The 54,558-nt window shown below is 67.9% G+C and carries 55 protein-coding genes (1 of these 55 only partly in view); 40 read left to right on the forward strand and 15 right to left on the reverse strand.

Annotated features, from left to right (window positions below):
• Positions 1–243: 243 nt before the first annotated feature.
• Together ACFOLG_RS02050 and ACFOLG_RS02055 are read right to left on the reverse strand one after the other, a co-directional pair.
• A complete protein-coding gene (locus ACFOLG_RS02050) occupies positions 244–579 on the reverse strand; it encodes a hypothetical protein (protein WP_386087862.1) in 336 nt (111 codons plus the stop codon).
• 597 nt (positions 580–1,176) lie between these two features.
• Entirely contained in the window at positions 1,177–2,787 is a 1,611-nt protein-coding gene (locus ACFOLG_RS02055) for a methyl-accepting chemotaxis protein (RefSeq protein ID WP_386087864.1), read from the reverse strand.
• Positions 2,788–3,250: 463 nt separating this feature from the next.
• Between ACFOLG_RS02055 and ACFOLG_RS02060 the strand changes: the two genes are divergently transcribed.
• Both ACFOLG_RS02060 and ACFOLG_RS02065 read left to right on the forward strand, forming a co-directional pair.
• Positions 3,251–5,737, forward strand: a complete 2,487-nt coding sequence (locus ACFOLG_RS02060; protein ID WP_386087865.1) for a bifunctional diguanylate cyclase/phosphodiesterase — start codon at positions 3,251–3,253, stop codon at positions 5,735–5,737.
• Positions 5,738–5,859: 122 nt separating this feature from the next.
• A complete protein-coding gene (locus ACFOLG_RS02065; protein ID WP_386087867.1) occupies positions 5,860–6,198 on the forward strand; it encodes a zinc ribbon domain-containing protein YjdM in 339 nt (112 codons plus the stop codon).
• A 93-nt stretch (positions 6,199–6,291) separates the two neighbouring features.
• Here ACFOLG_RS02065 and ACFOLG_RS02070 read toward each other — a convergent pair whose 3' ends face one another.
• The gene (locus tag ACFOLG_RS02070; protein WP_386087869.1) at positions 6,292–7,047 is read right to left on the reverse strand and encodes a hypothetical protein; all 756 of its coding nucleotides are present in this window, start codon (positions 7,045–7,047) and stop codon (positions 6,292–6,294) included.
• Positions 7,048–7,191: 144 nt separating this feature from the next.
• Here ACFOLG_RS02070 and ACFOLG_RS02075 point away from each other — a divergent pair, with 144 nt between their 5' ends.
• Positions 7,192–8,718, forward strand: coding sequence for a fumarate hydratase (locus ACFOLG_RS02075; protein WP_386087871.1), 1,527 nt, complete (start codon positions 7,192–7,194; stop codon positions 8,716–8,718).
• Positions 8,719–8,966: 248 nt separating this feature from the next.
• Here ACFOLG_RS02075 and ACFOLG_RS02080 read toward each other — a convergent pair whose 3' ends face one another.
• A complete protein-coding gene (locus ACFOLG_RS02080) occupies positions 8,967–9,419 on the reverse strand; it encodes an Lrp/AsnC family transcriptional regulator (RefSeq protein WP_386087873.1) in 453 nt (150 codons plus the stop codon).
• A gap of 233 nt (positions 9,420–9,652) precedes the next feature.
• On the opposite strand from ACFOLG_RS02080, the gene ctlX reads away from it, so the two are divergent.
• On the forward strand, positions 9,653–10,600 hold the full coding sequence (gene ctlX / locus ACFOLG_RS02085) for a citrulline utilization hydrolase CtlX (RefSeq protein WP_386087875.1): 948 nt from the start codon (positions 9,653–9,655) through the stop codon (positions 10,598–10,600).
• Here the strand turns inward: ctlX and ACFOLG_RS02090 are convergent.
• The 4 genes from ACFOLG_RS02090 to ACFOLG_RS02105 form a co-directional block, all read right to left on the reverse strand.
• Positions 10,584–11,309 carry an EF-hand domain-containing protein gene (locus ACFOLG_RS02090; RefSeq protein WP_386087877.1) on the reverse strand — a complete coding sequence of 242 codons (726 nt, stop codon included), beginning with the start codon at positions 11,307–11,309 and terminating at the stop codon, positions 10,584–10,586. The two genes, ctlX and ACFOLG_RS02090, sit on opposite strands and share 17 nt — an antisense overlap.
• 106 nt (positions 11,310–11,415) lie before the next feature.
• Positions 11,416–12,534, reverse strand: coding sequence for an ATP-binding protein (locus ACFOLG_RS02095; protein WP_386087879.1), 1,119 nt, complete (start codon positions 12,532–12,534; stop codon positions 11,416–11,418).
• A 13-nt stretch (positions 12,535–12,547) separates the two neighbouring features.
• Positions 12,548–13,255 carry a response regulator transcription factor gene (locus ACFOLG_RS02100; protein ID WP_349582431.1) on the reverse strand — a complete coding sequence of 236 codons (708 nt, stop codon included), beginning with the start codon at positions 13,253–13,255 and terminating at the stop codon, positions 12,548–12,550.
• A 70-nt stretch (positions 13,256–13,325) separates the two neighbouring features.
• Entirely contained in the window at positions 13,326–13,838 is a 513-nt protein-coding gene (locus ACFOLG_RS02105) for a hypothetical protein (protein ID WP_386087881.1), read from the reverse strand.
• Positions 13,839–14,093: 255 nt separating this feature from the next.
• On the opposite strand from ACFOLG_RS02105, the gene ACFOLG_RS02110 reads away from it, so the two are divergent.
• The 9 genes from ACFOLG_RS02110 (at position 14,094) to ACFOLG_RS02150 (ending at position 21,243) form a co-directional block, all read left to right on the forward strand.
• The gene (locus ACFOLG_RS02110) at positions 14,094–14,327 is read left to right on the forward strand and encodes a DUF1272 domain-containing protein (protein ID WP_386087883.1); all 234 of its coding nucleotides are present in this window, start codon (positions 14,094–14,096) and stop codon (positions 14,325–14,327) included.
• Between the two features lie 129 nt (positions 14,328–14,456).
• Positions 14,457–15,359 (forward strand): EamA family transporter, encoded by a 903-nt coding sequence (locus ACFOLG_RS02115; RefSeq protein ID WP_386087885.1) that lies wholly within the window; start codon positions 14,457–14,459, stop codon positions 15,357–15,359.
• Positions 15,356–15,814, forward strand: a complete 459-nt coding sequence (locus tag ACFOLG_RS02120) for a GNAT family N-acetyltransferase (protein ID WP_386087887.1) — start codon at positions 15,356–15,358, stop codon at positions 15,812–15,814. The genes ACFOLG_RS02115 and ACFOLG_RS02120 overlap by 4 nt, the downstream gene beginning before the upstream one ends.
• A gap of 12 nt (positions 15,815–15,826) precedes the next feature.
• Complete coding sequence (locus ACFOLG_RS02125) at positions 15,827–16,024, forward strand: DUF1737 domain-containing protein (RefSeq protein WP_386087889.1); 198 nt, start codon at positions 15,827–15,829, stop codon at positions 16,022–16,024.
• Between the two features lie 11 nt (positions 16,025–16,035).
• A complete protein-coding gene (locus ACFOLG_RS02130) occupies positions 16,036–16,968 on the forward strand; it encodes a GlxA family transcriptional regulator (RefSeq protein WP_386087891.1) in 933 nt (310 codons plus the stop codon).
• Between the two features lie 87 nt (positions 16,969–17,055).
• Positions 17,056–18,009: a 23S rRNA (adenine(1618)-N(6))-methyltransferase RlmF gene (gene rlmF, locus ACFOLG_RS02135; protein WP_386087893.1), complete on the forward strand. Its 954-nt coding sequence runs from the start codon at positions 17,056–17,058 to the stop codon at positions 18,007–18,009.
• A 248-nt stretch (positions 18,010–18,257) separates the two neighbouring features.
• On the forward strand, positions 18,258–19,217 hold the full coding sequence (locus tag ACFOLG_RS02140; protein WP_386087895.1) for a LysR substrate-binding domain-containing protein: 960 nt from the start codon (positions 18,258–18,260) through the stop codon (positions 19,215–19,217).
• Positions 19,218–19,322: 105 nt separating this feature from the next.
• A complete protein-coding gene (locus ACFOLG_RS02145) occupies positions 19,323–20,435 on the forward strand; it encodes an NAD/NADP octopine/nopaline dehydrogenase family protein (RefSeq protein ID WP_386087897.1) in 1,113 nt (370 codons plus the stop codon).
• Between the two features lie 37 nt (positions 20,436–20,472).
• Positions 20,473–21,243 (forward strand): transporter substrate-binding domain-containing protein, encoded by a 771-nt coding sequence (locus ACFOLG_RS02150; protein ID WP_386087899.1) that lies wholly within the window; start codon positions 20,473–20,475, stop codon positions 21,241–21,243.
• Positions 21,244–21,343: 100 nt separating this feature from the next.
• On the opposite strand, the gene ACFOLG_RS02155 is transcribed toward ACFOLG_RS02150, so the two are convergent.
• Positions 21,344–22,600 carry a DEAD/DEAH box helicase gene (locus tag ACFOLG_RS02155; RefSeq protein WP_386087901.1) on the reverse strand — a complete coding sequence of 419 codons (1,257 nt, stop codon included), beginning with the start codon at positions 22,598–22,600 and terminating at the stop codon, positions 21,344–21,346.
• Between the two features lie 191 nt (positions 22,601–22,791).
• On the opposite strand from ACFOLG_RS02155, the gene ACFOLG_RS02160 reads away from it, so the two are divergent.
• On the forward strand, positions 22,792–23,718 hold the full coding sequence (locus ACFOLG_RS02160; protein ID WP_386087903.1) for an alpha/beta hydrolase family protein: 927 nt from the start codon (positions 22,792–22,794) through the stop codon (positions 23,716–23,718).
• Between the two features lie 58 nt (positions 23,719–23,776).
• Here the strand turns inward: ACFOLG_RS02160 and ACFOLG_RS02165 are convergent, their stop codons facing one another.
• The gene (locus ACFOLG_RS02165; protein WP_386087905.1) at positions 23,777–24,652 is read right to left on the reverse strand and encodes a LysR family transcriptional regulator; all 876 of its coding nucleotides are present in this window, start codon (positions 24,650–24,652) and stop codon (positions 23,777–23,779) included.
• 101 nt (positions 24,653–24,753) lie between these two features.
• Here ACFOLG_RS02165 and ACFOLG_RS02170 point away from each other — a divergent pair, with 101 nt between their 5' ends.
• Complete coding sequence (locus ACFOLG_RS02170) at positions 24,754–25,755, forward strand: YeiH family protein (protein WP_386087907.1); 1,002 nt, start codon at positions 24,754–24,756, stop codon at positions 25,753–25,755.
• A 69-nt stretch (positions 25,756–25,824) separates the two neighbouring features.
• Positions 25,825–26,451, forward strand: a complete 627-nt coding sequence (locus tag ACFOLG_RS02175; protein WP_386087909.1) for a 2OG-Fe(II) oxygenase — start codon at positions 25,825–25,827, stop codon at positions 26,449–26,451.
• 99 nt (positions 26,452–26,550) lie between these two features.
• On the opposite strand, the gene ACFOLG_RS02180 is transcribed toward ACFOLG_RS02175, so the two are convergent.
• Complete coding sequence (locus ACFOLG_RS02180; RefSeq protein ID WP_386087911.1) at positions 26,551–28,215, reverse strand: ABC transporter substrate-binding protein; 1,665 nt, start codon at positions 28,213–28,215, stop codon at positions 26,551–26,553.
• A gap of 126 nt (positions 28,216–28,341) precedes the next feature.
• On the opposite strand from ACFOLG_RS02180, the gene ACFOLG_RS02185 reads away from it, so the two are divergent.
• Complete coding sequence (locus ACFOLG_RS02185; protein ID WP_386087913.1) at positions 28,342–29,565, forward strand: MFS transporter; 1,224 nt, start codon at positions 28,342–28,344, stop codon at positions 29,563–29,565.
• A 129-nt stretch (positions 29,566–29,694) separates the two neighbouring features.
• Here the strand turns inward: ACFOLG_RS02185 and aguB are convergent, their stop codons facing one another.
• Genes aguB through ACFOLG_RS02200 form a run of 3 tightly spaced genes read right to left on the reverse strand, consistent with a single transcriptional unit; the run spans position 29,695 to position 32,785 of the window.
• Positions 29,695–30,564, reverse strand: a complete 870-nt coding sequence (gene aguB / locus ACFOLG_RS02190) for an N-carbamoylputrescine amidase (RefSeq protein WP_386087915.1) — start codon at positions 30,562–30,564, stop codon at positions 29,695–29,697.
• On the reverse strand, positions 30,557–31,675 hold the full coding sequence (locus tag ACFOLG_RS02195; RefSeq protein WP_386087917.1) for a class II histone deacetylase: 1,119 nt from the start codon (positions 31,673–31,675) through the stop codon (positions 30,557–30,559). The genes aguB and ACFOLG_RS02195 overlap by 8 nt, the downstream gene beginning before the upstream one ends.
• 15 nt (positions 31,676–31,690) lie before the next feature.
• Entirely contained in the window at positions 31,691–32,785 is a 1,095-nt protein-coding gene (locus tag ACFOLG_RS02200; RefSeq protein WP_386087919.1) for a polyamine ABC transporter substrate-binding protein, read from the reverse strand.
• A gap of 117 nt (positions 32,786–32,902) precedes the next feature.
• Here ACFOLG_RS02200 and ACFOLG_RS02205 point away from each other — a divergent pair, with 117 nt between their 5' ends.
• The 12 genes from ACFOLG_RS02205 (at position 32,903) to ACFOLG_RS02260 (ending at position 44,483) form a co-directional block, all read left to right on the forward strand.
• On the forward strand, positions 32,903–33,841 hold the full coding sequence (locus ACFOLG_RS02205; RefSeq protein ID WP_386087921.1) for a LysR family transcriptional regulator: 939 nt from the start codon (positions 32,903–32,905) through the stop codon (positions 33,839–33,841).
• A 149-nt stretch (positions 33,842–33,990) separates the two neighbouring features.
• Positions 33,991–35,091: a chorismate synthase gene (gene aroC / locus ACFOLG_RS02210; protein WP_386087923.1), complete on the forward strand. Its 1,101-nt coding sequence runs from the start codon at positions 33,991–33,993 to the stop codon at positions 35,089–35,091.
• Positions 35,092–35,190: 99 nt separating this feature from the next.
• Positions 35,191–36,588 (forward strand): EAL and HDOD domain-containing protein, encoded by a 1,398-nt coding sequence (locus ACFOLG_RS02215; RefSeq protein ID WP_386087925.1) that lies wholly within the window; start codon positions 35,191–35,193, stop codon positions 36,586–36,588.
• A 295-nt stretch (positions 36,589–36,883) separates the two neighbouring features.
• Positions 36,884–37,735 carry a pirin family protein gene (locus ACFOLG_RS02220; RefSeq protein WP_386087927.1) on the forward strand — a complete coding sequence of 284 codons (852 nt, stop codon included), beginning with the start codon at positions 36,884–36,886 and terminating at the stop codon, positions 37,733–37,735.
• A gap of 9 nt (positions 37,736–37,744) precedes the next feature.
• Positions 37,745–38,605: a pirin family protein gene (locus ACFOLG_RS02225; protein ID WP_386087929.1), complete on the forward strand. Its 861-nt coding sequence runs from the start codon at positions 37,745–37,747 to the stop codon at positions 38,603–38,605.
• Between the two features lie 189 nt (positions 38,606–38,794).
• Positions 38,795–39,526, forward strand: a complete 732-nt coding sequence (locus ACFOLG_RS02230) for a substrate-binding periplasmic protein (protein WP_386087931.1) — start codon at positions 38,795–38,797, stop codon at positions 39,524–39,526.
• Between the two features lie 108 nt (positions 39,527–39,634).
• Positions 39,635–40,378: a TerC family protein gene (locus ACFOLG_RS02235; protein WP_386087933.1), complete on the forward strand. Its 744-nt coding sequence runs from the start codon at positions 39,635–39,637 to the stop codon at positions 40,376–40,378.
• Positions 40,379–40,389: 11 nt separating this feature from the next.
• The gene (locus ACFOLG_RS02240; protein ID WP_386087935.1) at positions 40,390–40,824 is read left to right on the forward strand and encodes a universal stress protein; all 435 of its coding nucleotides are present in this window, start codon (positions 40,390–40,392) and stop codon (positions 40,822–40,824) included.
• 84 nt (positions 40,825–40,908) lie between these two features.
• Positions 40,909–42,510 carry an MFS transporter gene (locus ACFOLG_RS02245; protein ID WP_386087937.1) on the forward strand — a complete coding sequence of 534 codons (1,602 nt, stop codon included), beginning with the start codon at positions 40,909–40,911 and terminating at the stop codon, positions 42,508–42,510.
• Positions 42,511–42,590: 80 nt separating this feature from the next.
• Positions 42,591–43,022 carry a hemerythrin domain-containing protein gene (locus tag ACFOLG_RS02250; protein WP_386087939.1) on the forward strand — a complete coding sequence of 144 codons (432 nt, stop codon included), beginning with the start codon at positions 42,591–42,593 and terminating at the stop codon, positions 43,020–43,022.
• Positions 43,009–43,224 (forward strand): DUF2249 domain-containing protein, encoded by a 216-nt coding sequence (locus ACFOLG_RS02255; protein WP_386087941.1) that lies wholly within the window; start codon positions 43,009–43,011, stop codon positions 43,222–43,224. Before ACFOLG_RS02250 ends, ACFOLG_RS02255 begins: the two co-directional genes overlap by 14 nt.
• Positions 43,224–44,483 (forward strand): hypothetical protein, encoded by a 1,260-nt coding sequence (locus ACFOLG_RS02260; protein WP_386087943.1) that lies wholly within the window; start codon positions 43,224–43,226, stop codon positions 44,481–44,483. The genes ACFOLG_RS02255 and ACFOLG_RS02260 overlap by 1 nt, the downstream gene beginning before the upstream one ends.
• Before the next feature lie 242 nt (positions 44,484–44,725).
• Here the strand turns inward: ACFOLG_RS02260 and cobA are convergent, their stop codons facing one another.
• On the reverse strand, positions 44,726–45,517 hold the full coding sequence (gene cobA, locus ACFOLG_RS02265; RefSeq protein WP_386087945.1) for a uroporphyrinogen-III C-methyltransferase: 792 nt from the start codon (positions 45,515–45,517) through the stop codon (positions 44,726–44,728).
• A 148-nt stretch (positions 45,518–45,665) separates the two neighbouring features.
• Here cobA and ACFOLG_RS02270 point away from each other — a divergent pair, with 148 nt between their 5' ends.
• The 11 genes from ACFOLG_RS02270 to ACFOLG_RS02320 form a co-directional block, all read left to right on the forward strand.
• Complete coding sequence (locus ACFOLG_RS02270; protein ID WP_349582521.1) at positions 45,666–46,091, forward strand: c-type cytochrome; 426 nt, start codon at positions 45,666–45,668, stop codon at positions 46,089–46,091.
• Positions 46,092–46,131: 40 nt separating this feature from the next.
• The gene (locus ACFOLG_RS02275; RefSeq protein WP_386087947.1) at positions 46,132–47,565 is read left to right on the forward strand and encodes a cbb3-type cytochrome c oxidase subunit I; all 1,434 of its coding nucleotides are present in this window, start codon (positions 46,132–46,134) and stop codon (positions 47,563–47,565) included.
• A 198-nt stretch (positions 47,566–47,763) separates the two neighbouring features.
• Positions 47,764–48,348 carry a cytochrome c oxidase subunit 3 gene (locus ACFOLG_RS02280; protein WP_386087949.1) on the forward strand — a complete coding sequence of 195 codons (585 nt, stop codon included), beginning with the start codon at positions 47,764–47,766 and terminating at the stop codon, positions 48,346–48,348.
• Between the two features lie 106 nt (positions 48,349–48,454).
• Positions 48,455–49,096: a glutathione transferase gene (yfcF, locus tag ACFOLG_RS02285; protein ID WP_386087951.1), complete on the forward strand. Its 642-nt coding sequence runs from the start codon at positions 48,455–48,457 to the stop codon at positions 49,094–49,096.
• Positions 49,093–49,491 (forward strand): VOC family protein, encoded by a 399-nt coding sequence (locus ACFOLG_RS02290; protein ID WP_386087953.1) that lies wholly within the window; start codon positions 49,093–49,095, stop codon positions 49,489–49,491. Before yfcF ends, ACFOLG_RS02290 begins: the two co-directional genes overlap by 4 nt.
• Before the next feature lie 120 nt (positions 49,492–49,611).
• Positions 49,612–49,872, forward strand: coding sequence for a cytochrome C oxidase subunit IV family protein (locus ACFOLG_RS02295; protein WP_386087955.1), 261 nt, complete (start codon positions 49,612–49,614; stop codon positions 49,870–49,872).
• Between the two features lie 12 nt (positions 49,873–49,884).
• Positions 49,885–50,694, forward strand: a complete 810-nt coding sequence (locus tag ACFOLG_RS02300; protein ID WP_386087957.1) for a CbbQ/NirQ/NorQ/GpvN family protein — start codon at positions 49,885–49,887, stop codon at positions 50,692–50,694.
• Position 50,695: 1 nt separating this feature from the next.
• Entirely contained in the window at positions 50,696–51,073 is a 378-nt protein-coding gene (locus ACFOLG_RS02305) for a hypothetical protein (protein WP_386087959.1), read from the forward strand.
• A gap of 16 nt (positions 51,074–51,089) precedes the next feature.
• Positions 51,090–52,907, forward strand: a complete 1,818-nt coding sequence (locus ACFOLG_RS02310) for a nitric oxide reductase activation protein NorD (protein ID WP_386087961.1) — start codon at positions 51,090–51,092, stop codon at positions 52,905–52,907.
• 891 nt (positions 52,908–53,798) lie between these two features.
• Positions 53,799–54,011: a DUF3079 domain-containing protein gene (locus ACFOLG_RS02315; protein WP_386087963.1), complete on the forward strand. Its 213-nt coding sequence runs from the start codon at positions 53,799–53,801 to the stop codon at positions 54,009–54,011.
• 78 nt (positions 54,012–54,089) lie between these two features.
• On the forward strand, positions 54,090–54,558 hold the 5' portion of the coding sequence (locus ACFOLG_RS02320) for a cytochrome D1 domain-containing protein (RefSeq protein ID WP_386087965.1). 1,262 nt of this gene lie beyond the right edge of the window; only the first 469 of its 1,731 coding nucleotides appear in the window; the start codon lies at positions 54,090–54,092; its stop codon lies off the right edge, out of view.

Below are 54,558 nucleotides of genomic sequence, written 5' to 3' on the forward strand. Positions count from 1 at the left end.
GAAACGCTGCCTGCTCATGACACCTCCTTGTAGGGCCTAGTGTGAGGCTCTTGAGGTGTCTAGGAAAGGAGGGGCGATTCAAGCCGTAAGTGCGAAGCGAGCCACTTCGGATTTTCTCTTCGAGAGCAATAAGTTCATCGGCGATGTTCATGGACTTACGCATAACGTTGGACGTAACGGGCGCCGGAGCGCAGCGGAGGGAACCAAACTGCGCAGCAGTTTGGCGTCCCGTTGACGGACTGGTTAGCCTGCGGGGTCATCGGTCGATCCGGATGTGCCGGGGGAAAGTGCTCGCGCGTAGACCATTGCCATGAAGTGCGCATTGGCGACAGCCAGTGCCATGGACACCAAGGCAAGGATCTCGCCCTGCTTGCCCGAGAAAGCCGCAACAAAGCCGACCACTAGTAACACAAGCGACCCCGGTAGGGAGAGGAGGCCAATCACGAGCATGATGAGCAGACAGATATTGTTGGCCTCATTGGACATCGAGTGGCCAGAAAAGCCGAACGCTAGCGTTGCCAAAAGCGGAGCGCTAAGAACGAAACCAAATGGGAAGAACGGCCAAAGCGGCGTTTTCATAACAGGAGCGGGCTAACGTGAAATATACATCTGTGTAGGTGTATATTAAGTCAATCAATGTGTATAACTCAGACCTATGTTTGTGATTATCCATTTATTTTCAATGACATGGATTCATGCAAGCCGCGAAATACACAACCAAACGGGACTGCTAGCAGTTTGCATCCCCCGGATGCCTCATTAGTAGCCATTTGAGCATGTTCCCACGTGATGGATGGCCCCTAACGTCGGCTAGCCGGAAGTGTAAAGAATTTCTGCTTCTGCCCGACTGCAGACATGCTAGCACATGTGCATGAGCATCTGCTTTGACCGAAGTTCACGCATGGACCGTTCGGCAAGTTTCCACTGCAAGCAGTCATTAGATGAGCTGCGCTGTATCCCTCTTAAATGGCCGTTACTGGCCAATGGCAGCCAAGCCAGCACAACTGCACGACTACCCCCATCGCCGTTGCGGCAGCATAAAAAAGGCAGCCATCACGGCTGCCTTTTTTGCGGAGGTGAATCAGCGGCTTATTCCGCCGCGGCTGGCGGCGCGGATATTACCGCCAGCAGGCCGCCAGTTTTTGTTGCCGGCGTCGCATGCGGCGCGCGGCGTGCTTATACCCGGTAAACCGCGACCTCGCTTTCCATCGCGTGCGACAGGTTCTGCAGCCGGCTGGCCAGCGCGGTCACGTGCGAGGCGGCGGCGGAGTTTTCTTCCGCCATCTGCGCCACGGTTTCCACCTGGGTGGCGATGCTGTTGGCGGCGGTGCCCTGTTCGCGGATGGCGTGGCTGATTTCGCCCACCAGGTGGCGGCTCTGCTCGGCTACTTCGGAAATCTGCTGGATGGCGCCGCGCGCCTTGCCGGCCTCGTCCACGCCGCTTTCCACGTTGTGCACCACGCCTTGCATGCGCTCGGCGGCGCTTTCCGACACCGTCTGGATGGCGCCGATGATGGCGGCGATTTCCTGGGTGGATTGCGCGGTGCGCTCGGCCAGTTTACGCACTTCGTCGGCCACCACGGCGAAGCCGCGGCCCATTTCGCCGGCGCGGGCGGCTTCGATGGCGGCATTCAGCGCCAGCAGGTTGGTCTGGTCGGCCACGTCCTTGATCACGTTCACCACCACGGCGATCTGGCGGGTGCGCTCGGACAGCTGGCTCATTTCGCTGGCGGCGTGCTCCACCGCGCCGGCGATGCTTTCGATCGACTGGCTGGTGCCGCTGATTACCACCGCGCCGCTCTGGGCGCGGCTGCCGGTGTCCTGCGCCAGAGTATTGGCCTCCTGGGTGCGGTCGGCGACGTGGTTGATGCTGACGGTGATCTGTTCCAGCGCGGCGGCCATGGTGGAGGCGGACTCGCTCTGCGCATTGGAGCCGGCGGCCACCTGCTTGGCGGAGCCGGCCAGCTCGGTGGCCGATTGCGATACATCGCGCGAGGCGGTGATCACCGTGCGCAGGCTGCCCTGCAGTTTTTCGATCAGCTGGTTGAAGGCGGTCAGCATCTGCGCGATTTCATCCTTGCCCTTCACCTCGCAGCGGGTGGTGAAATCCAGCGATGCGGCCAACTGCTGGATGCTGGCCTGGCCGCGCTGCACGCTGCCGACGATCTGGCGGTAGGTCAGCAGCCCCAGCACGGCGAGCAGGGCGATGGACAGCACGGCGACCGCGGCGGCGATCAGGCGGGCATTGCTGCTCACCGCCTGCGCCTGCGCCTTGGCGTCATCCGCCAGCTGCTGGTTGTAGTCCAGGTGTTCCTTGGCAATGCCCTGGATGGCGATGAAACGCTCGCGCATGGCGTTGGCCTGGCGTATCGCTTCCTCGGTCTGGCCGCTGCTGGAGGCGGCCAGCGCCGGCGCGTACAGTTTGTCCAGCTCCGCCACCCCGGCTTCCAGCTGCTTCAGGTAGGCGCCGTCCTTGTCGCTGATCACCATCGGCGCGTAGGCCTGCAGTGCCTTGCCGATGGCGTCGCGGTGCTGGCGCAGCGATTGCTCGATGCCCGGCTTGTGGGCGGCATCGACGGCGACGATATGCGCCAGCAGCGAGTTGCGTTCTTCCAGCAGCTCCTGGTTGAAGCTGCCGAGTATCTTCACGCTGGGCAGCACGTTGTCGCCGATGTTTTCCAGCTCCTGGTACAGGCGGTTCAATTGCAGGAAGGTGGTGCCGGCCAGAATCAGCAGGCCGGCGATGGCCACCGAGATCAGCAGGATGAGGCGCTGGGAAATTTTCATGGACGTCTCCTGGGGCGAGGGCAGCTAGATTTTATTTTTACGTTAATCGCGATTTGCTTGGCAAGCGCTAAACTGCAGTTAATTAAATTGGCATGGTTTATTGCTTATGTTGATTGAATTTCAGCAAGCGGTGGTATTTTGAATTAATGTGGAAATATTTAACCGCTAGAATAAATTTAAAATTACCTGTCATCACCGGAAGCGATCATGGGGCCGGCGTATATTGTGTAAGGCGTATAACTCGGCCCGCATAGTGGTGTGAGCAAGGGCATCATTGCCGCTGGATTTCCGGCGGGCGGGATATTGTTTATAACTCTGGCATGGTCGCTGTAATGAAACAGCATTTATTCTTGAAATCGACAGCTTTGCTGCGCCAGATCAACTGTGCTGCTGGCGGTGTCATGCCGTTAGTGCCGTGCGCGTATTTTGCTGATACCTCACTTTGCCGTGGAACCGTGCTGCCATGATCCAATTGCCCGCCATGCCCCCGACCGCCGCGACTGCTGCGACCAGGCTGCCGCCGCAGCAGCTGGCGGCCATGCTGTGCGCGCTGATCAGCGGCCTGCTGTTGCTGCAGCTGGTGTTTCCCGGCTGGCTGCGAGTGCCGGATTACGCGGCGCTGCACACCTTGCTGGAGCTGCTGTCCATCACCATGAGCCTGCTGGTGGCGGTGATGTCCTGGTTCAAGACCGACAGCAGCCGCCAGCTGCGGGTGCTGGCCATCGGCTTCATGGTGGTGGCGGTGCTGGACAGCCTGCATGCGGTGTCCTACCCGGTGCTGCCGGGCTTTCTGGGGCCGAACACGCCGCACAAGGCCATCGTGCTGTGGCTGGGCGCGCGCAGTGCCGTGGCGCTGGCGATGCTGTGCATGCTGCTGCCGGAGCGCCAGCAGCGCAGTGCCGCGCCGTTGCTGCTGGTGTACGGCCTGCTGTTTGCGGTGTTGGGCGTGGGCTACCACGCCGCACTGCCGCCGCTGTATGTGCCGGGGCTGGGGCTGACGCCGCTGAAAGTGGCGCTGGAATGGCTGCTGGTGGCCGGCTATCTGCTGCTGGCCTGGCGCATCCAGCGTGCCGGCCTGAGCATCCCGGCCGGGCCATGGTTGGCCGCAGGCTTGCTGGTGCTGGCGTTCGGCGAGCTGTTTTTCTGTTCCTACCGGCTGGTGGACGATCTGGCCAATGGCCTGGGCCACGTGTTCAAGGTGATCGGCCAGGCGTTTTTCCTGCGCGGGGTGATCGAAACCCGGCTGCTGCTGCCGTACCAGCAACTGACCGCCGAGAAGGCGGCGCACGAGGATGCGCTGGGGCGGCTCAACGCGCTGGTGGCCGGTGCGCCGCTGGGCATCCTGGTGGTGGATGGCGGCGGGCTGATCAGCAGCAGCAACCACGCCGCGGAAAACATGTTCCGCGCCGCGCCGGGGACGCTGGACGGCCTGACCGTCGACGAACTGGTCGGGCATGACTTGCGCGCCGCGCACCTGCGCCATCGCGTGGCCTACCACGCCGCGCCGCAGGTGCGGCGCATGAGCGAGCGCCAGGGGCTGCAGGCGCTGCGGCGCGATGGCAGCCGCTTTTACGTCAACGTGGCGCTGGCGCCGCTGCAGTGGGGCGGGCGGCAGCACACCTTGGCCTTCGTCAGCGATGTCAGCGCCGAGGTGCGGCAGAACCTGCAGCTGCAATGGCTGGCCGACCACGACGAGCTGACCACGCTGCCCAACCGCCGCGCCACGCTGGAGCGTCTGGCGGCGGCGCTGCGCCAGCCGGGGCACGGCGCCTTGCTGGTGTTGAACATCGATGCGCTGGGGCGCATCAACCAGGTGTTCGGCCACCGCGTCGGCGACGAAGTGCTGGTGGCCAGCAGCCGGCGGCTGCAGGGCCTGCTGCTGCCGGGCGAGCAGATCACCCGCCTGCAGGGCGACAGCTTTGCCGTGATCATGTGCGGCGAGGTGCCGGTCGAGGCGCGCGCCGCGGTGCTGCTGGCGGCGTTTAGCCTGCCGTTCCAGCTCAGCGGCGAGGTGCGGCTGCAGGCCAGCGCCACCGCCGGTTACAGCCGTTTCCCGGACGACAGCCAGCAGCCGGACCTGCTGCTGCAGTACGCCGAGCTGGCGATGGCGGCCGCCAAGCGCAGCGGCCAGCACGGCGTGCGCGCGTTCAACGCGGCGCAGCCGGCGCAGAGCCGGCGCTGGCTGGAGCTGGCCAGCCAGCTGGCGGCCGGCCTGCAGCAGGACGAGTTCTTCCTGGTCTACCAGCCGCGCATTGCGCTGGACGGCGGCCAGGTGGCCGGCTTCGAGGTGCTGCTGCGCTGGCAGCCGGCGGCCGGCAGCATCAGCCCGGGCGAGTTCATCCCGGTGGCGGAGGAAACCGGCTTCATCCTGGAGCTGGGGCGCTGGGTCTTCGAGCGCGCGCTGGCGCAACTGGCGCAGTGGCAGCGCGCCGGGGTAGCGGTTGGCCGCATGGCCATCAACCTGTCCACCCGCCAGCTCAGCGATGCCGGGCTGCAGGATTTCCTGCTGCAAAGCTGCGCCCGCCACGGCATCAGCCCGGCGCAGCTGGAGCTGGAAATCACCGAGACCGCGGCGATGGAAAACCTGGAGTGGGCGTTGCCGGTGCTGCAGCGGCTGCGCGCGCTGGGTGCCTACATCGCGCTGGACGACTTCGGCACCGGCTATTCCTCGCTGGCCTATTTGCAGCAGCTGCCGGTGTCGGTGCTGAAGATCGACGTGGCCTTCGTGCGCAACCTGGATCGCGAGGAAGGGCGGGCGGTGGCGCGTACCATCATCACCCTGGCGCAGAACCTGGGCTGCAACACCGTGGCCGAAGGGGTGGAAACCGAGGCGCAGCGCGGCTGGTTGCTGGCCAACCATTGCGACGAGATGCAGGGCTTCCTGGAGGCGCGGCCGCTGCCGGCGGCGGCGGTGGCGCCGTATCTGCAGCGCAAGCGCGATGCCGGCTAGACCCCGCCAGCAGTAGGGGGACTGGCAAAGCCCCCGCCGGCAGGCGCATAATGCGCGCTTTCTTTTTTGCGGACGGCGGCGGCCAACGTTGCCGGCGCCCGCCACTTGCTACAAGGTCCCGTATGAGCCAGCTGCCCAATTGCCCGCAATGTCATTCCGAATTCACCTATGAGGACGGCAGCAACTACGTGTGCCCGGAGTGCGCGCACGAGTGGCCGCAAGTCGCGGTCGAAGAGGCCGACACCGCGCGCGTGGTGCGCGACGCCAACGGCAACGTGCTGCAGGACGGTGACAGCGTTACCGTGATCAAGGATCTGAAAGTGAAAGGCTCGTCGCTGGTGGTGAAGGTGGGCACCAAGGTGAAGAACATCCGCCTGGTGGATGGCGACCACGACATCGATTGCAAGATCGACGGCATCGGCGCCATGGGGCTGAAGTCGGAGTTCGTGAAGAAAGCCTGACGCGGCGTGCCGGGTCGAAAAAAGCCAGCGTGCAGGTGCCGCTGGCTTTTTTGTTGCCTGCGGCCAACGTTGGCCGCCACGCGCCGCCGTTGCTCACGGCGGCGGCGGTTCCGGCGGCAACTGCAGCGCGGCGCGCCAGCGCGTCAGGCTGCCGTCCTGCTGCAGGCGGCGGAACTGCGCCGCATAGTTGGCCGCACGCTGGCGGTTGGAGCCGGGGCTGAACGCCAGATACAGCGCGCCGGAGATGGCCGGCAACGCCAGTGCCGGCTCCAGCGCCTTGCCGTCCAGGCCGTTGCTGGCCAGCCAGTAGTGCAGCACCGTGCTGCTGGAGAACGGCAGCAGGTCGATGCGGCCGGCAAACAGCTTGTGGATATTGCTCAGGTCGTCGCTGCTTTCCTGCAGATTGTCGTTCATCACAAAGCCGTGCTGCAGCAGGTAGCGCGTTTTCATGTCCTGCGCGGTGACACCCAGCTGCCAGCGCCGCGCCGCCGCCAGCGTGCGCGGCGCCACTTCCGGCCGGCTGCGCAGCCGCCACAGCTGCACGTCGTTGCGGGCGATCTGCCCGACCCAGCCGTAGCGCGTCTCGCGCGCCGGCGTGCGCGCCAGGCAGAAGATCAGCGTGTCGGGCGTGCTCTCGGCGATCTGGTAGGCGCGCGCCCACGGCAGGAAGCGGATATCCAGCGTGTCGCCGTTGCGCGCGGCCAGCGCCTTGGCCGCCTGCAGCGCCAGGCCCCACGGCTGCGGGCCGGCGCTCTGGAACGGCGGAAACTCGGTGGTGACCGCCAGCAGCCTGGCCGCGTTGGCGGCCACTGGCAGGCAGGACAGCAGCAGGAGCAGGGCGGTGCGCATGCCGTACGATATCCAAGGGTAATAAAGGACGCAGCATGCGCGCTAGGTCGGGGCCTGACAAGTAGCCGACGATGGCGCACTGCAGCGTAACTCCCTAAAATGGGCGGGCTAACCCGAAACAGCCCCACGCTGGAGATCGCAACAATGACCATCATCCGTCAGGAAGACTTCGTCCAGAGCATCGCCGACGCCTTCCAGTACATCAGCTACTACCACCCGAAAGACTACATCGACGCGCTGTACCAGGCGTATCTGCACGAAGAGAGCCCGGCGGCCAAGGACGCCATGGCGCAGATCCTGATCAACAGCCGCATGTGTGCCGAAGGCCACCGCCCGATCTGCCAGGATACCGGCATCGCCGTGGTGTTCCTGAAAGTGGGCATGAAGGTGCAGTGGGACAGCACCCTGAGCGTGCAGGAGATGGTCAACGAAGGCGTGCGTCGCGCCTACCTGAACCCGGACAACAAGCTGCGCGCCTCGGTGCTGCTGGATCCGGCCGGCCTGCGCAAGAACTCCAAGGACAACACCCCGGCGGTGGTGCACTTCGAGATCGTCGAGGGCGACGAGGTGGAAGTGATCTGTGCCGCCAAGGGCGGCGGTTCGGAGAACAAGTCCAAGTTCTACGCGCTGAACCCGTCCGACAGCATCGTCGACTGGGTGATCAAGACCGTACCGACCATGGGCGCCGGCTGGTGTCCGCCGGGCATCCTCGGCATCGGCATCGGCGGCACGCCGGAAAAGGCGATGCTGCTGGCGAAAGAGTCGCTGATGGACCACGTCGACATCCACGAGCTGAAGGCGAAAGCCGCCAAGGGTGAAGAGCTGAGCCGCGTGGAAGCACTGCGCCTGGAAATCTTCGAGAAGGTGAACGCGCTGGGTATCGGCGCGCAGGGCCTGGGCGGCCTCACCACCGTGCTGGACGTGAAGATTCTGGATTACCCGACCCACGCCGCCAGCCTGCCGGTAGCGATGATCCCGAACTGCGCCGCCACCCGCCACGTGCACTTCCACCTGGACGGCAACGGCCCGGCCAAACTGGAAGCGCCGAAGCTGGAAGACTGGCCGGAAATCACCTACGACAGCTCCAACGGCAAGCGCGTGGATCTGGACAACATCACCCCGGCAGAAGTGGCCAGCTGGCAGCCGGGCGACGTGCTACTGCTCAACGGCAAGATCCTCACCGGCCGCGACGCCGCGCACAAGCGCATGATCGACATGCTGAACAAGGGCGAGCAGCTGCCGGTGGACTTCACCAACCGCTTCATCTACTACGTCGGCCCGGTTGATCCGGTGCGCGACGAAGTGGTCGGCCCGGCCGGCCCCACCACCGCTACCCGCATGGACAAGTTCACCCGCCAGATGCTGGAGCAGACCGGCCTGCTGGGCATGATCGGCAAGGCCGAGCGCGGCCAGATCGCCATCGACGCCATCAAGGACAACAAGGCGGTGTACCTGATGGCAGTGGGTGGTTCCGCCTACCTGGTGTCCAAGGCGATCAAGGCGTCGAAAGTGGTCGGCTTCGAAGACCTGGGCATGGAAGCCATCTACGAGTTCGAGGTGAAAGACATGCCGGTGACCGTGGCGGTGGACTCCTGTGGCACCTCGGTGCACAACACCGGCCCGGCCGAATGGCGCATCAAGATCGGCAAGATCCCGCTCAACGCCGGCTAAGCCACTGCTTGCGGCCAACGTTGGCCGCAAGCAAGCAACGCCCGCCCGGTTACCGGCGCGGGCGTCAGGCTGCAGACCAGGTGGCATGTTTCCGTGCTACCGGACCCGGCAAAGCCGGGCCGCTCCGGATAAGAGATTGATGCGGCAGCCTTGCTGTTTTCACCACAAAGCCCTGCGCGATGCCGCAGGGCTTTGTCAGTAATCTCACGCCCGCCCCTTACTGGCGCGGGCGTTTTGCATGGCGGGCGCTAGCGGCCGCCGAGCTTGATCTGCTGCAGCTGCGGGCTGCTGACGATGCGCGCGATGCGAAAGCGCTGGTCATCCAGCCAGCTGCCGGACAGCTCGCGAAAGTGTGCCAGATCGCGGCAGTGCACCCGCAGCTGGTAGTCGAACTCGCCGCTCACCAGCCAGCAGTCCACCACTTCCGGCGTGTCGCGCATGCTGTGCTCGAACGCCTGCTGCGCGCTGCGCCCCAGCTTGTCGCCCAGCGCCAGCTGCGCCATTACCACCACGCCTTCCTGCTGCGGCAACGCCACCTCGGCATGGTAGCCGCGGATCACGCCGGTGCGTTCCAGCTTGCGCACCCGCTCCTGGCAGGGGCGGGCGGTCAGGTGCACCTGTTCGGACAGCGCCTGGTAGGTGATGCGGCCGTCGCGGCGCAGGATGTCGAGGATTTGCAGGTCGATACGGTCCAGTTGCATGGGCTTGGTCTTGTAAACGGAAAGGCTGTCGAATCAATCGTGGCGCGGGCGCGGCCCGGCCGGGGCGGGGCCGGCAGCAGCGCAGCTGCCGCCTGGCAGCGGAATCTGCTGCCGCGGGCGCGATAACGACTGCAAGTGTGCGTCACACCGGGTGGATTCGTCGTTTATCAATGCGACACCTTTTGCACAATCCAGCCATGTCCACTCGCCGGCCACCGTTGCCCCCCGCTGCCATGCAAACCACTTCCCGCGTGCTGATGATTCGCCCCTGCCGCTTCGGCTTCAACCCGGATACCGCCGCCAGCAATGCCTACCAGCAGGCCACGCTGGCGGAAGCGGAGGCGCAGGCCGCGGCGCTGGCCGAGTTCGACGCCTACGTGGCGCTGCTGCGCGCCAACGGCGTGACGGTGCACGTGTTCGATGACACCCCGACGCCGCACACGCCGGACTCGATCTTTCCCAACAACTGGTTCTCCACCCACGCCGACGGCAGCCTGTACCTGTACCCGATGGAAGGCGCCAACCGCCGGCTGGAGCGGCGGGTGGACATCGTGGCCTGGCTGCGCGGCAGCTTCGCGGTGCGCCAGCTGGTGGACCTGTCGCCGGCCGAGCAGCACGGCCGCTATCTGGAGGGCACCGGCAGCATGGTGCTGGACCGTGCCAAGCGCCGCATCTACGCGGCGCTGTCCAGCCGCACCCACCGCGACGAGCTGCAGCAGTTCGCCCGCCGCCTCGATTACCAGCTGACGGCGTTTACCGCCACCGATGCCGCCGGGCGGCCGATCTACCACAGCAATGTGCTGCTGTGCGTCGGCCCGGAGTGGGCGGTGGTGTGTCTGGAGGCGGTAGCGGATGCCGAGGAGCGCGACCTGCTGCAGCGGCAGCTGCTGGCCGACGGCAAGGAGGTGATCGCCATCAGCCGCCAGCAGGTGGTGGCGCTGGCCGGCAATATGCTGGCGCTGCACAACGCCGCCGGCGAGGCGCTGCTGGTGCTGTCGCAGCGCGCGCATGAGGCGCTGGACGCCGTGCAGCGGCAGCGGCTGGCGGCACACGGCCGGCTGCTGACGCCGGCCATTCCGGTGATCGAGACGCTGGGCGGCGGCGGGGTGCGCTGCATGCTGGCCGAGCTGTTCCTGCCGGAACACCCGGCCGCACCGGCGGCGTTTACACCGCGGTACTGAACAGCTGGCTGTTGCCGCTGTCTTCGCTGTTGCCGTACTGGCGCAGCATGCCCAGCAGGCGGTGCAGCGCGCGGGCATTCACCGTCCGGCTGTCGCTGCTGCTGTCGCTGTTGTCATCGCTGGCCGAGCTGTTCTGCGACTGCTCGTAGGCGATGCTTTCCTGGAAGCTGACCTTGCCGTCGCCATCGGTATCGGCGGCGTCGAAGTTGGCCGCAAGGGTGGAAAAACGGTCGGCGGCGGCGGTGTCGCCGCTGTCGCTGGCGCTGCTGGCCATGGCGGACAGCTGATCCTGGTCCAGGCCGTCATCGCTGCCCTGCGGCGGCGGGGGCGGCATGCCGCCACCCATCATGCCCTGCATGCCGCCGGCCATCATCTGCTGCGCCATGCCCTGGGTGCGCATGGCGTTGAACTCGCTGTCCATCTGCGATTCGATTTCCTTCAGCTTGCTGGTCAGCTCGTCCTGCGTCAGCTTGCCGTCGCTGTTGCTGTCCAGTGCGGAAAACAGCTGCTGGCCGTCGTCGCTGCTGCCGCCGATGGCGCTGAGCGCATCGCTGAAATCGCTGGCCTGCAGATAGCCCTGATCCTGGGTATCCAGCGTCTTGAACAGGTCGGCGGCCATCTCGCTGGCATCCGGCCGGCGCGGGCGCTGGCCCTGCATGGCGGGCATCGCGCTCTGGTAGCCGCCATAACTGCCTATAGCACTTGTCATGGTATTTCTCCCTATACCCGAGGGTGCGGGCACACGTGCGCCCGCCGGTATGGCGGGGTGTTGCCAGTGTGTAGGCGCTATGTCTACTGCATGTACTGACTTGGTATCAGGCTTGATACAAAGCGGCGGCGGTATCCAGCGGCAGCTCCAGCCGGGCGGTGAGCCCGCCCTCGGCGGCATTGAACAGCGTCAGCTTGCCGCCCATGCGCCGCGCGGCATCGCGGGCGATCGACAGCCCGAGGCCGGTGCCGCCGGTGTGGCGGTTGCGCGACTCTTCCAGCCGCACAAACGGTTCGAACACGGTGTCCAGCTGCGCTTCCGCAATGCCCGGGCCGTGGTCGTGGATGTCGATGCGCAGCTGGCCGGCAGCGCACAGCAGGCTGATTTCCGCCTCGCCGCCGCCATAGCGCATGGCGTTTTCCAGCAGGTTTTCCAGGCAGCGGCGCAGGCTGGCGGGCAGGGTGTACAGCCGGTCGGCATGGCCGCTTGTGCTGACGTGGTAGCCCTGTTCCTCGGCGTCCTCCGCCATCGCCTGCACCAGCGCGGTGACGTTCAGCCATTGCCAGGCTTCTTCCTTGGCATCGTCGCGCAGGTAGGCCAGGGTGGCGTCCAGCATCGCCGCCATGTCGTCGATGTCCTTGCCCAGCTTGGCCTGCAGCGTGGCGTCTTCCAGCTGTGCGCTGCGCAGGCGGATGCGGGTCAGCGGCGTGCGCAGGTCGTGCGACACCGCGGCCAGGAAGCGGCTGCGTTCGGCCATCTGCTGGCGCAGCTTGTCCTGCATGCGGTTGAACAGGCGGGCGGCCTGGCGGGTTTCTTCCGGCCCGGCTTCTTCCACCGGCGGCGCCTGCAGGTTGTCGCCCAGCAGGGCGGCGGCATGGGTCAGCTGCTGGATCGGGCGGGTCAGCCGGCGCGCGCCATACCAGGCCAGCAGGCTGATGATGGCCAGGGTGACCAGCTGCGCCAGCCAGAAATCCGGCGGGAAGTGCGGGCGGTTGCTGCGTGGCGGCGGCGGGCGCAGCAGCGGTGCGCTGCCCGGCGGCAAGGTTGGCCGCAGGCTGCTGCGCGGCGGCTGGCTGCTGGCTGCCGGCGGGCCGGGCGGCTGGTGCGGCCCGAAGAACAGGAACAGGCTGGTCATCACCAGGTGCGAGGTGAGCAGCACCGCCACCACCAGGCCGAACAGGCGGGTGAACACGGTATCGGGAAACAGCCGTAGCAGACGTTTCATCAGGCGGGTCCTGTCATTCCACTTTGCAGTCGAACAGATAGCCTTCGCCGCGCACGGTTTTCAGCAGCCGCGGCGATTTCGGGTCGTCGCCCAGCTTCTGCCGCAGCCGCGACACCAACAGGTCGATGCTGCGGTCGAACGCCTCGATGGCGCGGCCGCGGGCGGCATCCAGCAGCTGTTCGCGGCTGAGCACGCGCTGCGGGCGCTCCAGGAACACGCACAGCAGCCGGTACTCGGCATGCGACAGCGGGATCAACACCTGCTCCGGGGTGGTGATCTCGCGCTTGATGTGGTGCAGCGTCCAGCCGGCAAAGCGCACTTCCTGCACTTCCAGCGGCTGCTGCTGGCGCTTGCTGCGGCGCAGGATGGTATGAATGCGCGCTACCAGCTCGCGCGGGTCGAACGGTTTCACCACGTAGTCGTCGGCGCCCAGCTCCAGCCCCACCACGCGGTCGGCCGCTTCGCCGCGCGCGGTCAGCATGATGATGGGCGTGTCGCCCTGGCGGCGGATCTGGCGGCACAGCGCCAGGCCGTCCTCGCCGGGCAGCATCAGGTCGAGAATGATCAGGTCGAAGCTGTCGCGCGCCAGCATGTCCTGCATGGCGGCGCCGTCTGCCACCGTGGTGCAGAGCATGGCGTAGCCGCGCAGGTAATCGGCGAGCAGGCTGCGGATATCCGGATCGTCATCGACAATGAGCAGGCGTATGGCTTGGGCAGACATAGAGGTTCCGTGGCTGGAAAAGGGGCTGCGGGTGTGGCGCGGTTGGCCGCCAGGCCAGCGCTACCCGGCCTCACGGTTTGGGCGTGGCACCTTCGCGCGGCATGCCGGGCAATGCGGGCGGCATGTTATCACCGGATTGCGCCAGCAGGTATTGTCGCACCTGCGCGGCCTGCTGCGCAGACAGGCTGTCAAAGAAGCTGACCCACTCGGCGCCGGTGAACGGGCTGTCCTTCGCCGCCGGCAGCGCATCGCGCAGCGCCACGCTTAGCGGCACTTTCGGGTTGGCCAGATTGTCGCGCAGCGCGGCCTGCGCCAGCTGCGCGGCGCGGCGTTGCGCCACCATGCGCGCCAGGCGCGCGGTTTCCGCCTGCTGCCACAACACTTCCTGGCGGGCGTTCAGTTGCAGCTGCGGCAGCAGCGGTTCCAGCGCGCCGGCTTCGGCGTGCGCGCGGCCGTCGGCATGCGGCGGCGGGCAGGCGGCGGGGGCGCCGTTCGGCGGCAGCGGCTGGGCGGCGATGGCGGTGGCGGCCAGCAGGCCGGCAAACAGTGCCAGCAGGCTGCGGCTAAGGCGAGGGTGTGACATGGCTTGGGCTCCGTGCAGGGTTGGGTTGCCGTCAGCCTGCAGTGTTGCAGCCGGCCATATCGCGTGCTTGTCGGCTTTGTATCATGCCGCTTACAGCCGGCTGTGCCGGGGTGGAATGGCGTAATCCGTCCGCTGTGCGGCCGGAAACTGCCTCGTGAGCGCGGCCGGCCTGCGTCACAATGGCGCTATCGCCCACCCCTGTCCGGTTGGCGGATGGCCGCTTTCGCCCGTGCCGCCACCCCGAGGAGAAACAGCATGCTGGCCTTGCGCCCCGGTTGTGAATGTTGTGATCGCGATCTGCCCGGCGACAGCGCCGAGGCGCTGATCTGCAGCTTTGAATGCACCTTCTGCCGCGACTGCGCGGCGGCCATGCAGCAGGTCTGCCCCAATTGCGGCGGCGAGCTGCTGCCGCGGCCGCGGCGCAGCGGTGCGCGGCTGGCGGCCAACCCGGCCAGCAGCCAGCGCGTCTACAAGCCGCGCCAGCTGTAACCGCCCAGCGCAGAACACACTGTTGCTGTTGCCGCTGGCATGGGCCGGGTAAGGTAATGGCCCTGGCCGCGGCGGCGTGATGCCGGCCCGATACCGCCAGCTTTGCATGCATAAACGGGAGCGCAAGCCATGAACTGGCAAGACCGACTGATAGCCCTCGCCATCGTGGCGGTATGGGGTTTCAACTTTGTGGTGATCAAGTGGGGCGTGGCCGGGGTGCCGCCGTTCCTGCTGGGCGCGCTGCGCTACAGCGCAGCGGCCGCCATCGGCCTGCTGTTCGTGCGCCGCCCGGCGCTGCCGTGGCGCTGGCTGGCGCTGTACGGCATCAGCGTCGGGCTGGGGCAGTTTGCCTGCCTGTTCACCGCCATCAAGCTGGGCATGCCGGCCGGCCTCGCCTCCATCGTGCTGCAGTCGCAGGCGTTCTTCACCCTGCTGATCAGCCTGCTGTGGCTGCGCGAAGGCTTTACCCGCTGGCAGCTGTCCGGCCTGGCCGTCGGCAGCGTCGGCCTGTACCTGATCGGCGGCCTGGGCGCCGCCGGCCTGCCGCTGGCCGGCTTCTTGCTAACCCTGTGCGGTGCGCTCAGCTGGGCGTTTTCCAATGTGGTGGTGCGGCGCATCGTGGCCGCCGGCCACAAGCCGGACATGCTGGGGCTGGTGGTGTGGAGCAGCCTGGTGCCGATCCTGCCGTTCTTCGCGCTGTCGGCGCTGTTCGAGTCGGCGCAGATCGACTGGAGCCTGGTGTTCAGCGGCAAGAGCCTGTTCGCGGTGGCCTATCTGGCGCTGATCGCCACCCTGTTCGGCTATGGCCAGTGGAGCAAGCTGCTGGCGCGGCATGCGGCCAACGTGGTGGCACCGTATTCGCTGCTGGTGCCGTTCTTCGGTGTGCTGTCCTCGGCGCTGGTGCTGGGCGAGCGGCTGAACTTCTGGCAGCTGGCCGGCGGCGCGGTGCTGCTGGCCGGGCTGGCGGTGAACGTGTTCGGCCCGCGGTTGCTGGCCATGGCGCGGCGCCCGGCCGTGACGGGGCAGGCATGATGGCGCTGCAGATCCGCCCGGCCACGCTGCAGGACTACCCGGCATGGTGCGCGCTGTGGGCCGGCTACAACGCCTTCTACGGCCGCCACGGCGACACCGCACTGCCCGAGGCGCAGCTGCGGCTGACCTGGCAGCGGCTGCTGGACGATGCCGAGCCGATGCAGCTGTGGCTGGCGGAGCTGGACGGCCAGCTGGTGGGGCTGGCGCACGCGATCTACCTGCGCAACACCCTGCTGCCGCACTACGCCTGCTACCTGCAGGACCTGTTCACCGCGCCGCAGGCGCGCGGGCAGGGGGTGGCCAGGGCCTTGATCGCGGCGGTCGGCGACGCTGCCCGCGCGCAGGGCTGCCCCAGCGTGTACTGGCACACCCATCAGGACAACACTGCCGCGCGCCAGCTGTACGACAAGCTGGCACGCGATACCGGCTTCATCGTGTATCGCACGATGCTGTAAGGAAGAGGACTTATGAAGCTGTACCGTTTATTGACCGGCCCGGACGATGCCGCCTTCTGCCTGCGCGTCACCGAGGCGCTGAACCGCGGCTGGCAGCTGCACGGCCAGCCGACGCTGACCTTCAACGGCGAGCGGGTGATCGCCGGCCAGGCCATCGTCAAGGAAGTGGCCGGCGAGTTCCACCCCGACATCAAGCTGGGCGAACTGTAGGCGCGCACGGCATGGACATCTGGTTTCTGCTCACTCCGCGCTACCTGGCGCTGGATTTCGTCGGCCCGGCCGAGGCGCTGCGCATGGCCATCGAGGAGGGCGCGCCGTTCCGCCTGCGGGTGGCCGGGCCGGCGCGCGAATGTGTCAGCTCGCTGGGGCTGGCGTCGCTGATCGATCCGCTGCCGGACATCCTGCCCGTCGGCAGCCTGGTGATCCTGTGCGGCACGGTGGACGAAGACGCCGACTATGCCACGGCCGAGGCCGCACAGCTGGTGGCCTGGTTGCGCCGGCACATCACGCCGCAGGTGCAGCTGGCCACCATCTGCTCCGGCGCCTTGCTGGCCGGCATGGCCGGGCTGCTGGACGGCCGCAGCTGCACCACCCATCACAGCATCGTGCCCAAGCTGGCCGCCGTGGCGCCGGCGGCGCGGGTGCTGGACAACCGCATCTTCGTCGAGGACGGCAACGTGGCCACCTCGGCCGGCATCACCACCGGCATGGATCTGGCGCTGGCGCTGATCGAGCGCCATGCCGGCGCCGACATCGCCGGCCGCGTGGCGCGGCGCATGGTGCTATACGCGCGCCGTGCCGGCGACGATCCGCAGCTGTCGCCGTGGCTGGCGTTCCGCAACCACCTGCACCCGGCGGTGCACCGCGCGCAGGACCTGATCGCGCGCGAACCGGCGCAGCGCTGGCCGGTGGAGCTGCTGGCCGAGCGCGTGTACCTGAGCCCGCGCCACCTCACCCGGCTGTTCCGCGAGCAGGCCGGCGTCGGCATCGTCGAATACCAGCAGCGGCTGCGCATCGCCGTGGTGCGCCAGCTGCTGCAGCAGGGCAGCAGCGTGGAGCGCGCGGCGGAAGGCGCCGGTTTCAGCTCGGCGCGCGACATGCGCCGGGTGTGGCAGAAATACCAGCCGGGCAGCCCCGGCCAGCACAGCGCCTGAGCCGGCGGCGGCACAAAGGTTGGCCGCAGTCCTGCAGGGCGGGCAATAAGTCCGTACAATCCGCCGATTGATTTTGCGGTACCCGCCATGACGACTCCTACTCCCGACAGCAAGCCCGGCCTGCACTTTCGCAGCGCCCATCGCAACCCGTACGACTTCGCCCAGCTGATCGCGGTCAACCCCGAGCTGGCCGAGTTCGTGCGCCACAACGAGCACGGCATCGAGACCGTGGACTTCCACAACCCGGCGGCGGTGAAGGCGCTGAACCGTGCGCTGCTGATGCACCACTACGGCGTGCTGTTCTGGGATATCCCGCCCGGCTACCTGTGCCCGCCGATTCCCGGCCGCGCCGACTACCTGCACCACGCCGCCGACCTGCTGGCCAAGAGCAACAAGGGCACCATTCCCAAGCGCGTCACCGTGCTGGACGTGGGCGTGGGCGCCAACTGCGTGTACCCGATCATCGGCCGCAGCGTGTACGGCTGGCGCTTCGTCGGCTGCGACATCGACGCCGACGCGCTGCGCATGGCGCGCCTGCTGGTGGACGCCAACCCGCAGCTGAAAAGCGGCCTCAAGCTGCGGCAGCAGACCCACCCGGGCGACGTGTTCGACGGCATCATCAAGCGCGACGACCGCTTCGACCTGACCATCTGCAACCCGCCGTTCTACGGCTCGGCGCAGGAGGCGGAGGCGGCGGCGCGGCGCAAGGTGGCCAACCTCACCGGCCAGCGCATGGCCAATGTCGAGCTGAACTTCGGCGGCAAACACCACGAGCTGTGGTGCGAGGGCGGCGAGGAGTTCTTCCTGGCCACCATGGCGCGCCAGAGCGTGCGCTACGGCCACCAGGTGGCGTGGTTCAGCTCGCTGGTGTCCAAGGTGGACAATGTGCGTGGCCTGCAGCGCGAGCTGGAAATGTGCGACGCGCGCCGCGTGGTGGTGCTGGAAATGGCGCAGGGCAACAAGGTCAGCCGCGTGGTGGCGTGGACCTTCCTCGACAAGGAAGAAATGGCCGAGTGGCGCGACACGCGCTGGGAGTCGTAAGCCCGCCAGCGTCAGCAAAAACCCCGCCGGGATGCCGCGCGGGGTTTTTTTATTGCCGGTCACCCGGCGGCCACATTTGTCGTGGTGCGCTGAAGCTGTTTACCATGCGCGTCGTGCCGCCGAGACGGGGTCGCCATCTCCGGCAAGCACATCTTTGAAACGTGGGCGTGCCGCGTCGCCGCTCGTTGTTGCCTGGTCTTGCGCTGAGACGCGCGACGTTGCTCAGGCAAGCCGCAGCAGGAGTCGGTATGAAGTTCCAGCAGATTAGTGCATTCAAGGCGGTGATCGAGTTAGGCACGGTGACGGCTGCGGCCAACTATCTGCATATCGCCCAACCGGCGGTAAGCCGGCTGATCGCCTCGCTGGAGGACGCGGTAGGCTTTCCCTTGTTCGAGCGCATCAAGGGGCGCCTGCAGCCCACGTCGCAGGGGCAGGCGTTTTATCTGGAGGTGGACCGGGCGTTTGTCGGGCTGGAGCGTCTGCGTCAAAGCGCCAGCAGCATCCGGCAGCAGCACAGCGGCAGCCTGGTGCTGGCGGCCATGCCGCTGTTGTCCAACCTGTTCTTGCCGGAGGCACTGCGGCTGTGCCTGCAGCAGGGCTTTCAGGGCGCCATGACGCTGCAGACCTTTCGTAGCGAGGAAGTGCTGCAGCGGGTCGCCATCCAGACTTGCGATATCGGTTTTGCGCTGGGCTGCGAGGCTGGCGAAGGCATGAGCGGGCTGCGGGTACGTTGCGACAGTATCTGCCTGCTGCCGCCGGCGCACCCGCTGGCGCAATGGCATCGTCCACTGACGCCGGGCGACCTGGCCGGCACCGCCTTGATCCGCAATGAACAGGACCCGGCGCAGCAGCTGCTGGACCATGCTTTCCGCCAGGCCGGCATTCATCGTCATGATCCGATCGAAGTATCGTTCGCCAGCGCCCTGGCCAGCCTGGTGGCTGCAGGGGTGGGCGCCGCGGTTACCGACCCGTTCACCGCCCATATCGCCCGCAACCAGAACGAGTTGGTGACCATTCACCGCTTCGAGCCGGCGCTGCCGTTCGAATTCCTGATTCTGTTGCCCACCTTGCGGCCGCTGGCACCGTTTGCCCAGCAGTTCCTGCGCGGCTTCTTCGAGCTGGCCCGCGAGGAGGGCATCCTGTTGCAAGTGGCGTACCTGCCGCATGGCGAGAGGCTGTTCGGTGGTGAGCCACCGTGGTTGCCGTGAAATAACCATAACGTTACGGCATGGATTCAGCTGGAAATAGCATTTTTCCTGGTTATGGAGTGCGGCCAAGATGGCACTGAAGATCACTCACCAGAGAATCAGTCCATGTCACCGCTCCGTGTTTCCGTTCTTGGCGCCGGCAATGCCGGCCTGACCGCTGCCTATCACCTCAGCCGCGAGGGGGTAGAGGTCTGCCTGTATGGCGCCCCCGGTTTTGATCAGCAACTGGATGCCATCCAGTGCCAGGGCGGTATCACCGCGCTGGCCGAGCTGGAGGGCGAGGCCCTGCAGCTGGCCGGCCACGCCGCGCTGCACACGCTCACCCGCTCGCTGGCCGCTGCGGCCGCCTTCGCCGACATCCTGCTGCTGCCGGTACCGTCCTTTGCCCAGGAAGCCTTGTTCGTGGCGCTGCTGCCCCATCTGCGCAGCGGCCAGCTCATCTGCCTGATGCCCGGCAATTACGGCTCGTTGGTGTTGCGACGCTTGCAGCGGGAGCATGGTTATGCGGCGCTGGATCTCACTTTTGTCGACTGCATTTCCATTCCCTGGGCGACGCGCATCGTGGCGCCGGCACAGCTGGCCATTTTCGGCGTCAAGCGTCACCTGCCTGCCGCCGCCTTGCCCGCCGGCCGTACCCGCGCGGCATTGGCGCGCTTGCAGCCGCTGCTGCCGCTGCCGCTGACCCCGCTTGGCAATGTGCTGGAGGCGGGGCTGGAAAACATCAACTTCGGCGGGCATCCGCTGCTGACCATCTGCAGCATGGGGCTGCTGGAAAACAGTGGCGGCCGCTTCAGCTTCTACCGCGACTGCTGCTCGCCTGGCGTGGCGCGCGCCGCTGAACAGCTCGATGCCGAACGGCTGCAGGTCGGAGCCGCGCTCGGCCTGAGGCTGCGCAGTGAGCTGGCGGCGATGAACGATCTGTACGGCACGCAGTTTGACAGCGTGCTGGCACTGAACCGGCAAAGCGATACCCACAGCAAGCTGCATAGCGCGCCGGAGGGGCCGCAGTCGCGCTATATCAGCGAGGACGTGCCCTATCTGCTGGTGCCCTGCCACGAGCTGGCCCGCCTGTGCGGGCTGGCGACGCCGATTCTGGATGCCTGCCTCAATCTGGCCGGCGCCTTCAACCAGACCGATTACCGCCGGCATGGCCGGACACTGGCCAGCATGGGCCTGGCCGGCACGCCGCCGGCTGCCCTGCTGGCGGCGCTGGACTGATGTGGTCTGTTACCCCGTGAAAACCAAGGAGAGCATCATGAGCAAAACGATCAAACAACGGGCGCTGGCCGGCCTGCTGCTGGCAATGCTGGGCACCGCACACGGCGAGACGCTGCGCTTCGGCATGGATGGCAACTACCCGCCGTTCACCAAACAGGGCGCGGATGGCAATCTGCAAGGTTTCGACGTGGATATCGCCCAGGCACTGTGCCAGGCGATGCAGGTGAGCTGCCAGATCGTGCCGCAAGACTGGGATGGGCTGATTCCCGGCCTGAACGCCAATAAATACGATGCCATCCTGTCGTCGATGTCGATTACCGCCGAGCGCAGGAAGGCGGTGGATTTCACCGGCAAGTACTACCACGTGCCGGCGCGCATGATCGCCAAAGCAGGTACCACCATCGGCGCCAAGGATTTCAACGGCAAGCGTATCGGCGTGCTGCGGGCTTCCACGCAAGAGAAATATGCCCGCGATGTGTGGGGCAGGAACGGCGCCAGCATCGTGGTGTACGGCAAGGCACCGGAGGCGTTTCTGGATTTGAAGTCCGGGCGCGTGGACGGGGTGTTCGTGACCAGCGAAGTGGGCGACCAGGACTTTATCCAGACCAAGCAGGGGGCGGGCTACGCCTTTGTCGGCGCGCCGATTACCGATGTCCGCTACTTTGGCGAGGGGGCCGGTATTGCGGTGAAGAAAGGCAATGCCGCCCTGGTACAGCGCCTGAACCAGGCCATTGGCCAGATTCGCAAGAATGGCAGCTACGGCAAGATTCAGAAGAAGTACTTCTCGGAAGACATTTTCGGCGAATAACTGCTTGTCCCGGCAACTGCACCGGCCCAAACGCGCTGCGGCCAACCTTGCCAGGTTGGCCGCATTTTTCATGCGCGCGAGGGCGGGGCGCTCGCCGCGCTCAGCCCGCTGGCGGTTTGTCCGTGCCGGCTGCGGCCGCAGCAGCCGCGCGCAGCTTGTCCTTCTTGCTCATGCGCTTGCCCTTGATGCCGCCGTTGTCGTCGCAGGCGGCCAGGCGCGGCGCCGGCTGGTCGGTCGGTTCGAAGCCGGGCAGTACCTCGCGCGCCAGGCGCAGGCCGAGGCGTTTTTCGATCAGGCGGAAGTGGGCGCGGCTGTCGGCGTCGATCAGGCTGATCGCCACGCCGCTTTGCCCGGCGCGGCCGGTGCGGCCGATGCGGTGGGTGTAGTCCTGCGGCGAGCGCGGCAGCGCCACGTTGATCACCGCCGGCAGCGCCGGCACGTCGATGCCGCGTGCCGCCAGGTCGGTGGCCACCAGCACCTGCAGCGTGCCGTTCTTCAGGTTCTCCAGCACCCGCTCGCGCCGGCCCTGCGCCAGCTCGCCATGCAGCGCAGCGGCGCGGATGCCTTCGCGTTGCAGCCACTGCGCCAGCTCGGCGGCATCGTGTTTGCTGTTGACGAACAGCATGGCCTGCGGCCAGGCCTGCTGTTGCAGCAGCTGCAGCAGCAGGGCGTTGCGGCGGCGGGCATCCACCTCGATGGCGCGCTGGGCGATGTCCGGCACCTCGGCGTTGTCGATCTGCACCCGCTTTGGCTGCTGCAGCAGGCCGGCCGCCAGCTGCTGAACGTTGGCCGCAAAGGTGGCGGAGAACAGCAGCGTCTGCCGCTTGGTCGGCAGCAGTGCCAGGATGCGCTGCAACTCGTCGGCAAAGCCCAGCGCCAGCAGGCGGTCGGCCTCGTCCAGCACCAGCGTATCGATATCGGCTGGCTGCAGGGCGTTGTTGTCGATCAGGTCCAGCAGCCGCCCCGGGGTGGCGATGACGAAATCGGCGCCGCCGCGCAGCGCCAGCAGCTGCGGGTTGATCGACACGCCGCCATAGGCGGTGACGATCTTGACGCGCGGCAGGTGCGCTGCCAGCTGCTGCAGCGTGGCGCCGACCTGCTGCGCCAGCTCGCGGGTGGGCAGCAGGATCAGCGTGCAGCGTTTGCCGTGGCCGCCTCTGGCCAGCAGCCATTTTTGCAGCAGCGGCAGGCTGTAGGCGGCGGTCTTGCCGGCGCCGGTGTGGGCGGTGGCCAGCAGGTCGTGGCCGGCCAGAATCAGCGGAATGGCCGCCTGCTGGATGGCGGTGGCGGCGGGGTAGCCGGCTTCGTCCAGCGCGTGCAGCAGCGCCGGGTCGAGGGCAAAGGCGGAAAAGGGCATCGGCGGGCGTGGCTTGCGCCAGGCGGTAAAAACGGGAAGGCGGCAGTCTACGGGGTTTCCACTGTGGCAACTAGCGCAGCACGCCGACGGGCGGCGGCGTAGCGGTTGACGGCGGCGGCGGAGTGCGGTTTATTCAATCGATAGTTTGAACGGCCGCGCAGATGGCCGCCGCTACCACCACGGGAGGAAACATGACGATACGCCAGCAAGATATCCAGGTGCCGGTCACCGACCGCGACACGCTGTTCCTGAAACGACTGCGGCCGACCGGCAAGCCGGACGCGCCGGCGGTGCTGCTGCTGCACGGGGTGATGGCCAACGGCCGCATCTTCTACTCCGCCAGCGGCAAGGGCCTGGCGCCGTATCTGGCGGCGCACGGCTACGATGTGTTCGTGGCTGACCTGCGCGGCCGAGGCCACAGCACGCCGCGTATCGACCGCCACGCGCGCCACGGCCAGACCGAAACCATCACCGAAGACCTGCCGGCGCTGCATGCCGCGGTACGCCACATCAAGGGCGGGGCGCCGCTGCACTGGATGGCGCACTCCTGGGGCGGGGTGCACATGAGCAGCTGCCTGCTGCGCTTCCCGCAGCTGATAGCCGAAGTGCAGAGCCTGGTGTATTTCGGCAGCAAGCGCAGCGTGCATGTGCGCAACTGGCGCAAGACGCTGGAGGTGGACCTGCTGTGGAATATCGTTGGCCGCCTGCTATGCCGTGCGGTGGGCTACCTGCCGGCGCGGCGCATCGGGCTGGGCGCGGACGATGAAACCGACAAGAGCCACCGGCAGAGCAAGCAATGGGCGCAGGTGGCGCCATGGGTGGATAGCGACGACGGCTTCGACTACGCCGCCGCCGCGCAGCGGCACCGCCTGCCGCCGGCGCTGTACTTCGCCGCGCAGAATGACCCCTGTCGCGGCCATCCGGCCGATGTGAAGCGCTTTCGCGACGAGAGCGGCGCGCACCTGTCGCGCTTGCGGCTGCTGGCGCGGCACAGCGGCCATCGCCACGATTACGATCACGTCAGCCTGCTCACCCACCCGGATGCGGCGCGCGACCACTTTCCGCTGCTGCTGCACTGGCTGGCCGGCAACTACCGCCAGGTGGTGGAGAACTACTGAGCCGCACCGGCGCCGTGCGGCGGGTAGCTAGCGCAGGCGGCCGGAAACGGGCGGTGCCTCAGGGGGCGGCATCCAGCTGCAGCAGGGCCTGCATGCCGCGGCTTGGCGGGCGGTCGCGGTGGCGCACGCACCACAGCGTGCGCGCCAGCGGCGGCAGGTCGCCGGCCAGCTCCAGCAGGCTGCCGTCCGCCAGCAGCTCCGCCACCACGCGCCGCGACAGGCAGCTGATACCCAGCCCGGCCGCCACCGCGCGCTTGATGGCCTCCGAATCGCCCAGCTCCATTTCCAACCGCAGGCTGCCCAACAGCGGCAGCAGCACGCGCTCCACCTCTTCGCGGGTGCCGGAGCCGGCCTCGCGCAGCAGCCACGGCGCGGCGGCCAGTGCCTCGCGCGTCAGTACGCCCTGCGCCAGCGGGTGGCTGGCGGCGGCGATCAGCACCAGCTCGTCCTGCTGCCACGGCGTAGCCAGCAGTTCCGGGTGGTGGCAGGGGCCTTCAATCAGGCCGAAATCCACCCGCAGCGCCGCCACCGCCGCCACGATGTCGCGGGTGTTGGCCACCTGCAGTGCCACCTTGCATTGCGGCCAGTCGCGGCGCAGTGCGGCCAACCTTTGCGGCAGCAGGTAGTTGGCGATGGTGGTGCTGGCGCCCAGGCGCAGCGACAGTGGCGCCTCGCCGAACAGTTGCTGCAACGCCATCGCCTCGTCCAGCAGGGCGCGGGCGCGCGGCAGCAACGCACGGCCGTTCTCGTTCAGCTGCAGCCGGCGGCCGACGCGATCGAACAGCGTGGCGCCCAGCGCGGCCTCCAGTTGCGCCAGCGCCTGGCTGGCGGCGGATTGCGACAGCGCCAGCACGTCGGCGGCGCGGGTCACCGACTCGGCATCGGCAATGGCGGCGAACACTTCCAGTTCGCGCAGGCTCAGTTTCAGGCTCATTGATCGGTTTTGCTGATTTATCTGATCGATATTATCCGTTTTACCACTAAAAGCCGGCTGCGTAAGCTGGCGGCACCGTTAAACCTGCTGGTGCTATCGATATGCAAAAAACTGCATATATCAGCGGCGTCGCCGCCGCGCTGCTGCTGGCCGCCGCCGCGCAGTGGCTGGCCGCGCTGCCGTGGTTGGCCGCCCATGCCATCTCGCCGCTGCTGCTGGCCATCGTCGGCGGCATGCTGCTGGCCAACCTGCGGCCGCTGCCGGCCGGCTGGCTGCCGGGGCTGCGGCTGTGCCGCCAGTCGCTGCTGCGCGCCGGCATCGTGCTGTTCGGCCTGCAGCTGACGCTGGGCCAGCTGCAGCAGCTGGGCGGGCGGGTGTTGCTGATCGATGCGCTGGTGCTGGCCTCCACCTTCGGCCTGGCGCTGTGGCTGGGGCGGCGGCTGGGGCTGGACCGCGACAGCTGCGTGCTGATCGGCGCCGGCAGCGCCATCTGCGGCGCGGCGGCGGTGCTGGCCACCCAGCCGGTGATCCGCGCCAGCAGCGAGCGTGCCGGCGTGGCGGTGGCCGGGGTGGTGCTGTTCGGCAGCATCGCCATGCTGCTGTACCCGTGGCTGTATGGCCTGCTGGCGCCGCTGGGGCTGAACCAGGCCGGCTACGGCGTGCTGACCGGCTCCACCCTGCACGAGGTGGCGCAGGTGCTGGTGGCCGGCAAGGCGGTGGGCGAGGCGGCGGCGGCCAGCGCGGTGCTGACCAAGATGCTGCGGGTGATGCTGCTGGCGCCGTTCCTGCTGCTGCTGGCCGCGGTGTGGCAGCGGCGCGCGGCGGCGCAGGGCCAGCGGGCGCCGATCGCCGTGCCGTGGTTCGCCTTCGGTTTCATCGCCGCGATCGCGCTGAACAGCAGCGGCTGGCTGCCGCCGGCACTGCACGATGGCTTGCTGTTGCTGGGGCGCCTGCTGCTGGCGGCGGCGATGGCGGCGCTGGGGCTGGATACCCGCTTTGCCGCGCTGTACCGCGCCGGCTGGCGGCCGCTGGCGCTGGCGGCGCTGCTGTTCGGCTGGCTGCTGCTGGGCGGCGGCGGCATCAACTGGCTGTTGCGGGCTTGATGCAACGCATTGGCGGCGGCAGCGGCGCATGGTAGAAAGCCGCCTGACCGATTTTCTGTGATGAGCGCGATGTCCCTGCCATTCGATATTGATGCCGTACTCGACCGCCTGGCCAGCGATGGCTGGGTGGTGATTCCCCATGCGCTGCCAGCCAGCCTGGTAGCCGAACTGCGCGACGCCTGCCTGGACGTGTGGCAGCAGGGCCGCTTCCACGAGGCGGCCACCGGCCGCGGCGATGGCCAGGCGCGTCGCGCCGAGATTCGCAGCGATTCGGTGCTGTGGCTGGATAAAGTGGCAACGCTGCCGGCGGTGCAGGCTTACAACGCGGCGATGGACGAGGTGATGCAGGCGGTGAACCGCGGCCTGTACCTGGGGCTGGCCGAGCTGGAGTCGCACTTCGCGGTGTACCCGGAAGGCGCGTTCTACAAGAAGCACCTCGACCGTTTCCGCGACGACGACGCGCGCACGCTGACCACGGTGTTCTATCTGAACGAGGCTTGGCCGCAGGATGGCGGCGGCGAGATCCGCCTGTATCTGGACGCCGACTGTACGCAGCACATCGACGTGACGCCGGAGGCCGGCACCCTGGTGCTGTTCCTGTCCGACCGCTTCTGGCACGAGGTGTTGCCGGCGCGGCAGCAACGCTTGTCGGTGACCGGCTGGTACCGCCGCCGCGGCGGCAGCGTGCCGTGGTAAGCGCGGCCACCGCGTAATGCACAGCGCCCCCAGTGGGGCGCTGTTGTTTTATGCGGCCAACGTTGGCCGCAGTGGCGCTCGCTCAGCGGCGGCCGGCGGTCAGGACGCGTCCTGCAGCCACAGCCGCGAGAAATCCATCCAGCCGTTCAGCCCCAGCGTCAGCCCGGCCACCGCCGGGCTGGCGATCACGCCCTGGTATTCGTGCGATAGCGGCAGCAGCCAGCCTTCGGCCACCAGCCAGTCAGCTATCTGCCGGTACGCCGCCATGCGCGCGGCGGGGGACGGCTGGCGCTGGATCGCCAGCAGTGCCGCATCCATGCGCGCGCCGCCGGCCTCGCCCAGCGCCAGCCGCAGCGTCGGGTTGCTGCCAAACCATTCGTGGCAGCTGTAGTCGCGGTCGTCGTGCAGCACCTCGCTGCCCAGCACCAGGTCGGTATCCGGCCACCATTCCTGCCGTTCGTAACGCGGATAGTCCAGGGTGACGATCTGCAGCCCGATGCCGGCGCTGGCCAGCCGCGCCGCCAGTGCCTGCGCCAGCGGCTGGAACGCGGCCAGCTCGTAGGTCACCAGCCGCAGCTGGCTGCCGGCCGGCAACGGCGCCGCCGCCGGCGCCACCGCCGGCTGCTGCCAGTCCGGCAGCAGGCCGTGCGCCGGGCGCCGCAGCGGATCGTCGGCGGTAATCACCGATGGCTGCGACAGCAGCCGCAGCAGCCAGCGCCGGCTGGCGGCATCGCGCAGCAGCGGCCGCTGCGGGTTGGGCACCAGGTAGGTGCAGGCCGATTGCAGCGCGCGATCGCCGCCGCCGGCGTCCAGCCGCACATCGAAGCCCTGCTGCTGCGCCGGGGTGTCGATCACCCACAGGTCGATCTCGTCCAGCAGCGGCCGTTCGCGGTAGTAGTGCGGGTTGGCCTGCAGCGTCAGCCGCTGCGGGCTGTGGCGCAGCACGCGGAACGGGCCGCTGCCCACCGGCAGCTGCGCAAAGTTGGCCGCACGCCGCAGCGGCACGATGGAGGCATTGGCGCTGAGCAGCCGCTGCGGCCACAGCCAGTCGCTGTCCGCCAGCTCGAAGCTCAGCGACAGCGCATCGTGCAGCCGGATGGCGCGCAGGCCGCGGTACTGCCGCCGCCAGGTGCAGGCCGGGTGGTCCAGGCGGCGGATGCTGGCTGCCACCGCCTGGGCATCCAGCGGCGTGCCGTCGTGAAAGCTGATGCCCGGCCGCAGCCAGAAGCGCCAGCGGCGCGCGTCGTGCTGCGCCTCCCAGTGGTGCGCCAGCGCCGGCAGCAGCGTCTGGCTGTGCACGTCGAAATCGCACAGCCGATCGAACATCTGCCGCACCAGGTGCGCCTCCAGCCGGCTGCTGACTTGCTGCGGGTCCAGCGTGGTGAGCTGGCGATGGATGGGGATGCGCAGCTGGCGGCGGTTGTTGCCGGCGCCCAGGTAGCGCGGCAGTTGTGCCATCAGCTGGCCGCGCTGTTCCGGCGGCAGGCGGGCAAACGCCTGCTCCAGCTCGCCCTGCGCCAGCAGGCGGCCAACGTTGTCCAGTGCCAGCATCTCCGGCGTGCGCCGGCAGCGCAGGGTGGACAGCCGGCCGCGGCCGCGGCCGGGCTGCCAGTCGAGCCAGCCCTGCGCCTGCATCTTGCCCAGCTGCAGCCGCACATTGCGCTCGCTGCAGTTCAGCAGCGTGGCCAGCGCCGGCAGCCCGGGGTGGCTGTCGGCTTCGCCGTAGTGCTGGTACAGCAGCCGGTATTGTTGTTCCAGACGCATGGCTTCTCCTTGCCGCGGCCAGGCTGTTCGGCGCGGATAAAAGCGGAAGTAAATAAGGCGGAGTTTATCCATTTTTTGCTTCTGCTTTGTTGCCGATACTGGGGGCTGACGAAAAGGAGTGCCATCGTGTCGCGTTTTTCCCCTGTGGTGCGCCAGCTATTGCTGAGCAGTTTCCTGTTGTCGATCAGCCGCGCGCTGGTGTCGCCGCTGTTGGTGCTGACGCTGGGCCGGCAGCTCGATCTCGCCGCGCAGCAGATCGGCCTGCTGCTGGGCGCGGTGCTGGTCGCCGCCACGCTGGCCGGGCTGTATGCCGGCTATCTGGTGGATCGCGCCGACCGCCGCCGCCTGCTGCAGCTGTCGCTGCTGGCGGTGGCCGGCGGTTTTGCGCTGCTGCCGGGCAGCCGGCAACTGGCGCTGGCGGCGCTGGGGCTGCTGTTGATGGAGGCGGCCTTCGTGCTGTTCGGCATCGCCATCAAGGCGCTGCTGAGCGACCTGCTGCCGCCGGCCGAGCGCAGCGCGGCGTTTTCGCTGCGCTACACGCTGGCCAATGTCGGCTACGCCATCGGCCCGCTGCTGGGCAGCTGGCTGGCGGCCGGCCACGTGGCGTGGGCGTACTGGCTGGCGGCGCTGCTGGCCTTGCTGTGCCTGCCGCTGGCCCGCCAGGTGCCGCGCGGGGCGACGGCCGCGGCGGCCCGGCCGCAGCAGTTTGCCGCCACGCTGCAACTGCTGCGCCGCGACCGCACCCTGGTGCTGTTCACCATCGGCAGCCTGCTGGCCTGCGTGGTGCACGGGCGCTTTTCCGATTACCTGTCGCTGTACCTGCTGCAGGGCCATAGCGATGCCGAGGTGCTGCGCTGGATGTCGGCGCTGATCACCAGCAACGCGCTGACCGTGGTGCTGTGCCAGTTCTGGCTGGGGCGCCTGCTGCGGCCGCACACCCTGCTGCGCTGGATCATGCTGGCCTCGCTGCTGCTGGCCGGCGGCCTGGCCGGCTTCGCGCTGTCGCCGTCGTTGTGGCAGTGGTGCGGCTGGATGGTGCTGTTCACCCTGGGCGAGATCCTGCTGGTGCCGGCGGAATACCTGTACATCGACGCCATCGCACCGGAGCAGCTGAAAGGCAGCTACTACGGCGCGCAGAACCTGGCGCAACTGGGCGCCGCCGGCAGCCCGGTGCTGGCCGGCGTGCTGCTCACCGCCATGCCCGGCAACGCCATGCTGTGGAGCATGCTGGCGCTGACGCTGCTGGGCGCGCTGTTCGTGTGGCAGGCGGACCGGGCGCATCGCGGCCTGGCGGCGCCGACGGTGGCGGCCACCGTCGCGCGACGCCCGGATGAGGGGGTTGCCGGCTAAGCGCCGCCGGCTGCCGCGCGCCAGCGTGCGGCCAACGTTGGCCGCAACGTCGCCACCCCGGCGGACAAATGAACAACGCCGCCCGCTGCTGCCAGCGGACGGCGTTGTGTCATGCGGCGACTGCCCGGCTCAGCCCTGCGCGTACTGCAGCAGCGTGCCGTAGTGCTCCACGCGGCGGTCGCGGAACACGCCCCAGGCGCGGCGCTTGGCGGCCAGCGCGTCCAGGTCGAAGCTGGCGGTGAGGATGCTGCCGTCGCCGTCCGCCGCCTCGGCGCGCAGCTCGCCGTCTTCACCGGCGATGAAGGAGCCGCCGTAGAAGGTGATGTGGGTGCCGGCCTCGCCGTGCTCGGTGCCGACGCGGTTGCTGGCCAACAGCGGCATCAGGTTGGCCGCGGCGTGGCCGCGCTGGGTGTTCTGCCAGTGGCGCTTGGAGTTGATGCCGGCATCGTGCGGCTCGCTGCCGATGGCGGTGGGGTAGAGCAGAATCTCGGCGCCCATCAGTGCCATGCAGCGCGCGGTCTCCGGAAACCACTGATCCCAGCAGATGCCGACGCCCAGCTTGCCGTAGCGGGTGTCCCACACCTTGAAGCCCATGTCGCCGGGCGAGAAGTAGAACTTTTCGCTGTAGCCGGGGCCGTCCGGGATGTGCATCTTGCGGTAGTGGCCGAGGATGCTGCCGTCGGCGTCTATCATCGCCAGGCTGTTGAACTGGGTGTTGCCGGCCTGTTCGAAAAAGCTCACCGGCAGCACCACCTGCAGCTCGCGCGCCAGCGCGGCGAAGCGGCCCAGCCACGGGTGGCCGTCGAACGGCGCCGCCAGCGCGTTGTGGTGGTGGCGCTGGTCGATGCAGAAGTACGGGGCCTCGAACAGCTCCTGCAGCAGGATGATGTTGGCGCCGCGGGCGGCGGCTTCGCGCACCAGCGCCTCGGCGCGCTCAAGGTTGGCCGCACGGTCCCAGCTGCAACTCATCTGGGTGGTGGCGACGGTGACGTTACGCATGGTGTTCCTCCTGTGCTGCCCAGTACGGGCGTTGTGCCTCCAGCGCGCGGCTGACCGCCGCGGCTTCGCCGGCGCTTAGCGGCCGGTCGGGTATCAGGTGCGGGTCGTCGAAGTCGACTTGCAGGCCGCTGAGGCCCTCGATCACGCCCAGGGTGGCGATCGGCAGGTAGGGCAGGCTGTAGCCGCCTTCCTGCAGCATCACGATGCGGCCGTCGCACAGTGTTTCCGCCGCGGCCACCAGGCTGGCGGCCAGGCGGCGGAAGCCGGGGCGGGTCAGGCGCATGCGGCCCAGCGGGTCGTAGGCATTGGCGTCCTGGCCGGCGGAGACCAGGATCAGCTGCGGTGCAAAGCGCTGCAGGATGGGCAGCAGCACGCGCTGGAATGCCTCGGCATAGGCGGCGTAGCCGCTGCCGGCCGGCAGCGGGATGTTGAGGTTGTAACCCGTGCCGCGGCCTTCGCCGTGTTCCTGCTCGCTGCCGCTTTCCTGCGGGTAGTTGTCCTCTTCGTGCAGCGAGCAGAACAGCACGCTGTCGTCGCCGTAGAAGATGTGCTGGCTGCCGTTGCCGTGGTGTACGTCCCAGTCGATGATGGCGACGCGCTCGACGCCGTACTTGGCCTGCGCGTGCCGCGCGGCCACCGCCACGTTGTTGTAGTAGCAGTAGCCCATGGCGTAGTCCGGGCCGGCGTGGTGGCCGGAGGGGCGGATCAGCGCGTAGGCGTTGCGCACCTCGCCCTGCATTACCGCATCCACCGCGGCGCAGGCGGCGCCGGCGGCGGCGCGGGCGATGCGTTCGGTGGCCGGGCCGCCGCGGGCATCGGCGCCCAGCTGCACGCCATCGCTTTGCGCCGCGGCGCAGTCGGCCGCCAGGCTGGCGAGGTAGGCCGGGCTGTGCACCCGCAGCAGCGCGTTGTCATCCGCCGGGCGGTAGGACAGCGGCCGCAGTTGCGCGCTTATGCCGGTGGCGTCGAGCAGCGCCTTGGTGTAGCGCAGGCGCAGCGGGGAGTCGAACTCCTCGCCGCAGTCGGCGCTGCCATGTTGGCCGCAGTACAGCTGGCGGCCGGCGTTGTGTTCCAGAAACAGGTCGTCGTAGAGCAAACCGGTGTTGGTCATGGTGGCTGCTCCCGCTTAACGGCCGGTCTTGAATTTTTGCCACAGACGGGTCTGCAGCCGCATGGTGGCCGGGTCGAACGGGCGCTGCACCCACAGGCTCTGCATGCGCTTGCTGTCCGGGAAGATCATCGGGTCGCCGGTGAGGTCCTTGCTCATCAGTTTCACCGCCTGGGCATTGGGGCTGGGGTACATCACCGCATTGCTGATGCGCGCCACCACGTCCGGGCGCAGGATGTAGTTGATGAACTTGTGCGCGTTGTCGACATTCTTGGCGTCCTTGGGGATCACCATGCTGTCGAACCAGATCGGCGCGCCGCTCTGCGGGATGCTGTAGGCGATGTTGTTGCCGGTCTTGCTGTCGCGGGCGCGCAGCTTGGCCACCAGCACGGCGCCGGAATAGCCGGTGGACACGCACACTTCGCCGTTGGCCAGATCGTTCATCACCGGGGTGGCGATCAGGCGGCGCACATGCGGGCGCGCCTGCTGCAGCACGGCGGCGGCGGCTTCGTAATCCTTGGGGTTGGTGCTGTTGGGGTCGCGGCCAACGTAGCGCAGTGCCAGCGGGAACATGGCGCTGCCGGCATCGTTGTAGGCCACGCCACAGCCTTGCAGCTTGGCGAGGATGGCCGGGTTGAACAGCAGCTCATAGCTGTTGGCCGGCAGCTGGCCGCCGAGCGCCTTCTTCACCTTGTCGACGTTGTAGCCGATGGCGGTGGTGCCCCACATATACGGTACGCTGTACTGCATGCCGGGGTCCACGCTGTTCACCTTGGGCACGAAGGCCGGGTCGAGGTTTTTCAGATTGGGCAGCTTGCTCTTGTCCAGCTTCTGGTACACCCCGCTCTGGATCTGGCGGCTGAGGAAGTCGTTGGACGGAAACACCAGGTCGTAGCCGCTGCCGCCGGCCAGCAGCTTGGTCTGCAGTACCTCGTTGCTGTCGTAGACGTCCAGCCGTACCTTGATGCCGCTTTCTTTTTCGAAATTGGCAATAGTGTCGGGGGCGAAGTACTCGCCCCAGTTGTAGATGTTCAGCGTGCCGCCGGCGTGGGCGGCCAGCGGTATAAAGCCGACAAGACAGCCTGCAGCAAGGGTTCTGATGGTCGTTTTCATTGCCTTCCTCCGTTTGTAGTCCGCAATATGGCAAGCGGTGCAGCCATCATGGCGCGTTTCGTCCCGGCGGATAAAGCGCACGGCGCGCAGTTCTTTTTTTCCTGAATGGAAATACTCATGGACATGTTTCATGCCATCGCCGCCTTCATCGCGGTTGCCGAAACCGGCAGCCTGTCGCGCGCGGCGCTGAAGCTGGGCAAGACGCCGTCGGCGATCACCAAGGCCATCAACGGCCTGGAGGCTTCGCTGGGCAGCCGGCTCTTGACGCGCACCACGCGCCAGGTGGCGCTGACCGAGGCCGGCCGCATCTACCTGGAAACCGCCAGCGAGGCGATGGCGCAGCTGGCGCGCGTCGGCCAGCGCATCAACGAGCTGGACGGCATGCCGCGCGGCCGGCTGCGCATCACCGCGGCGCTGTCGTTCGGGCGCGCGGTGCTGTCGTCGTTCTGCCCGGCCTTCATGCAGCGCTACCCGGAGGTGGAGCTGGACGTGGCGCTGTCGGACCGCTACGTGGATCTGGTGGCGGAAAACTACGATGTGGCACTGCGGCTGGGGCATCACGATTTGCCGGGGCAGATCGCCAAGGTGATCGGCGACAACCGGGTGATGGTGTGCGCCTCGGCCGACTACCTGGCCGGCGCGCCGCCGCTGCGCGAGCCGGCCGACCTGGCGCAGCACCGTTGCCTGATCTACCGCCACCCGCTGCTCAACCCGGCGTGGTTCTTCAGCCGCGACGGCCACAGCCAGCGCATCGAACCGGTTGGCCGCATCCAGTCCGACAACTTCGATCTGCTGCTCGACGCCGCCTGCGCCGGGCAGGGCATCCTGCCGTGCCCGCGCTGGAGCGCGCTGCGCCACCTGGCGGCGGGGCGGCTGCAGCAGGTGCTGCCGGATTACTACTGCACCGGCGAAAGTTTTGGCCGCGACCACGTGTACGCGGTGTACCCGGCATCGCGACGCAACTCCTTGAAAGTACGGCTGTTCGTGCAGGAAATACAGCAGTGGATGGAGCAGCATTTTCCGCCCGGTAGCCCGCCGCCGCTTGGCTGCATTTAAGTATTGGCCCGCGGCGGTCGCTCTGTACTAATCGGTGCACGCGATGGAGGCGGCATGGCCCGGCGACCAACTGTCGGCTGCCTGTCTGGGGGCGGCGCCAGCCGTGCTAGAATCCATCGCGATCACCACAAGAATCTAGGGATGAAGCGATGTCTGGCAATAGCATGGGTTTGCTGTTTTCTGTCACCTCTTTCGGCGAAAGCCACGGGCCGGGCATCGGCTGCGTGGTGGACGGCTGCCCGCCGGGGCTGGAACTGTCCGAGGCCGACATCCAGGCCGAGCTGGACCGCCGCAAGCCGGGCACCAGCCGCCACGTGACCCAGCGCCGCGAGCCGGACACCGTGGAGATCCTCTCCGGCGTGTACGAGGGCAAGACCACCGGCACGCCGATTGCGCTGCTGATCCGCAACACCGACCAGCGCAGCAAGGACTACGGCAATATCGCCGACACCTTCCGCCCGGGGCATGCCGACTACACCTACTGGCACAAGTACGGTATCCGCGACCCGCGTGGCGGCGGCCGCTCGTCGGCACGTGAAACCGCGGTGCGGGTGGCGGCCGGCGCCATCGCCAAGAAGTGGCTGCGTGAAAAGCACGGCATCGTGATTCGTGGCCACATGACGCAGATCGGCTCGGTGGAAATCCCGTTCCAGAGCTGGGAGGTGGTGAACGACAACCCGTTCTTCGCCGCCGACGCCAGCAAGGTGGATGAGCTGGAAGCCTATATGGACAGCATCCGCAAGAGCCTGGACTCGGTGGGCGCGCGCCTGCGCGTGGTGGCCGAAAACGTGCCGGTGGGCTGGGGCGAGCCGGTGTACGACCGCCTGGACGCCGACATCGCCTACGCGATGATGAACATCAACGCGGTGAAGGGCGTGGAAATCGGCGCCGGCTTCGGCTGCGTGACCCAGCGCGGCAGCGAGCACGGTGACGAACTGACGCCGCAGGGCTTTGCCAGCAACCACGCCGGCGGCGTGCTGGGCGGCATCTCCACCGGCCAGGACATCGAAGTGTCGATCGCCATCAAGCCGACCTCGTCCATCGCCCAGCCGCGCCGTTCCATCAACAAGGCCGGCGAGGCGATCGAGATGGAAACCCACGGCCGCCACGACCCCTGCGTCGGCATCCGCGCCACGCCGATCGCCGAGGCGATGCTGGCGCTGGTGCTGATCGACCACGCGCTGCGCCACCGCGCCCAATGCGGCGACGTGCATGTCGATACCCCGCGCATTCCGGGGCGTATCGGCTAGATTGATAACCAGATACGCGTGCTGGGCGCTGGCCGTACGGCCACTGCCGGCAGGCGGTGCGCGGTGACTAACACTGCTGTTACGACGGGACACCCGATCATGTTGAAAAGTCTGTTTGGTGGTTTGGGTAAGGGCAGCAAGGATGAGCCGGCGGCCAACGAGCCGGGGGCCGTCCCCGCGGCCGCCACGCCGGACCCGGCCGCCCAGGCCGCGCCGGCGCTGCCGCCCACCTTCGGCTTCGTCATGCACCAGGCGGTGCACGACAGCCAGCAGCGGGTGGTGGCCTACGAGTTCATGGTGCGCGACGCGCTGCGGCGCAAGGAATCCAGCGCCAGCCAGTGGGTGCAGTTCGACCACCTGATGATCAGCACCCTGATCAATATGGACGTGTTCCGTCTGCTGGCCTTCCGCCGCGCGCTGGTGCACATCTCCACCACCTCGCTGAGCGACCCGGCGCTGGAAGGCTTTCCGGCCGACCGCGTGTTCTTCGTGCTCAACCCGCCGTCGGACGAGCCGGTGACCGCGGCCATCATCGCCGAGATCGACCGCCACAAAGCGCAGGGCCGCCGCTTCGCGCTGGAGCCGGCGCTGTTCGGCCACCACGTGGCGTCCGAGCTGCTGCAGGACGAGCTGCTGTCGCGCATGGACATCCTGGTGCTGGACTTCGCCGCCGCGGTGGACGATGTGCTGGCGCCGTTCCTCGACCAGCTGCCGGGCAAGTACCCGGCGGCGCGCTGGTACGCGCGCAATATCGGTTCGGCCGAGGAATTCGACGTGTGCCTGAAGACGCCGGGCGCCGCCAAGCGCTTCGCGCTGTACCAAGGCAGCTTCCTCACCAACTTCCACCCGCTGCCGGCGGCGCAGGTGGACGCCAGCCAGATGCGCATCATGGAGATCATGCGCCTGCTGCGCGCCGGCGCCGAAAGCAAGGAGCTGGACGCGCAGTTCAAGCTGGATTCGCTGCTGCTGTTCAAGCTGCTGCGCTTCATCAACTCGCCGATGAACGGCCTGTCGCGCAAGGTGATGACCATCGAGGAATCGCTGATGCTGATCGGCCGCGATTCGCTGTTCAAGTGGCTGACGCTGCTGCTGTTCACCACCCGCAAGGACGATGGTCGTTCCGTCGCGCTGCTGGAGCGTTCGCTGTTCCGCGCCCACTTCATGCAGAAGCTGGGCGAGATGGGTGGCAACCACAAGCTGGAGTGTGAGCACCTGTTCCTCACCGGCATGTTCTCGCTGCTGGACGCGCTGATGCAGGTGAAGCTGGCCGATGCGCTGGAGCCGCTGGAGCTGCCGCCGACGGTGGCGGACGCGCTGCTCAACCAGCGCGGCCTGTTCGCGCCCTACCTGGCGCTGGCGATGGCGGCGGAGCAGGACAATATCGAACGCGTCACCACGCTGGCGCGCATGCTCAAGCTGGAGCCGGCGGTGGTCAACCGCAGCCACCTGGACGCCATGGTATGGGCGCAGGAGATGCTGACGCCGGCCAGCGAGTAAGCGCTGCTGTTGCCGGGTGCTGGCAATGCCGTCCACTGCATAGTGGGCGGCATTTGTCATTCTGGGGCGGGGAGTTTGCGGCCAACGTTGGCCGCATGGCCGTCACGGCCTTGTGCCAGCATGCCGCGCGTAGCTTGGCAGCGCGCGGTGGCACGGTTAAGGTTCACTCGCCTTTTTTGAAGTTAGCTTGCAGATTTTTGCGCTTTGCTATCGGCAGCCGCTTTCTTATAGTTGGCCGCATATGCGCTGCCGGCCATCGGCGGCAGCCGCCAACGACACGACAAGGACTGAGGCCATGACTACTGCTTTCCAATCCCGCCAGGTAGAACGACTGGTGGTCGGCATCGACACCGCCGACGGCGCCGGGGTGAATCTCAAGCGCGTGCTGACGCAGGATCTGCAGCGTCGGCTCGACCCGTTCCTGATGCTGGACGAGTTCCGCTCCGACGATCCCAACGACTACATCGCCGGCTTCCCGCCGCACCCGCACCGCGGCTTCGAGACCGTCACCTACATGCTGACCGGGCGCATGCGCCACCGCGATAGCGGCGGCAACGAGGGCCTGCTGGGGCCGGGCGGCGTGCAGTGGATGACCGCCGGCCGCGGCGTGATCCATTCCGAGATGCCGGAGCAGGAGGAGGGGCTGATGCACGGCTTCCAGCTGTGGATCAACCTGCCGGCCAAGCGCAAGATGATTCCGGCCGCCTACCAGGACATTCCGTCGGAACAGATTCCCGTGCTGCAGCTGGACGACGGTACGCGGGTGAAGGTGATCGCCGGCCACTACGGCGCCACCGCCGGCACCATCCAGCAACCGGACACCGAGCCCTTGTACCTGGACGTAACGTTGGCCGCAGGCCAGGCGCAGCAGATCAGCATCCCGGCCGGGCACAATGCCTTCCTCTACGTGTACCAGGGGCAGATCGGCGTCGGCGAGCCGGCGCGGCAGGTGACCGAGGGCCGCATGGCGGTGTTGTCCGCCGGCGGCGACGGCGTGAGCTTTAGCAGCGAACAGGGCGCCAGCGTGCTGGTGCTGGCCGGCAAGCCGCTGGGCGAGCCGATCGCGCAGTACGGCCCCTTCGTGATGAACAGTCGTGCCGAGCTGGAGCAGGCGTTTGCCGACTACCAGGCCGGCACCCTGGCCTGAGGAGATGCGATGAACGCCATCATGCAACGCATTGCGCCGCGACAGCAGGACATCGGCTTCATCGTGCGCCGGCTGTTGCCGGTGCGCGGCTGCCGCCATATCGGGCCGTTCGTGTTCCTGGACCACATGGGGCCGGCCTACTTCGTGGCCGCCGGCACCGAGGGCGACGTGCGGCCGCACCCGCACATTGGCCTCGCCACCGTCACCTACCTGACCCAGGGCGCGATGATGCACCGCGACAGCCTGGGCACGGTGCAGCGCATCGAGCCGGGGGCGGTGAACCTGATGGTGGCCGGCCGCGGCATCGTGCATTCCGAGCGCATCCCGCCGGACATCCGCGACAGCCAGTTGGCGGTGGAGGGGCTGCAGATGTGGCTGGCGCTGCCGCTGGCGGACGAGGCCTGCGCGCCGGCGTTTTACCACTACGCGGCGGACGAGCTGCCGCAGGCGCAGCTGCCGCGCGCCTTGCTGCGCCTGCTGATCGGCAACGCCTACGGCATGCATTCGCCGGTGCGCACCTTCAGCGACACGTTGTACCTGGACTGGCAGCTGCAGGGCGGCGGCGAGCTGCTGCTGCCGGCGGCGGCCGAGCGCGGCCTGTACCTGTTCGACGGCGAGGTGCGCATCGGCGACGAGACGGTGCGTGCCGGCGAGCTGGTGCAACTGGGGGCGGGCGACATCCAGCTGCACGCCAGCGCCTGCGCGCACGGCGTGCTGTTCGGCGGTGCGCCGCTGGATGCGCCGCGCTTCCTGGACTGGAACTTCGTCGCCAGCGACAAGGCGCGGCTGCAGCAGGCGCGCGAGGACTGGGCGGCCGGGCGCTTTGCCATGGTGCCGGGCGAGACCGAGTTCATCCCGCTGCCGGGCTGACGGCGCCACGCCTTGCCGGCCGGCAGCGGCGCGCGCGGGCTGCCGTCGCCAGCCGGCATGCCGCGGCCGGGCTTGTCATGACAAGCGCGGCGGGGCTGTGGCAAAGTGCGGTGCATCATTGTTCACTGCGCGCCGTGGCTGCGGCCAACCTTGTGGCCGGCATGGCGGCGCAGTAGTGCAGGGGGATGCATGAAACGCGCTTACCGGCGCCTGCTGTTGCTGCTGGCCGGCCTGTTGGCTGGCGCCGGCCCGGCCGTTGCCGCCAGCCTGAACATCGTGGTGGACGACAGCACCGAGATGCCGCTGGCCGAGCTGCGCGATGAGCAGCTGCTGCAGGGCTGGCACAAGGAGGTCGGCGAGCTGCTGGCCGCCAGGCTCGGCCGCGAGCCACGCTTCCTGATCCGGCCGCGCAAGCGGCTGCCGGTGGCGCTGGCCAGCGGCGATGCCGATATCGTCTGCGGCTACCAGCCGGGCTGGCTGCCCGGTCCGTTCCAGTGGAGCGTGCCGGTGGCGGTGCATACCGATGTGCTGGTGACGCTGCGCCGCGCGGCGCGCCCCCGCTCGCTGGCGGCCATCGCCGATCAGCCGGTCGGCACCGTGCTCGGCTTTCGCTACCCGGAGCTGGAGGCGGCGCTGGGGGCGCATTTCATCCGCGACGACGCACCGCAGATGCAGGCCAACCTGGAAAAACTGGTGGCCGGGCGCATCGAGCACGTGGTGATCAACAGCCAGTTCCTGGACTACCAGATCAAGCGCGGCCTGTTCCGCCATGCGCTGCACCCGTGGCTGCCGGTCAGCCGCACGCGGGTACAGTGCGCGCTGTCGCCGCACAGCAGCGTCAGCCTGGCCGAGCTTAACCGCGCCATCCGCCAGCTGCAGGCCCGCGGTCGGCTGCAGGCGGCGTACAACCGCTACCGCTAGCCGAGCGCCGCGCGGCGCAGCGGCTAACATGAAACATCAACGCGGCCGTGCGATGCGGCCAAGCTGTCACCGCCGTGCCCGCGCATGGCCCGCCGACGAGGACCTACCATGGAGTTGTACGGGATGGAGCTGTTCAGCATGGCTTTTCTGGGCGCCGTGCTGCAGATCGTGATGATCGACATTCTGCTGGGCGGCGATAACGCGGTGGTGATCGCGCTGGCCTGCCGCAAGCTGGCGCCGGATCTGCGGCGCAAGGGCATTCTGTGGGGCGTGGCCGGTGCCATCGCGCTGCGCATCGTGCTGATCTTCTTTGCCTTGCAGTTGCTGGCACTGCCGTACCTGAAGGTGGTGGGCGCGCTGCTGCTGCTGTGGATAGGCGTCAAGCTGCTGCAGCCGGAAGACGGCGACGCGCATGGCAATATCGAGGGCAGCACCCACCTGCTGGGCGCCATCAAGACCATCATCGTTGCCGACGCGGTGATGAGCCTGGACAACGTGATTGCCGTGGCCGGCGCCGCCCGCGGCGAGCTGGGGCTGGTGGTGTTCGGTATCCTGATCAGCATTCCCATCATCGTGTGGGGCAGCCAGTTCGTGCTCAAGCTGATGGACCGCTTCCCGCTGGTGATTACCCTGGGCGCCGCGCTGCTGGGCTGGATCGCCGGCGACATGCTGCTGGGCGACGTGGCTATCAAGCCGCTGCTGGCCGGCGCGCCGCACGGCCTGCACTATGTGGCCGCCGCCGCCGGCGCCTTGGGCGTGGTGCTGGTCGGCAGCCTGCTGGCGCGCCGCGCGCAGGGCCGGGTGATCCATGAAGTGGCGCTGGGCGAGGACAGCCCGCGCAAACCCTCGTGAAGGAAAGCAAGATGAGCATGCGGATATTGCTGGCGGTGGATGGCTCGGCCTGCGCCATGCGCGCGGTGAAACACGTGCTGCGGCTGCGCGAACTGCTGGGTGCGCTGGAGGTGCATCTGCTGAATGTGCAGGTGCCGGTGGAATCCGGCCACGTGCGCTGGTTTGTCAGCCACGAGCAGCTGGAAAACTACTACCGCGAGGAAGGGTTGGCCGCATTGCAGCCGGCCAAGGCGGCGCTGGAGGCGGCCGGCCAGCCCTACTCGCCGCACATCGCGGTAGGGCACACCGCCAGCAGCATCGCCCACTACGCCAGCGAGGTGGGCGCACACCAGGTGGTGATGGGCTCGCATGGCCGCTCCGGGCTGGGGCGCGCGCTGCTGGGCTCGGTCACCAGCGAGGTGATCCGCCTGTCGCAGGTGCCGGTGACCGTGGTGAGCCACGAGTAGCCTGTCCGATCGCTGTCCGCCGGCGCCCATGCTGGCGGGCGCCGTGTTGTTTTCATTTTGCCGTTGCCAGACCAGATTGCCACCATGACCGCCCCCGTTACCGCCGCCGCACCGCTGCCCGCCTGGACACCCTTGAAACAACCGCTGTTCCGCATGCTGTGGGGCACCTGGCTCACCGCCAATATCTGCATGTGGATGAACGACGTGGCCGCCGCCTGGCTGATGACCTCGCTCAGCAGTAGCCCGGTGCTGGTAGCGCTGGTGCAGGCGGCCTCCACCCTGCCGGTGTTCCTGCTGGGGGTGCCGTGCGGCGCGCTGGCGGACATCGTCGACCGGCGGCGTTTCTTCATCGCCACCCAGTTCTGGGTGGCCGCGGTGGCCATCACCCTGAGCCTGACCACCTTCCTCGGCCTGCTGACGCCGGGCCTGCTGCTGACGCTGACCTTTGCCTACGGCATCGGCCTGGCCATGCGCTGGCCGCTGTTCGCGGCGCTGATCCCCACCCTGGTGCCGCGCGCCGAGCTGCCCGGCGCACTGGTGCTGAATGCGGTGGCGATGAACCTGTCGCGGGTGATCGGCCCCATCGTCGCCGGCGGCATCATCGCCGCGGCCGGCAGCGGCTACGTGTTCCTGCTCAACGCGGTGCTGTCGGTGCTGATCGGCCTGCTGCTGTTGACCTGGCGCCATCAGCAGAAAGTCAGCGCGCTGCCGGGCGAGCGCTTTTTCGGCGCCATCCGCGTCGGCCTGCAGTACGTGCGGCAGTCGCCGGAGCTGCACGTCATCATGCTGCGGGTGTTCACCTTCTTCACCCTGTCCACCGCCTTGCTGGCGCTGCTGCCGCTGGTGGCGCGGCGCTTTCCCGGCGCCGGCGCCGGCACTTTCACCCTGCTGCTGGCCAGCATGGGCGCCGGCGCGGTGCTGGCGGCGTTCCTGCTGCCGTATGTGCGCCAGTACCTGCCGCGCGACACGCTGTTGCGCTACGGCACGCTGCTGCACGCCGCCATCACCGTGCTGGTGGCGCATGTGCCCAGCCCATGGTTGGCCGCAGCGCTGATGCCGCTGGCCGGCATGGCGTGGATCTCGGTGGCCAACTCGCTGACGGTGTCGGCGCAGGCGGCGCTGCCGGACTGGGTGCGCGCGCGCGGCATGTCCATCCACCAGATGACCATGATGGGTTCCAGCGCGCTGGGCGCCGCGCTGTGGGGGCAGGTGGCCAGCGTTAGCAGCGTGCCGACCGCGCTGAGCATTGCCGCCGGCTGCGCGCTGCTGGGCCTGCTGCTGACCCGCCGCCTGACGCTGGGCACGCACAGCGAGGACAAGTCGCCGGTGCGGCTGTGGCAGGCGCCGGAAGTGGCCATCGACATCGAGCCGGACCAGGGCCCGGTGCTGATCGTGGTGGAGTACCGCATCGACCCGGCACACGCCGAGGAATTCGCCCTGCTGATGCGCGAGACGCGGCGCTCGCGGCTGCGCAACGGCGCGCTGTCGTGGGAGCTGTTCCACGATACCGCCGAGCCCGGCGTCTATATTGAACAGTTCACCGACAGCTCGTGGCTGGAATACCTGCGCCGCAACGAGCGCGGCACCGCCGCCGACCTGACGCTGCGCGAACGCCGCCACGCGCTGCAACTGGAGGCCGCGCCGCCGCGCATTCGCCGTTTCATCGCGGCGCCGGTGGCGCGCTGAAATACCCTTGACCGGCGTCATGTCTGCCGGCGCCTGCCGCGCCGCACAATGCAAGCAAGCTCAACACCGGTGCTGCCGACATGACTCTCACCCGCTGTTTTACCCAGGTGCATCGCGCCTGTGACGATCAATTCGTGGCCGTGGAAGATGCGCTGCGCGATGGCGACTGGCCGCAAGTGGTGGCCAGCTGCCACGCCTTCTGCCAGGCGATGGAACAACACTTTGCCGAAGAGGAAAACGTGCTGTTTCCGGCGTTCGAGCAGGCCAGCGGCATCAGCCAGGGCCCTACCGTGGTGATGCGCCACGAACACGCCGAAATGCGCGTGCTGATGGACGACATGCGCGCCGCCGCCGCGGCGCTGGACGGCGCCGCGCTGGCCGGCGCGGCCGACACCCTGTTGCTGCTGATGCAGCAGCACAATCTGAAGGAGGAGAACATCCTGTACCCGATGTGTGATCGCGTCGCCGACATGAGCGCGCTGCTGACGGAGCTGGGCCATGAACCCGCGTGACCTGCGCGGCCTGGTGCCGCCGGAACCGATGGAAATCATCCTCGACGCGGTGGACGAGGCCGCCAGCGGCCAACGTTTGTCCTTCGTGCTGCCGCATTTTCCCGGCCCGCTGCTGCCGATGCTGCGCGACCGCATGGTGAGCTTCGACAGCGAAATGCTGCCGGACATGAGCGGCGTGATCTTCCACGTGGACATCCCCTGATGCAGGCGATACCCAGTTACCACAGCGCACCGCCACTCGATCTGCCGGTGCGCTTTTTCATGGCCGCCTGGCTGTGGCTGCTGCTGCTGGCTGGCACCTGGTACGGCACGGCGGACGGTGGCTACCCGTCGCCCGGGCTGTGGCTGCCCTTGCACCTGCTGGCGCTGGGCGTGCTGGGCAATGTGATGCTGGGCGCGCTGCTGCAGCTGCTGGCGGTGGTGTCGGCGCTGGGCTTTCCGCGCCCCGCCATCTGGCGCCACGGCTTGTGGGGCAGCTGGCAGCTGGGCTGCGCGGCACTGTGCAGCGGCTTTGCCGGCGGGCTGAGCGCCGGCTGGCTGCAGCTGGCCAGCATCGCCTTTGCTGGCGCGGTCGGGCTGCTGGCCTGGCTGTGGTGGCTGCTGTGGCACAGCCCGGCGCAGGACAGCAGCAGCCGCGGCCTGCGCTGGGCGCTGGCCTGTTTGCTGCTCACCCTGTGTCTGGGCATTGCCCAGCTGGGGGTGCTGGCCTGGGGCCAACCGTGGCCGCTGCTTGCGCTGCTGCCGCTGCACAGGTTGGCCGCACAGGGCTGGGTGTGGCTGCTGCTGCTGGCGGTGGCGCAGGTGATCCTGCCGATGTTCCTGCTCACCCCGGCCTTGCCCGGCTGGTGGCAGCGCTGGGCCTCGCCGGCCTGGGGTGGCCTGCTGCTGCTGGCCGGCGCGCTGTCGCTGATCTGGCCGGCTGGCGGCTGGTGGTGGCTGGCGGCGTTGCCGCTGCCGCTTACCGCCTGGGTGTGGGGGCGGGCGCTGCGCGGCAGCCGCCGGCCGCAGGAATGGCTGCCGCGCTACTGGCAGCTGGCACTGGGCCTGCTGCTGGCCTTGTGCGTGGCCTTCGTGGTCGGGCAATGGCTGGATAGCGAGGCATTGCGCCGGCTGCAGGGCTGGCTGCTGCTGGGCGGCGTGGCGTTCACGCTGTGCGTGGGCATGCTGTACCGCATCGTGCCGTTCCTGCTGTGGCTGCAGCTGCGGCGCGGGGTGAAGCCGCAACAGAAAGTGCCGTCGCTGCAGCAGCTGTTGCCGGAGGAGAAGGCGCGGCTGGGCTGGAGGCTGCTGTGCAGCTGGCAGCTGGCCGGCGTGGCCTGGTGCCTGTGGCCGGTGCTGTGGTGGCTGCCGGCGGCCAGCGGCAGCCTGCTGGCTGCAGCGTTGTTTGCTCACTATCGTGCCGCCTGGCTGCGCTGGCGGCAGGGCACGCAGCCGGTGGGCAAGGTGGCGCAGGCGGAGTAGCGGCTTGCCGCGGCGGTAGCTGGCGGTGCAGCCACGACAACGGCGCTCGGCCAGCCAGCACATACCTTGGTCGCAAACTGCTGACGGTTTGCGGCCAGATTTTTGTCAGCCGCCATGCGCAGAGCATCGGGCCTGGCTGTGCGCAAGCCAGGCTAGGTGCCGGGTTTACTGCGCTATGGTGCAGCAAATTGGCCGCAGGCAACGTCCATCGCTTGCGGCCAACCTTTTCCCGGTATGAGACGCTACTCGGCCAGACAGGCCGCCTGCTGCCGCCACTGCGCGGCCAGAGCCACCACTTCCCCGATCACCAGCAGCGCCGGCGGCTGCGGCGCTTCGCGGGCCACGCAGGCGGCCAGGGTGGCCAGGGTGCAGCGCAGCACCCGCTGCCGCGGCGTGGTGGCCTGCTCGATGATGGCCACTGGGGTATCGCCGTGGCGGCCGTGTGCCTGCAGTTCGGCGGCGATGCTCGCCGCTTCGCCCAGCCCCATGTACACCACCACCGTCTGTTCGCTACCGCTGTGCGCCGCCCAGTCCAGACCGCTGGCGCCGTCGCGGCGGTGGCCGGTGACCAGGCTGACGCCCTGTGCGCAGTCGCGGTGGGTGAGCGGGATGCCAGCGGCGGCGGCGGCGCCCACCGCGGCGGTGATGCCGGGCACTACCTCTACCTCGATACCGGCCGCCAGCAGCGCGGCCAACTCTTCGCCGCCGCGGCCGAACAGCAGCGGGTCGCCGCCTTTTAGCCGTACCACGCGCTGGCCGGCCTGCGCCTCGCGCAGCAGCAGCTGGTTGATCTCCTGCTGCGGCAGGGTATGGCGGCTGGCGCGCTTGCCGACGCAGATCAGCCGCGCGCGCTTGTTGATCAGCGCCAGTATTTCCTCGGCCACCAGCAGGTCGTACAGCACCACCTCGGCCTCGGCCAGGCGGCGCAGCGCCTTGAGGGTGAGCAGGTCCGGGTCACCGGGGCCGGCGCCGACCAGGCTGACCTGGCCGCCGTGTAGCGGGGCGGGATGGGGAAAGGGCAGGGCGGGGTTCATGCGGTTCTCCGCAGCGATGGAATGCCGCCAGTGTAGGAAGGGCAGCGGCCGGAAATCGTTGATCGCGGTCAATGCTATCGGGAAGCCCGAAAACGTACATTTCGGGCTGAAATGCCGGGATGCCGGAGCAGATGACAAGGAGGTTGCGATGAGCGCCAGTTTCACCAAATCCACCGCGCGCAATATTTTTTATGGCGGCGCGGTGTTCTTCTTCCTGCTGTTTGTCGCACTCACGTTCGACACCGTGCAGGCGCTGCCCAAGCGGGACAACCGCGCCAACCTGACCGAACAGGTGGCGCGCGGCAAGAAGCTGTGGGAGACCAACAACTGTATCGGCTGTCACACGCTGCTGGGCGAGGGCGCTTACTTTGCGCCGGAGCTGGGCAACGTCTACCAGCGCCGCGGGCCGGACTTCATCAAGGCCTGGATCAAGGCGCAGCCGACCGGCGTGCCGGGCCGTCGCCAGATGCCGAATTTCCATCTGACCGATGCGCAGCTGGACGATCTGGTGGCGTTCCTGAAATACAGCTCCGAGATCAATACCAACAACTGGCCGCCGAACATCGAAGGCTGAGCCCGCACCGCTTGCTGACTTACTTACCCAGGAGACGAGCATGACTTCCTCCACTACGGCCACACTGAACCCGGCAACGGGCAAGGCTGCGGCCAACGTTCAACTCAAATACCGCTCGCAGGCGGTGGCCAAGCCATACTTCATGGCCGCCATCGGCCTGTTTGTCGGCCAGATCATCTTTGGTCTGGTGATGGGCCTGCAGTACGTGATCGGCGATTTCCTGTTCCCGGAGATTCCGTTCAACGTGGCGCGCATGGTGCACACCAACCTGCTGATCGTGTGGCTGCTGTTCGGCTTCATGGGCGCAGGCTACTACCTGATCCCAGAAGAATCCGAGCGCGAGCTGCACAGTCCGAAACTGGCCATCATCACCTTCTGGGTGTTCCTGATCGCCGGGGCGCTGACCATCGTCGGCTATCTGGCGGTGCCGTACGCCACGCTGGCCAAGATCACCGGCAACGACTTGTTACCCACCATGGGGCGCGAGTTCCTAGAGCAGCCCACCATTACCAAGATCGGCATCGTGGTGGTGGCGCTGTCCTTCCTGTTCAACCTCAGCATGACGGTGCTCAAGGGTCGCAAGACCAGCATCAGCATGGTGATGATGATGGGCTTGTGGGGGCTGGCGATCTTCTTCCTGTTCTCGTTCTATAACCCGATCAACCTGGTGCTGGACAAGTACTTCTGGTGGTGGGTGGTCCACCTGTGGGTGGAAGGCGTCTGGGAACTGATCATGGGTGCCATGCTGGCCTTCGTGCTGGTGAAAGTCACCGGCGTGGACCGCGAGGTAGTCGAAAAATGGCTGTACGTGATCATCGCCATGACGCTGATCACCGGCATCATCGGTACCGGTCACCATTACTTCTGGATTGGTACCCCTAGCTACTGGCAGGTGTTCGGCTCGGCCTTCTCCGCACTGGAGCCGATCCCGTTCTTCATGATGACGCTGTTCTCGTTCAACATGGTCAACAAGCGCCGCCGCGAGCACCCGAACAAGGCCGCCGTGCTGTGGGCGCTGGGTACCGGCGTGATGTCCTTCCTCGGTGCCGGCGTGTGGGGCTTCCTGCATACCCTGGCCCCGGTGAACTACCTGACCCACGGCACGCAGATCACCGCCAGCCACGGTCACATGGCGTTCTACGGCGCCTACGCCATGGTGGTGATCACCATGATCTCCTACGCCATGCCGCTGCTGCGTGGCCGCGAAGCCAACAGCAACCGTTCGCAAGTGGTGGAGATGTGGTCGTTCTGGCTGATGACCATCGCCATGGTGTTCATCACCCTGTTCCTCACCGCCGCCGGCATCCTGCAGGTATGGATGCAGCGCATGGGCGATCACCCGTTGTCGTTCATGGCCACGCAAGACCAGCTCACCTTCTTCTACTGGCTGCGTGAAGGCGCCGGGGTGATGTTTGCTGTCGGTCTGGTGTTGTACATCATCAGCTTCTTCGTGCGCGGTGATGCGCGCGACTGATTCCGTGTATGTGTGTGTGTAACGGTTGGCGCCCCTGCAAGGGGGCGCCTTTTTTACGCGCGCCGCGGCTAAGCCGAGCGCGCGGACGATGATGGAATGGCCGCTTCCGCGCGGCGGCTAACGGGCTGCCAGCCCGCTTCTCCGCGCGTGGGTTTTTACTGGTCGGCCGCGATTCCGGCGCCGGCCCGGAGCACGACAATGCAGACGACAAGGTTGGCCGCCAGCGCACCGCGCACGGTGCCGGGCGATCTGGCGATGTGGTTTTTCATCCTGGCGGAGCTGGCGGTATTCGGCCTGTTCTTCGCCATTTACGGCGTGGTGCGCGCGCGCCAGCCGGAGCTGTTCGCCGCCGGTCAGCAGCAGTTGTCGCTGCTGCCGGCCATTATCAACACCCTGCTGCTGATCGCCGGCAGCGCCGCGGTGGCGGCGGCGGTGCGCAGCTTTGCCGCCGGCCGCGCGGCGCATGGCCAGCGCTGGCTGCTGGCGGCGCTGGGCTGTGGCGGCGGCTTCCTGCTGCTCAAGAGCCTGGAGTTCGCCGCCAAATTCGGTGCCGGCATCACCCTGTCCAGCAACGATTTCTGGATGTTCTACCTGGCGCTGACCGGCTTTCACTACCTGCACGTGGTGCTGGGCATGGTGATCATCGCCGCGGTGTATGTCCGCGCGCGGCAGGGCGCCTACGATGCGGCCAACCATGTCGGCGTGGAAACCGCCGCCGCCTACTGGCATATGGTGGACCTGGTGTGGCTGGTGCTGTTCGCGCTGGTGTACGTGGCACACTGAGGGGGCTGCCGGCTGGCGAACAATGCATTCCGGATAGCAGGGCAGTCACGGCGGGCAGGACAGGGTAGAGTGGCGGTTTACCTGCCACCCAGCCGAAAGTCACGCCATGACCCAGCCCTACCTGCTGTATGTCGACAGCCAGTACCTGAGCCCGTATGCCATGTCCGCCTTCGTCACCCTCACCGAAAAGCGCCTGCCGTTCGAGCTGCGCGTGGTGGACCTGGAAAGCGGCGCCAACCGCCAGCCGCCCTACGCCGCGCTCAGCGGCGTGCAGCGCGTGCCCTTGCTGCTGGCCGGCGAATTCCGTCTGGCCGAATCCTCGGCCATCAGCGAATACCTGGAAGACTGCCACCCGACGCCGGCGGTGTACCCGACCGCGCCGCAGCCGCGCGCGCTGGCGCGGCAGCTGCAGGCCTGGCTGCGCAGCGATCTGCTGCCGCTGCGCGAGCAGCGCACCACCGAGGTGGTGTTCCGCCAGCCGGCCATTGCGCCGCTGGATGCCGCCGGGCAACAGGCCGTCGCCAAGCTGCTGGCGCTGGCTTCCGGCCTGCTGGCGCACGGCGGCGAGCACCTGTTCGGCGACTGGTGCATCGCCGATGCCGACCTTGCGCTGATGCTGCAGCGCCTGCTGCGCGCCGGCGACCCGCTGCCGCAGCGGCTGGCAGACTACGCCGCCCACCAGTGGCAGCGCCCGTCGCTGCAGGCCTGGCGCCAGCTGGGCGATGCCGCGGCGGCGGCCCCGCAATGAGGCAAAGCCTGGGACTGGTGTCGCTGCTGGTGCGCGACTACGACGAGGCGCTGGCGTTCTTCGTCGGCAAGCTGGGCTTCGTGCTAGTCGAAGACAGCTATCTTGCCGCACAGGACAAGCGCTGGGTGGTGGTGTCGCCGCCGGGCGCCGGCGAGTCGCGGCTGCTGCTGGCGCGGGCCTCGTCCGACGAGCGGCTGTCGCGCATTGGCGCGCAAAGCGGCGGCCGGGTGTTCCTGTTCCTGTATACCGACGACTTCGCCCGCGACTACGCCCGCTACCAGGCCGCCGGCGTCGAGTTCGTGCACCCGCCCCGGCAGGAAGCCTACGGCACGGTGGCGGTGTTCCAGGATCTGTACGGCAACCTGTGGGATCTGCTGCAGCCGGCAGCCAGCTGAGACAAGGCAGGGCGGCACATGCCCTCTGCCCCGGCCTGCACGCCCCGCCCGCGCCCCGCGCGGGCTTTTTCTTGCCTGCCATCAAGGTTGGCCGCAGGCCGGCTGCGGCATGCTTGGCGCATGACTTCCCCCGTTTCCCACCGCGGGCTGTGGCTGACCTGGCTGTGGCTCACCGTCCTCACCCTGCTGCTGGCCTGGCTGGCCGACTGGCACGCGCCGGGCCATGCCGTGGCGCTGCTGGCGCTGGTCGGCGCCTGGCTCAAGGGCGTGGCGGTGGTGGAACAGTTCATGGCACTGCGTCACGCGCCGTTGTGGCTGCGCGGCTGCGTGCACGGCTGGCTGCTGCTGGTATGCGGCGGACTGCTGGCCGGATTCCTGTAGGAGCGCCACCCGATGAATGCCCCCGTCCATGCCGCCGTTGCGGCCAACCCGCCTTACTACCAGCCGGTAGCCGATGAATGCGCCGTGTTCGAGAACGCCTGGCGCCACCAGCTGCCGGTGCTGATCAAGGGCCCCACCGGCTGCGGCAAGACCCGCTTCGTCGCCCACATGGCGGCGCGCCTCGGCCTGCCGCTGTTCACCGTGTCCTGCCATGACGACCTGTCCGCCGCCGACCTGGTGGGCCGCCACCTGATCGCCGGCGGCGACACCCGCTGGTGCGACGGCCCGCTCACCCGCGCGGTGCGCGAAGGCGGCATCTGCTACCTGGACGAGGTGGTGGAAGCGCGCAAGGACACCACCGTGGTGCTGCACCCGCTCACCGACGACCGCCGCATCCTGCCGATCGAGCGCACCGGCGAGGAGTTGGCGGCGCCACCCGGCTTCATGCTGGTGGTGTCGTACAACCCCGGCTACCAGCACGTACTGAAGACGCTGAAACCGTCCACCCGCCAGCGCTTCGTGGCGCTGAGTTTCGACTTCCCGTCGCCAGAGGTGGAGCTGGCGGTGCTGCAGCGCGAAGGCGGTGCCGACGAGGCGCTGGCCACCCGCCTGGTGGCGCTGGCCGGCCAGCTGCGCCGCCTGTCCGGCTACGACCTGGACGAAGGCGTCAGCACCCGCCTGCTGGTGTACGCCGCCAAGCTGATCGCCAGCGGCATGGCCCCGCTCGCCGCCTGCCGCGTGGCGCTGGTGGAGCCGCTGTCGGACGAGCCGGAAACCATCGCCGCGCTGCTGGCGGTGGTGGCCACCCAGTTCGAGCGCTGACATGGACGACGCCGACCGTCAGCGCGCCATCTGCGCGCACGCGCTGTACCTCGCCAACCTGCTGCTGGCGCCGGGCCTGGGCTTTGCCGCGCTGTGGTGGTGCCGCCGCCGCTGGCAGCCGCAGGCCGGCGCCGAGCTGCGCGGCCACCTGCGCCAGGCCTTTGTCGCCGCGCTGTGGAGCGGCGCGCTGCTGCTGCTGGTCAGCCTGGCGGTCGTGCTGTTGGGCGGGCTGGGCAACAGCGCCACCTGGGTGCTGCTGATCCTGTACTTCACCCTGATACACGCCGCCCTGGTGCTGTCCGGCGCCTACGCGCTGGCGCGGGCCATGGCCGGGCTGCCATGCCGCTACCCGCTGCCCGGCCTGTGGCGGCCACGCTGAAAACGGAAACACGCAGATGGAAGATATCGTCGGCGGCTGGTGGGACAAACTCATCCGCCGCGCCGCCTACCGCGGCTACCCGCAGGCAGCGGTCGCCCTGACCGACATCGAAAAGCAGGCGCCGCTGTTCTTCCGCGCCATGGGCGGCGATGCCGCGCTCAGCATCAAGAGCGCAGTCGGCACCGCCCACGGCGCGCGCCGCCGCCTGCTGGAGCGCATCGCCGGCAGCAACACCCAGGTGGAGCTGGCCTGGCGCGACGGCCAGTCGCTGTACCTGCCGGACAAGATCGACCTCTACCCGGATGCCGCCCTCAACCGCGAGCTGTACTTCTGGCTGATGGCACTGGCGGCGCAGCCGCTGCAGCCCGGCGACTGGCTAAGCCGCAACCGCCGCGCCGCCGCCGCCTGCCTGGCGCAGATGCCCGGCCTGGCCGCGCTGTACCAGCGGCTGGTGGCCGCGCTGCTGCCGCTGCGCGACACGCCGCGCGAGCCGGCCGCCGCCGCGCAGGAGGCCGCCATCCGCCAGGCTTTGCTGGCGCCGGAGCAGGAAGTGCAACTGCCGGCCGCCGCCGGCGCGCCGCAGCCGGTACTGCTGTGGCTGCACCCGGCGCCGCCCACCAGCACTGCGGCCAACCTTGACGACGGCCAGACGCCGGAGGCGGGCGACGGCGACAGCCGCGACGGTCGCCAGCGCCGCCGCTACCGCGCGCGCCGCGAAACGCCGGATGAACGCAACAACGGCATGCTGTTGCAGTTCCGCGCCGAAAGCATCTTCACCTGGGACGACTACGTGAAGGTGAACCGCCACCAGGACGACGACGAGGCCGACGACGGCGCCGCCGCCGAGGACATGGACCGTCTTACCGTGACCCGCGACGGCAAGACCCGCGCCAGCCGCCTCAAGTTCGACCTCGACCTGCCGGCGGCGGCCTACGACGACACCCCGCTCGGCGGCGGCATCCTGCTGCCGGAGTGGGACTGGAAGCGGCAGCGGCTGGTGGCCGACCATTGCCGGCTGCAGCCGATGCTGCCGCGCGATGCGCAGCCGGCGGGGCTGCCGGACAATCTGCAGCCGCTGGCGCGGCGCCTGCGCCGCCAGTTCCAGGCGCTGGCGCCGGAGCGCAGCCGCAAGAGCGGCGAGGCCAGCGGGCCGGATATCGACCTCGACCGGGTGATCCGCTTCCTGGCCGAACAGAACAGCGGCGTGGCAGTGGCCGAACCGGCGCTGTACCAGGCCTGGCCGCCTGGCGGGCGCAGCATGGCCTGCCTGCTGCTGGCCGACCTGTCGCTGTCCACCGAAAGCTGGCTGGGCGAAGCCGGGCAGGTGATCAATGTCATCCGCGACAGCCTGCTGCTGTTCGCCGAGGCGCTGGCTGCCTGCGGCGACGCCTTCGGCCTGTACGGCTTTTCCTCCATCCGCCGCAGCGAGGTGCGCTACCAGCTGCTGAAGGATTTCGCCGAGCGCTACGACGACGCCGCGCGCGGCCGCATCCTGGCGATCCGCCCCGGCTACTACACGCGCATGGGCGCTGCCATCCGCCAGTCCACCCGCATCCTGCTGGAGCAGCCGGCGCAGCGCCGGCTGTTGCTGATCGTGTCCGACGGCAAGCCCAATGACCTGGACCACTACGAGGGCCGCTACGGGGTGGAAGACACCCGCCACGCGGTGCTGGAGGCGAAGCAGGCCGGGCTGATCCCGTTCTGTGTCACCGTGGACAAGGAGGCAGGTGATTACCTGCCGCACCTGTTCGGCCGCAATGGTTACAGCGTGGTGCACGACGCGCGGCGGTTGCCGCAGGTGCTGACCGGGCTGTATGCGCGGTTGACGGCTTGATGGTGCCGGCAGCTAGCCAGCTGCTTGGGTTGAGCGCCGCGCGTAGGTTGGGCCCCGCGTAGCGAAGCCCGGCGTTTACCGCGTTGTTTTGTGTGTGGTGTGGAATCCGCTGCGCGGATGCTGGTTTGCAGTCGCCGGTTCCGCCCGGCGGACGGGGAAGGGGCCGACCGCCGGCCCCTTTCCAATCCCCGGCTCCCCGGCGGCTGCTCGAAACCCCGTGCCAAACGGCACGCCCCGGGCGCCGCCGAACTCGCCGCGCGCTACCGTCGCGCGGCTCAAACAAAGCGGCGGCTTAAAACCTGGGGCGCACCGTTTTGCTCGGCTCGCGCCAACGGGATTGGGGCACGTCGGTTCGACTCCGCTGTTTGTTTTGTGGGCCTAATTGTCGGGTGGGGATCTACCGTAGGGCGGGTTGGCCGTAGGCCATACCCGCGCGACGTTGGCGGCTTACGGGGATATGAACCGTTGATTCAACCCGCGTCACAAGAACAGAACAAAAACGTTGGCCGCATGAATACGTACACGCTTGCGGCCAACGTTGTGAGGCGCCCGACTGCCCCATTGGGCCGCGCCGGTCAAAAAGGTGTTCGCCAGGTTTTAAGGCGGCAGCTGAGCCGTTTGACGTTAGCAAACGGCGAATTGCCGACGCCTGGCGAATGCCTTTTTGGACGGGGTTTCGCGGCACGTTGGGGCGAGCGGGGGGGGGGAGGGGGCGGCGGAACGCCCCCTCCCCGTGCGCCGGGCGGAACCGGCAACTTCAAACCAGCATCCGCGCAGCGGATAGCAAACCCAGTATTTGCCACTGGGTGGGTAAAACGCATTAAGGCTGTTGCAGGAGCAGGTGACAGCTACACATGCGGCCAACCTTGGCCGCCAGACAAGGAGGCCGCCATGGCCAAGAAATTCCCGCTGCACCCGGCGCACCCGGAACGCGTGTGCTGGGGCTGCGACAAATATTGCCCGGCCGGCTCGTTGCAATGCGGCAACGGTTCCGGCCGTACCCAGCACCCGGCCGAAGTGCTGGGTGACGACTGGTATCTGCACGGCGACTGGGGCCTGGATGTGCCGGAAGAAAACCCTGCCGGCGTGTCTGGAAAGCGTTGATGCGAATCAATGCTGCCGTCCTGAGCGCGGGCGGATGATGCGCGCATCGATTCCTTCATAAGCGTGGTGGAGAACATCATGAAATTCCCGAGGATGAGCGCGCTCGCACAGGGCGTTTTGTTGGCAAGCCTGCCGCTGGCAGCAAGCCTGGCCTGGGCCGATGCGGCCAGCAAACCGGTGTCGCAGCCGGAGGTGGCCTACCAGGCCGGCGGTTCGCCGCTGGCCGGCGAGGAGATGCACCAGAACATCAACCCCAAGGCGCCGCCGATGACCAAGGCGGAGTTCGCCCGCGCCAAGCAGATCTACTTCGAGCGCTGCGCCGGCTGTCACGGCGTGCTGCGCAAGGGGGCGACCGGCAAGCCGCTGACGCCGGACATCACCCTGGCCAAGGGCACCGACTACCTGAAGATCTTCATCGCCTACGGCAGCCCGGCCGGCATGCCGAACTGGCAGACCTCCGGCGAGATGAGCGAGCAGGACGTGGACCTGATGGCGCGCTACATCCAGCAGGAGCCGCCGACGCCGCCGGAATACTCGCTGGGCGACA

The organism is Vogesella facilis, from assembly GCF_042648525.1.
GTDB lineage: Bacteria > Pseudomonadota > Gammaproteobacteria > Burkholderiales > Chromobacteriaceae > Vogesella > Vogesella facilis.

Excerpts from the sequence above, each read along its gene's own strand:
- ACFOLG_RS02050 (WP_386087862.1), bottom strand. The coding sequence starts at position 579 with ATGAAAACGCCGCTTTGGCCGTTCTTCCCATTTGGTTTCGTTCTTAGC.
- ACFOLG_RS02055 (WP_386087864.1), bottom strand. The coding sequence starts at position 2,787 with ATGAAAATTTCCCAGCGCCTCATCCTGCTGATCTCGGTGGCCATCGCC.
- ACFOLG_RS02060 (WP_386087865.1), top strand. The coding sequence starts at position 3,251 with ATGATCCAATTGCCCGCCATGCCCCCGACCGCCGCGACTGCTGCGACC.
- ACFOLG_RS02065 (WP_386087867.1), top strand. The coding sequence starts at position 5,860 with ATGAGCCAGCTGCCCAATTGCCCGCAATGTCATTCCGAATTCACCTAT.
- ACFOLG_RS02070 (WP_386087869.1), bottom strand. The coding sequence starts at position 7,047 with ATGCGCACCGCCCTGCTCCTGCTGCTGTCCTGCCTGCCAGTGGCCGCC.
- ACFOLG_RS02075 (WP_386087871.1), top strand. The coding sequence starts at position 7,192 with ATGACCATCATCCGTCAGGAAGACTTCGTCCAGAGCATCGCCGACGCC.
- ACFOLG_RS02080 (WP_386087873.1), bottom strand. The coding sequence starts at position 9,419 with ATGCAACTGGACCGTATCGACCTGCAAATCCTCGACATCCTGCGCCGC.
- ctlX (WP_386087875.1), top strand. The coding sequence starts at position 9,653 with ATGCAAACCACTTCCCGCGTGCTGATGATTCGCCCCTGCCGCTTCGGC.
- ACFOLG_RS02090 (WP_386087877.1), bottom strand. The coding sequence starts at position 11,309 with ATGACAAGTGCTATAGGCAGTTATGGCGGCTACCAGAGCGCGATGCCC.
- ACFOLG_RS02095 (WP_386087879.1), bottom strand. The coding sequence starts at position 12,534 with ATGAAACGTCTGCTACGGCTGTTTCCCGATACCGTGTTCACCCGCCTG.
- ACFOLG_RS02100 (WP_349582431.1), bottom strand. The coding sequence starts at position 13,255 with ATGTCTGCCCAAGCCATACGCCTGCTCATTGTCGATGACGATCCGGAT.
- ACFOLG_RS02105 (WP_386087881.1), bottom strand. The coding sequence starts at position 13,838 with ATGTCACACCCTCGCCTTAGCCGCAGCCTGCTGGCACTGTTTGCCGGC.
- ACFOLG_RS02110 (WP_386087883.1), top strand. The coding sequence starts at position 14,094 with ATGCTGGCCTTGCGCCCCGGTTGTGAATGTTGTGATCGCGATCTGCCC.
- ACFOLG_RS02115 (WP_386087885.1), top strand. The coding sequence starts at position 14,457 with ATGAACTGGCAAGACCGACTGATAGCCCTCGCCATCGTGGCGGTATGG.
- ACFOLG_RS02120 (WP_386087887.1), top strand. The coding sequence starts at position 15,356 with ATGATGGCGCTGCAGATCCGCCCGGCCACGCTGCAGGACTACCCGGCA.
- ACFOLG_RS02125 (WP_386087889.1), top strand. The coding sequence starts at position 15,827 with ATGAAGCTGTACCGTTTATTGACCGGCCCGGACGATGCCGCCTTCTGC.
- ACFOLG_RS02130 (WP_386087891.1), top strand. The coding sequence starts at position 16,036 with ATGGACATCTGGTTTCTGCTCACTCCGCGCTACCTGGCGCTGGATTTC.
- rlmF (WP_386087893.1), top strand. The coding sequence starts at position 17,056 with ATGACGACTCCTACTCCCGACAGCAAGCCCGGCCTGCACTTTCGCAGC.
- ACFOLG_RS02140 (WP_386087895.1), top strand. The coding sequence starts at position 18,258 with ATGAAGTTCCAGCAGATTAGTGCATTCAAGGCGGTGATCGAGTTAGGC.
- ACFOLG_RS02145 (WP_386087897.1), top strand. The coding sequence starts at position 19,323 with ATGTCACCGCTCCGTGTTTCCGTTCTTGGCGCCGGCAATGCCGGCCTG.
- ACFOLG_RS02150 (WP_386087899.1), top strand. The coding sequence starts at position 20,473 with ATGAGCAAAACGATCAAACAACGGGCGCTGGCCGGCCTGCTGCTGGCA.
- ACFOLG_RS02155 (WP_386087901.1), bottom strand. The coding sequence starts at position 22,600 with ATGCCCTTTTCCGCCTTTGCCCTCGACCCGGCGCTGCTGCACGCGCTG.
- ACFOLG_RS02160 (WP_386087903.1), top strand. The coding sequence starts at position 22,792 with ATGACGATACGCCAGCAAGATATCCAGGTGCCGGTCACCGACCGCGAC.
- ACFOLG_RS02165 (WP_386087905.1), bottom strand. The coding sequence starts at position 24,652 with ATGAGCCTGAAACTGAGCCTGCGCGAACTGGAAGTGTTCGCCGCCATT.
- ACFOLG_RS02170 (WP_386087907.1), top strand. The coding sequence starts at position 24,754 with ATGCAAAAAACTGCATATATCAGCGGCGTCGCCGCCGCGCTGCTGCTG.
- ACFOLG_RS02175 (WP_386087909.1), top strand. The coding sequence starts at position 25,825 with ATGTCCCTGCCATTCGATATTGATGCCGTACTCGACCGCCTGGCCAGC.
- ACFOLG_RS02180 (WP_386087911.1), bottom strand. The coding sequence starts at position 28,215 with ATGCGTCTGGAACAACAATACCGGCTGCTGTACCAGCACTACGGCGAA.
- aguB (WP_386087915.1), bottom strand. The coding sequence starts at position 30,564 with ATGCGTAACGTCACCGTCGCCACCACCCAGATGAGTTGCAGCTGGGAC.
- ACFOLG_RS02195 (WP_386087917.1), bottom strand. The coding sequence starts at position 31,675 with ATGACCAACACCGGTTTGCTCTACGACGACCTGTTTCTGGAACACAAC.
- ACFOLG_RS02200 (WP_386087919.1), bottom strand. The coding sequence starts at position 32,785 with ATGAAAACGACCATCAGAACCCTTGCTGCAGGCTGTCTTGTCGGCTTT.
- ACFOLG_RS02205 (WP_386087921.1), top strand. The coding sequence starts at position 32,903 with ATGGACATGTTTCATGCCATCGCCGCCTTCATCGCGGTTGCCGAAACC.
- aroC (WP_386087923.1), top strand. The coding sequence starts at position 33,991 with ATGTCTGGCAATAGCATGGGTTTGCTGTTTTCTGTCACCTCTTTCGGC.
- ACFOLG_RS02215 (WP_386087925.1), top strand. The coding sequence starts at position 35,191 with ATGTTGAAAAGTCTGTTTGGTGGTTTGGGTAAGGGCAGCAAGGATGAG.
- ACFOLG_RS02220 (WP_386087927.1), top strand. The coding sequence starts at position 36,884 with ATGACTACTGCTTTCCAATCCCGCCAGGTAGAACGACTGGTGGTCGGC.
- ACFOLG_RS02225 (WP_386087929.1), top strand. The coding sequence starts at position 37,745 with ATGAACGCCATCATGCAACGCATTGCGCCGCGACAGCAGGACATCGGC.
- ACFOLG_RS02230 (WP_386087931.1), top strand. The coding sequence starts at position 38,795 with ATGAAACGCGCTTACCGGCGCCTGCTGTTGCTGCTGGCCGGCCTGTTG.
- ACFOLG_RS02235 (WP_386087933.1), top strand. The coding sequence starts at position 39,635 with ATGGAGTTGTACGGGATGGAGCTGTTCAGCATGGCTTTTCTGGGCGCC.
- ACFOLG_RS02240 (WP_386087935.1), top strand. The coding sequence starts at position 40,390 with ATGAGCATGCGGATATTGCTGGCGGTGGATGGCTCGGCCTGCGCCATG.
- ACFOLG_RS02245 (WP_386087937.1), top strand. The coding sequence starts at position 40,909 with ATGACCGCCCCCGTTACCGCCGCCGCACCGCTGCCCGCCTGGACACCC.
- ACFOLG_RS02250 (WP_386087939.1), top strand. The coding sequence starts at position 42,591 with ATGACTCTCACCCGCTGTTTTACCCAGGTGCATCGCGCCTGTGACGAT.
- ACFOLG_RS02255 (WP_386087941.1), top strand. The coding sequence starts at position 43,009 with ATGAACCCGCGTGACCTGCGCGGCCTGGTGCCGCCGGAACCGATGGAA.
- ACFOLG_RS02260 (WP_386087943.1), top strand. The coding sequence starts at position 43,224 with ATGCAGGCGATACCCAGTTACCACAGCGCACCGCCACTCGATCTGCCG.
- cobA (WP_386087945.1), bottom strand. The coding sequence starts at position 45,517 with ATGAACCCCGCCCTGCCCTTTCCCCATCCCGCCCCGCTACACGGCGGC.
- ACFOLG_RS02270 (WP_349582521.1), top strand. The coding sequence starts at position 45,666 with ATGAGCGCCAGTTTCACCAAATCCACCGCGCGCAATATTTTTTATGGC.
- ACFOLG_RS02275 (WP_386087947.1), top strand. The coding sequence starts at position 46,132 with ATGACTTCCTCCACTACGGCCACACTGAACCCGGCAACGGGCAAGGCT.
- ACFOLG_RS02280 (WP_386087949.1), top strand. The coding sequence starts at position 47,764 with ATGCAGACGACAAGGTTGGCCGCCAGCGCACCGCGCACGGTGCCGGGC.
- yfcF (WP_386087951.1), top strand. The coding sequence starts at position 48,455 with ATGACCCAGCCCTACCTGCTGTATGTCGACAGCCAGTACCTGAGCCCG.
- ACFOLG_RS02290 (WP_386087953.1), top strand. The coding sequence starts at position 49,093 with ATGAGGCAAAGCCTGGGACTGGTGTCGCTGCTGGTGCGCGACTACGAC.
- ACFOLG_RS02295 (WP_386087955.1), top strand. The coding sequence starts at position 49,612 with ATGACTTCCCCCGTTTCCCACCGCGGGCTGTGGCTGACCTGGCTGTGG.
- ACFOLG_RS02300 (WP_386087957.1), top strand. The coding sequence starts at position 49,885 with ATGAATGCCCCCGTCCATGCCGCCGTTGCGGCCAACCCGCCTTACTAC.
- ACFOLG_RS02305 (WP_386087959.1), top strand. The coding sequence starts at position 50,696 with ATGGACGACGCCGACCGTCAGCGCGCCATCTGCGCGCACGCGCTGTAC.
- ACFOLG_RS02310 (WP_386087961.1), top strand. The coding sequence starts at position 51,090 with ATGGAAGATATCGTCGGCGGCTGGTGGGACAAACTCATCCGCCGCGCC.
- ACFOLG_RS02315 (WP_386087963.1), top strand. The coding sequence starts at position 53,799 with ATGGCCAAGAAATTCCCGCTGCACCCGGCGCACCCGGAACGCGTGTGC.